Raw genomic sequence first — 57,671 nt, 5'->3', positions numbered from 1 at the left:
CTGCCTAAGTAAGTCAGTAAGATGGATTCAAACGACAAACGGGAAAGAAATAACTTCTTAGTTAAATTGTATAAAACAATGCAAGCGCCCAGGTAAATTCCCCAGATCAAATATCCGTATGTGGCTCCATGCCACAGGCCTCCCAAAAGCCAAACGAACATAATATTCAAGTTTTGTTTAAAAAAACCGAACCTATTTCCACCTAACGGAATATAAACATAATCACGAAGCCAACTGGAAAGCGAGATATGCCATCTTTGCCAAAACTGGGAAGGATTAGATGCAAAAAAAGGACGATGGAAATTATTCATCAATTTGAAGCCCATCATTTCGGCAAGACCTCTCGCACAGTTAGAATAACCGGAAAAGTCGGCATACACCTGAAAGGCGAATGCAGGTGCGACCATCCATAAAATTCCAGGAGGAAGTTCTCCTCCTGCAACAAGAGCACCGTCTACGAATTTAGCCAAAGGATCCGCAATCACTGTTTTCAGAAAGATCCCCCAAACAAACAAACTCATACCGCTGAAGAAAGAGTTTGTATCTGTCTTTCTTTCCTTTTCCAATTGGGGAAGCAAAGAATTGGGCCTTTCTATCGGGCCGGCAAGAAGGAGTGGGAAAAAGATATCGTAAACGGCGAAACTGATAAAATTGCGCGAAGCGGAAATGCGAGAAGAGTGAATTTCCACCAAATAACTGATGTTATGAAATGTATAAAAAGAAACACCTACCGGGAGTAAAATCTCAGGTTTCCAAATGCTGAATCCCGGTTCGAACAAACGAATCCCGTCTTCAAAAAGCCCTAAAACAAATACCAAATACTTAAACCAGCCCAAAAGAAGAAGATTGAATGCGATTCCTGCTACCAACACTCTCTTTTTAGAAGAGGGATTTTGCTGAGTATCAATGGCAATCCCAATCGCAAAATTAACTAGGATGGAAAATAAAAGCAAAAAGGTCATCTTCCAATTCCAGTAGGAATAGAAATAAAGACCATATAACAGAAGCAATATGTTTTGATGTTTTTTGGATAAAAAAAGATAAATCGCGAAAAAAAAGGAAAAACTAGTTAAGAATGGAAGAGAGTTAAATAACACAGCTCACGAAATCTTCTAAGCTTCTTCTATCATTTCCAAAAATTGGTTTTTATCTTTCGTATCATCCGGATACGCCAAAGTTAAGATACGATAAGAAGGTTTGAAATTAGAACCGAAACTTTCTTCCTTCTTTGCAAAAGAGGATTTGATCTTTTTAACGATAATTTCCGTTTCTTCCTTATCTTTCCCATGGAGAATCATGGCAAATTTCCCCTGCCCCACTCTGGTGAAAAAATCGTTCTCTCCGATATGATCCGTAATTGTTTTTCTCAGGCTGTCCGCATAACGAGCGAATTTTCCGGCACCGAACAGACTCACCATTCTGGAAATGTTTTGGATCTTGAATAAGGAAACAGTAAAAGAAAGTTTTAGTTGGTTCGCCTTTTCGATTTCACTTAGGATTTTATTTTCCAAAGGATTAAAAGGATTTCGGAACAACGCTTCCTTTTCGGAAAGAATCAATAAATTGGCAAGAACAGGCGCAGAGGTTTCCAATAATGCGACTGCGACGTCTCTAGTCATATCCGTCCAAGGTTTATTCGTGGAGTGAACCACGATCATTCCAACTAACCAATTCAAATTGATGATCGGAAGAATCGTAAACTCGGACATGATGCCCAATTCATCGTTCGTAAAGATCGATTTAAGTTCGGAATCTTCTCTGAAGTTTTCCAAACGATACACTCCGGGAACATTAGAGACCATCCCTACGATGTCGGAATCTTTACTGAGCTTGAAGTCTTTCGCTCTTTCCGGAAGGATAAAATTGGAGCCGAACACAACGTAGTCGGATCTGGTTTCTGAATCCAAAACCAAAAAGGAAAACTGCTTCACTCCCAATTTTTTCTTGATGTTATCGATGAGAAGATCATAAGCTTCATCCATCTTGCGCACGCCTGCGAATTCTCTCGCAGACTGCAGGACGGATTCATTGATCTCTAATACTTGTTTTGCGTTTTCCAGTTCTTCCGTAACTTTTTCAAACTGGGCGACTCTTGTAAAAACGGAACCTGCGATATCACCTATGATTTTTACGAATTCCAAATCATCCGTGATGTATTCTTCTCCGTTGATGAGTCTACCTAAAGATATAATTCCGTAACATTCGTTTTTGCCTCGAATCGGGACTAGAATTTCGGATTCCATGTCGTTTAACAAAACAAGCTCGCGGTCAGGCAATCTGGATTTTTTCAACTCTCCTGCATAAACGATAGTATCGGAATCGGTAAGTCGTTGATAGATGTCGTCCGTAGGGTAAAGGAACCAACTGTCTTTAGGAGTGATCCCTTCCGCATTGACAGCATCCCAACGTTCCGCATTGGAATTGGTAGCGGTTAGAATAACGACAGAACTACAACCTACTTGCCCGATGATGCTATATCCTAAATTCTCGAAAAAGTCCGCAAATTCGTAAGAGGAAGCTATCTCTTTTGTGATCTCGAAAACCGCTTGGTAGTTTTCAATCCGCTTTTTCGATGCTAGGTGATGAATCATAGGAGCCGTAGTAAAATCGGATTCATCATCGAATAAAAATTCTTTATCACTTGGGGCAGGATCTTCCGAAGCAGGTCGAACAGGATGTTTGGAAGATTCCGCATGAGCCTCTTTTTCCCATTCCTCAAAAAGATCCACTTCAGGAAGAGGAGCGGATGCAACTTCATCTTCCTCCGGTACAATCAAGTCCTCAGCAGCAGCAGGAAGTTCTTCAGGCTCTTTTTCCTCAGGGAATTCCTCTTCTAGCTCAGTGGGTTTTTCATCTAATTCAGGAGCAATATCCTCTAACGTAGGTTCATCGAGAGAATTTTCTTCTGCCTGCGGCTCTTCAATTTTATTTTCTTCGGGTACAGAAACATCTTCCGGTTCCGGTTCGGGAGATGTTTCATTCGATACAGGCTCTTCCGGAAAAGAAGGTTCATCTTCTCTTTCGATTAGATCCTCGTCTTCTTTAGGAAGAGAGTCGGAAGAATCGAAAGGAGACTGTGCTTTCGCATCCTCCTCTTCTCCCAACCCTAAATCGTCAAAGGATGGCTCACCCTCTTCCGGTGAAAAATCATCGTCGAAGAAGGAGTCGTCGGAACTGACAGGAGGTAAATCGGGAATATCACTGAGGTCGATCTCTTCCCAACCGTCAGGAGAAGGAAGATCTTCCGTAATTTCGCTGGCAGGCGCAGAATCTAAATCATCGATCCAGTCATCCGAATCATCGCTTAAGAATTGTTCGGCCTTCTTTAATAAAGAAGGCGCTTGAGGAGCAGCCGAAGCCGGTTTCGGATTCTCTAAGCGTGCCGACTCGGAACCCGATTTGATACTCTCCGCACGGTCGAGTAGTCCCACTTCATAACTCCAATTCTTTCATGAGTTTTTTATAAAGATCGAAATATTGAGACTTAGAGAATTCCTTAATGACATCGTCAGGAAGGTTGCCCAATAGATTGTCCAGGTATCCCAAAACTTTTTTACGATCTGCAACGGACAACTCTGCTCCGTTTGCATCGACTAAACTTTCTTCATCTAAAGCGGAAGAAGGTTTCGCTTCTTCTATTACAGGTGCGCTTGCAGCGGATCTCAATTCCTCTATCGGAGAAAGTTTTCCTTCAGGAGCATATTCGTCCAAATCGATTTCTATCGTTTCGCTATCATCGGAACCTAATGTAGGTTGTCTATTTTGGTGGGAGACAGGAGCAGAACTTGCAGCTTCTTCCTCTTCCGTTTCTACTAAATCAGGGATATCACCTAACGTAAGCTCTATTTCAGGCTCGTCTTCGAGAGAATCTTGGAATCCTTTTCCTGCAGCGGAATTTTCTTCTTCCGGCAATTCTCCTATATCTTCCAAACCATCTCCAGGGAGAGATTCTCCCAGAAGATCGTCGATATGATCCCCGGAAACGGTTTCCACTGCTTTCTCAGGTTCTTCTACTTCCGTATCAAGTTCCAAGGAATCGGTAATATCAGTGATCGGATCCGCATCTTCTTCTAACTCTACTAAGTCGAAAGAATCTTCTGTAGGCTGATCGTCTTCTTCCGCAGTTATATTTTCAAGTTCTTCCAAGGAAAGTGCGATGGATTCGTCTTCCAAATCCTCTTCTAAGAAATCATTCTCCGGAAGAGATGCACCGCCTGCGGCAGCATTTTCTTCTTCGTAAGGAAGAGGGGCACGATCCAAACTATCCACCAACTCTTCATCAGGTGCTTCTTCTGCATCTTCCGCAATGGATTCTAATTCTTCCATAGAAAGAGCGATCGGGCCGTCATCTTCGAATTCGTCGGAAAGAAGATCTTGTTTTTGAGTTTCTTCGTATTCCCCTTCTAGTCCGGAAGAGGCTTCCGCTTCTTCGAAGTCGATTGTTTCCAGAGCGCTTTCTTCTTCGGATTCATCTTCTCCGATGATGCTTCCCAACTCATCCGGGCTGAGAGTGATCGTCTCATCTTCCGGTTCGTCTTCCAATATATTCAGCTCCGTATCGTCGTCTTCGCTGATATGATCCAGCTCTTCCAGAGAAAGTGTGATCGGGCCGTCGTCTTCCTCTTCCGTATCAAAGCTAGGTGTTTCCTCTTCTTCTGAAGAAGAAGCTTCTTCGGATTCGAAGAAATCGTTCTCGGAACCTAAACTTTCTTCGAGGCTGGCTTCTCCGCCGGCTCCTAGAATATCTCCCAATTCATCGTCTGAGAGTGTTAAATTTTCGTCTTCTTTTGCGGAACCGAACAACTCTTCCTCTTCCGGATCTCTGAGAGGAGTGAAAGAAGAATCCTTTTTCTCAGGAGCGTCTTCTTCCAAATCAAGTTCCAACTCCCCTTCACTGCCGAAGGAAAGTGAGGTATCTACTTCGGAATCATCCAAATCAAGATCGACACCGAAATGTTCATCGTCTATCGAATGTTCTTCTTCCTCGGAAGAAGCCTCTTCTTCATCTGACACAGGTTCTACGAAATCGGAAAGGTCGGACTCCAATTCATATTCGTCAGAAAGACCTACAGTGTCATCGGATTCTTGATCGAAAGAAGAAGGAGCTTCTTCTTCCTCTTCGGAAAGGCCGGCGATGTTTTCCAACTCTTCCATAGAAAGAGCGATCGGGCCGTCCTCTTCTTCCACACCGAAGTCGGAGCCGGAAGATTCCAAATCCTTATCGGAAGAAATTTCCTCCGATTTTCTTTGAGAGAGTATGCCGTCTTCGCCGTTTAAAATAGCGTCGATTTCTTTGTCTAAGTCGATGACGTCGTCATCGAACTCCAATTCCAAATCGTCCTCTTCTGCAGAGGAAACTTTGCTGTGGGAATCGGCTTCATCTTCATCGAGCAGACCGAAGTCGCTATGAATATCATCATCGTGAAGGATAGGGTCTTCTTCACCTAATAAGTTTAAGTCGGAATCTAAATCGATGTCCAATAAATCGTCATCCGAATCGTCGGATGTGGAAACGACCAAATCACTGATGGAGTGATCGTCTTCATCTTCAAAATTTGTAATATCTTCTAAAGTAGGTGGTTCTAATCCCGGAGATGATTCCAAATCATCGTCACCCAAATCGAAATCATCTAGATCAAGCGAGAATGTATCCTCGTCCAAAATTGGCTCGAGATTATCTAGATCTTCATTTTTATTGTTTTCCTGATCCGCCATTCGCTTCGATTACCGTTTTCCCAAATCTATAGCTTGGCCATCGACTAAGAGTTGCTCCAAGCTATCGTCCTCCAAAGACATTTCAGCATGGGGGAGTAGCCCACCTGCTTTTTCTATCAAATCTCTTCCCGTAGAACCGGACTCCATTTTATAAATCCCAGGGGACTTGATTTGTCCCGTAATTTTAACATGGATTTGTTCCGAGGAATAGATTCTTTTTCTCAGCTCAGGGTGTTCCTTCAAGTAAAATGCAGAAACGGATAAGGTTACAAATAGAACCGAACCAAATGCAAGTTTTTGAATCAAAGGAATAGACCCCCTCTGGTTTATTTTCGGCAACTAGAGGGGAAAAAGATTAACGTTGGTGCAGTAAAATGCGAACTTTTGCTTTCTTTAATTGAATTTCTTTTTCCGGGGAGGAAGGAAGAGCTTCAATTTCTCGTAATAATTCTTCAGCGTGATCGTGGGACATATCGTCCTCGGAATGGCCGTCTTCTGTCAAAACACGAATTTCATCGTTTTTCACTTCACAAAACCCGCCGTCGATCGCGATACGGAACTCTTTGCCGCTGATTTTAAGCTTCATCAAGCCATGATCCAATTGGGCAACAATCGGGGCGTGGCCAGGTAAAACTCCAAAATATCCCACAGCACCGGGAAGGATGGCAGATTCCACCTTCCCTTGGTAGAGAATTTTATCCGGAGAAATGATAGTGAGGGATAGATTCTTTTCCATTTTGGTTCGACTTAACCTTGCAATTGTTTCGCCGCTTCCACTGCCTCATCGATGGAACCCACCATATAGAAAGCTTGTTCTGGAAGAGAATCGTATTTTCCTTCGATGATTCCTTTGAAAGAACGAATTGTATCCGCAAGTTTCACGTATTTTCCAGGGCGTCCGGTGAACTGTTCCGCTACGTGGAAAGGTTGAGAGAGGAATTTTTCCAATCTTCTTGCGCGTGCTACTAGGATTTTATCGTCTTCGGACAATTCGTCCATACCTAAGATGGCAATGATATCTTGAAGGTCTTTGTATCTTTGAAGAATTCTTTGTACTTCTCTAGCAGTATCGTAGTGTTCTTCTCCTACGATTGCAGGGTTCATGATTCTGGAAGTGGAATCCAAAGGATCCACAGCAGGATAAATCCCTTTTTCGGAAATAGCACGAGATAGAGTTGTAGTCGCGTCCAAGTGAGCGAATGCAGTTGCAGGAGCCGGGTCAGTTAAGTCGTCGGCAGGAACATAGATCGCTTGCACGGAAGTGATGGAACCTTTCGTAGTGGAAGTGATTCGTTCTTGTAGTCCCCCCATCTCAGTAGCAAGAGTCGGTTGGTATCCTACCGCAGAAGGCATACGACCAAGTAACGCAGATACTTCGGAGCCCGCTTGAGAGAAACGGAAGATATTGTCTACGAAAAGCAGAATATCGGAACCGGATTGGTCACGGAAGTGTTCCGCCATAGTAAGCGCAGAAAGAGCGATTCTAAGACGAGCACCTGGTGGTTCGTTCATCTGACCAAAACATAACACTGTTTTGTCGATAACGCCTGAATCTTTCATTTCATGCCAAAGGTCGTTTCCTTCACGGGTTCTTTCCCCTACTCCGGCGAACACGGAATAACCACCGTGTTGTTTTGCGATGTTGTTGATCAATTCCTGAATGAGAACCGTTTTACCTACTCCGGCACCGCCGAAGAGACCTGTTTTTCCCCCTTTGATGTAAGGAGCGAGCAGATCGATTACTTTGATTCCTGTTTCGAAAATCTCTGTTTTAGGTTTAATTTCTTCGTAAGAAGGAGCGCTTCTGTGGATCGGTCTTCTTTCGATGTCTTTCGGCATATCGCCCATTTCATCTACTGTTTCACCTAGAACGTTGAAGATACGTCCCAATGTTTTTTGACCTACAGGAACGGAAATAGGAGCTCCCGTATCCACTACTTCCAAACCTCTTTTGAGACCGTCCGTAGATTGAAGAGAGATGGCACGAACCGTATTATCACCGATATGTTGCTGAACTTCGGCAGTGATTTTCACATCATTCCCGTTAATCTTTGTATTGATTTCTACAGCATTGTAAATTTCAGGAATGTTTCCTGTTTCAAAACTAATGTCTAATACCGAACCGATGATTTGTTTGATTTTGCCTTTATTCATATATTAACTCCGAATGATCTGATTAAGAGATCGCTTCTGCGCCCCCGACGATTTCTGAAATTTCTTGTGTGATCTTTGCCTGTCTGACTCGGTTGTATCCTCGAGTGAGAAGTTTGATCATTTCCCCTGCCGCATCTGTTGCAGACTTCATAGCGATTCTTCGTGCAATGTGTTCGGAAGCGGAAGTTTCCAGGATGATCTTTACAAAAGTGGTACGAATCACTAATGGTAATAGATTCTCCAAGATGGTTTTTGGATCTGGCTCATACATAATTTCTGGTCCAGAGTTCGATTTTTGAGAAGTATCTTCTTCCACTTGCAAAGGAAGGATCGAAGTAACTTCCGGTTTTTGAGAAGCCGCAGAGTAATAATGAGTGGATACTACTTCCACTGCGTCGATTTCCTCTTTTGCAAATGCAGACATAAAATAATTTGCGAGTATATTCGCTTCGGGAGACCCCGCTTTGTCGTCAATGTTCGTATAACTTGACTTCAACGGAATTTTGGCGAATTTGAAGTATGCAACCGCCTTTTTACCTGCAGCATGTACCTCCACTTCTACGCCTTTCGCAGTCCATTCGTCGATGCGGTTACGAACCATTTTCAGAACATTGGAGTTGAACCCGCCACATAACCCACGATTTGCGGTAATGGCAAGGATTGCAACTTTTCTGGTCTTTAGAGGTTTACGAAGGTAAGGACTTTGAATCACCCCGGCAAGTCCGGACAACGACCCAACGAGTTCCATCGTCAACTCGGCATAAGGTTTTGCCGCGTTGACTTTGTTCGTCGCTTTTTTCGCCTTCGCAGTGGAGACCATCTCCATCGTACGAGTGATCTTTCGGGTGTTTTTGACCGAAGTGATCCTTTTTTTTATCTCACGCGGTGTCGCCAAGATCTTTCCCCTTACTTATTCTTGCTTAGGAAGTGTTCTACGATCGATTTGATCGTTTTTTGGAGAACGGCTTCTCCTTTTACTTCTTTCGCAGTTCGGATTTCTTCCAAAATTTCAGGATGTTGTTCTCTTAGAGTTTGGAGCAAGAATGCTTCAAACTGACGCACCTTAGCTGTAGGAATCGTATCCATAAATCCGCGAGTCACCGCAAAAATAGAGATTACTTGTTCTTCTACCGGAGAAGGAGAGTTGTTCGGCTGTTTTAAAATTTCAAGAATTCTATATCCACGATCCAACTGAGCTTGTGTTACAGGATCCAATTCTGTTCCCAACTGAGCGAATGCTTCCAAGTCACGGAACTGAGCTAAGTCGGACTTAACTGTTCCCGCTACTTTTTTCATCGCTTTGATCTGTGCTGCAGAACCAACACGAGATACGGAAATTCCCACGTCTACCGCAGGGCGAAGACCGGATGCGAACAAGTTGGACTGAAGGTAGATCTGACCGTCAGTAATGGAAATTACGTTGGTAGGAATGTATGCAGAAACTTCACCTTCTTGCGTTTCGATGATAGGAAGAGCAGTCATAGATCCGCCTCCGAATTTATCATCTAACTTCGCAGCTCTCTCGAGCAAACGAGAGTGAAGGTAGAATACGTCTCCAGGATAAGCTTCACGACCAGGAGGACGACGAAGAAGAAGACACATTTGGCGGTAAGCAACCGCTTGTTTAGAAAGGTCATCGTAAACAACGAGTGTTGCTTTTCCTTCTTCATACATAAAGTATTCCGCCATAGAAGCGCCGGAGTAAGGTGCGATGAAAAGCTGAGGAGCAGGCTCGGATGCGTTCGCAGAAACTACGATGGTGTAAGAAAGAGCACCTTTTTCACGAAGCATTTCGATGGTAGAAGCTACAGTAGAAGCTTTTTGCCCGATCGCTACGTAAACACAGACTACGTCTTTTCCTTTTTGATTGATGATTGTATCGATTGCAATGGAAGTTTTTCCAGTTCCTCTGTCGCCGATGATAAGCTCTCTTTGTCCTCTTCCGATCGGGATCATTGCGTCTACCGCTTTGATTCCGGTCTGCATCGGTTCCGCTACTGATTTTCTCATAGCGATTCCAGGAGCTGGAGATTCAACAGGACGAGTTTTTTTAGCGTTTAACGGACCTTTTCCGTCAATCGGCTCACCTAACGGGTTTACAACACGACCGAGTAACTCTGGTCCGACGGGAACTTCGAATACTTTACCGACTCTTTTTACGGTAAAACCTTCTTCGATTCCGATGTAGTCTCCAAAGATAATGACCCCTACGGAGTTTTCTTCCAAGTTGAACGCTTGTCCTCGAACTCCATTTTGAAATTCAAGTAACTCTCCGGACATTACGTTGTTCAGTCCGTAAACACGAGCGATACCGTCCCCTACTTCGAGAACAGTTCCAACCTCTTCCACTTGCAGGTCTTTATTGAAGTTTTTAATTTCTTGTTTGAGTACCGATGTAACTTCGTCTGTTTTAATTTTCATAAATGGCTCCGACAGGGATTTTCTTTTGGAGGAGAGCCTCTTCAATTCCGTTCAATTTATGACGGATAGAGGCATCTATGGAATAGTCGTCTATATAGAGTTTAAACCCACCGATTAAGGAAGGATCTATAAATTCTTGCACTCTCAATTGACGTCCGAATTGAGTTGAGATTGCCTTTGTGATTCTTTCCTTTTCTTGTCCGGAAAGAGTTTCCTTCGAATAAATCTTCAAAGAGCTTCGATTGTTGATGGCATCGACTCCTTCTTTGAAATCTTCGAGGATATCAGGAAGATGTAAAAATCTATTTTTGCGAATGACTAGGGTAATAAAATTTGCAACTATTTCAGATGTTTGTCCTTTTACGGCCTTCGCAGCAGTATTTTCTTTCTGGATTGGATCAACCAATGGAGAAAGAAAATAATGTCGAATCGTATCATCTGAGAAAAAAGAACCTATAATGGCTGCTAATTCTTCTTCTGTAGCCTCAAGCGAGTTAGCATCTTTTGCTAACTCGAGAAGGGCCGTGGCATAAACCTTTGAAACGTGGCTTCGACTCATTTTGCTTTTTGTTTTTCGAGTTTTGAAATCTCTTTTTCTACGAAAGAAACATAATCTTCTTTCTTCAGTTGTTTTTCCAAGATCTCACTAGCGATGAGCACAGACATTTCTACGATTTGCGTTTGCATTTCGGAAAGAGCTTTGCCTTTTGCGAGTTCGATCTCGCGCAGTGCTCCGTCTTTCAAGTTCTTCACATCGTGATTGGTCTCTTCGATCAATTTGTTTCTGAGAGCGGTAGCATCTCGCTTCGCCTCTTCCACGATCTTATGAGCCTCATCCGTTGCTTTGCTAATTTTTTCTTGGTAATCTTTAAGGGACTTTTCAGCTTCCTTTCTTAATGCTTCAGCTTTATCAATGTCCGCTTGGATGCCCAAGGAACGTTCTTCCAATGCATGAAGGATAGGTCCCCAAGCAAACTTTTTAAGAACGATGACAACAACTGTGAAAGTGACCAGGGTCCAGACAACCAGACCCGGATTGACCTTCAGCAAATTAAAGCCGGAAGTCGCAAGAATTGCCAAGGCTATTGTCCTTGTTCTACTTTATGAGCAGCGCCAGATCCAATGGTTTTGTCTACAGAACCATTGAGTTTAAGAGCGATGAGTAGAGCGATTACGATTGCGAAAAGTGCAGCACCTTCGATCATACCTGCTGCTACGTAAAGCACAAGTTGAATCTTTCCTGCCGCTTCTGGTTGACGGCTGATTCCTTCAGCGACAGAGCCACCGATTCTACCGATTCCAATTCCTGCACCGAGCATAGCTAAGCCTGCTGCGAGTCCTACTGCGATGTATCCTAGACCGAATTCCATTGTTTTCGTTTACTCCTGTATTGTTTTACAATTTAAATAAAACCAAATTAATGTCTGTGCATTACCGTTCCAATGAACACGGTAGTGAGCAGAGAAAAGATGAACGCCTGTAAGAAGGCGACCAAAAGCTCCAAGAAGTAGATCAGCACCGAGCTAACTACAGAAATAGGAGCGATAAAGTAACTTTGACTCATAAAGATAAATCCCAATAGAGCCAGAATCATAACGTGACCCGCTGTCATGTTCGCAAGCAACCTCATAGTGAGGGCGAAGGAACGAGCAATGTGAGTGACGATGAATTCAAGGATCCACATCAAAGGCCAAAGAGGTAAAGGAACCCCTTTCGGAACCGCATGAGCCACAAAGGAAATCCCTTGGTAAGAAAAAGCGGTGCCGTAGATGATGAGAAGAGTCAAAGATGCAAGAGAAAGTGTAACCCCGATATCTCCCGTAGGAGTGATTCCGGACCAAATTTCGCCGAACGTATGCAATGCGTGAGGAGTGTGTCCATAAAGACCGAAAGAAACCAAAAGGTCGGATGCGGCCACGGTCAACTCTCCTACGGAAGGAATGAGTCCGAATAAGTTACAAAAAAGAATAAAGAAAAACAAACTCAAGATGTAATGGTAGTAAGAATGACCATGATGATCTAAAGAAGCATCTACCACATTTTCTTTGATGTAGCTGACAGCTGCTTCCACGCAAGAAGTGAATTTGTTATGCACTTTCTTAGGGTCTCTAGAGATGAGTTTAGCTGCCGGGATGAAGATGATCAAAAGAAAAAAAGATGCAATCCACATCATTGTAACGCGTTTTGTGATGTGCATATCGAAACCGCCCACGTAGTGGTAACGGGTTCCATGATCTTCAAAAACGTCGTGGTTCTCAGGATCAAATCCTGGTTGGCCTTCCTTAACTTTTTCACCACCAAAATTCAAAGGGAAGATGGGTGCATCTCCCAAGTGGTGGGACATAACTTCACTGAAGTCGAATTCGTCCGAATGAGAACCCTCACCGGAAGCAAAAAGACCAGAAAAACTAAGGAAAAATACTAATAAGAAAGAGAAAAATGCCCGATATTTAGACTTATTTTCCACTGAAATAGCTCGCAAATACAAGAAAAAGAAGGTGAAGGAAATAGGCAATTAAAAATCCAATGATCGCTTCAAAAGGGAATTCCAGGAATATAAGTGCGGCCAGCACCCCTAAATTGATCCAAAAGAAAAAAACCACAGTAAACAAAGGAAATCCCATCTCTCCCAGCTTGGGATGAAAGCGGGGAAGAAACCTAAGTTCCATGGCTCCTATCTGCAAAAAGAAGGAGGTACCACATCCCACATAGAACACCAAAGGGGAAATCTCAGGAAAAGAAGGCAAAAGAAAATAAGAAAGAATTCCACAAAACAAAAGATAAGTGAAGTAGTGCAGATGGAACTTCTTTAGATTGAGTGTGTATAAATCCATAAGAGGGATGAACTGAGATTGAAAGAAACAAGGGTGCAGTCAATGATTCCCCGCCCGCTTTTTTGAAGAATTCCAATGTTTCGATTTTCCATAAGATCTATGTGCGAGGGATGGGAGAGGCGCCGAAGGCGTCTCACCTTTGGTGAGACGTAGGCGAACGCCGGAGCCTCGGACAGCCCGGCCCATTCTTCAAAAAATTTATCGCCAGAGAAACAATGGGGCGCACCCGAATCTCCCGAAACAAAACTAATACGGATTATGTGATTTTGAAACGCCAGATTCAGCCGGGAATTTCACATCCTAGTTTGTCTAAAACCTCCTTCAATGCAAAGGCATCCTTTTCGGACACTCCCGTTTGACAGAACAGTTTTTCGGGGACGGATCTTGCTTTAGTTCTCAAATTACGTCCGTTTGGTGTCAACAAGATGGTTACGATTCGTTCGTCTTTTTCGCTTCGTTTCCTCTCCAGATATCCGGCAGTTTCCATTCTTTTCAAAAGAGGAGTGAGAGTTCCTGAGTCGAGTCCTAGTTTTTCGCCGATCCCGCTGACGGTTGCGGATCCCTCCTCCCACAAAACAAGCATTACTAGGTATTGAGGATAGGTGAGGTTTAACTCCGCAAGCAAAGGCCGATAGATTTTCATCAGCCTATGTGTTGCGGAATAGAGGGAAAAACAGATTTGGTTTTTGAGTAAAAGTGCTTCTCCCGTTGCCATCTTATTTCGCAATCAACTCCTCTATGTCTTTTTGAATGTCTTGCGGCTTTGTGATCGGCGCATAACGCTTTACGACATTTCCTTGTTTGTCGACTAGGAATTTAGTGAAGTTCCACTTGATGTCCAACGAGCCGAAAATTCCCGGAGCCTTTTTTTTGAGATGAAGATAAAGAGAATCCGTCTGTGGTCCGTTCACTTCCAATTTAGAGAAGATAGGAAAAGTGGTGCTGAAAGTCCTTTCACAGAAAAGTTTGATTTCGGAATCGGAACCCGGTTCTTGTTCTCCGAACTGATTGCACGGGAATGCCAGCAGCTCGAAACCTTTCGGATTGTATTTTTCATAGGTTTCTTGCAAACCTTTGTATTGAGGAGTAAAACCGCATTGGCTTGCAGTGTTCACGATGAGCAGAACTTTCCCTTTGAAATTGGACATGGGAATCTCTTCGCTGCCTCTTTTGACTTTAATTTGATAAAAATCCTCTGCCATAAAATGAATCTCCTGTCAGTAGTTAGAATTATATTGCCAGATATTAAATTGTGCACAACCTTTTTTTTGAAAAATATTTGCGTTTTTCCAGGTCTATTGCGGTCTTTTTGCCCAAGAATTGTTTTTTACCCGATTAAGGAGTGTTTCTTATTTCGACCGAGGATACGATTTCCATTTCCGCAAGTGCAAAGAACCATTCCCCTACTCTTCTTTCATCCAATTGCAGAACGGATTCGAGCAAAGACAAAGTATCCCCTACGGAATTTCCCTTTCGAAGATGGTCCAAAAACAGAAACTCGTCCTCATCCAGCCTCCGAATAAATAGCTCTTCTCTTTTTTTATATATCAGTAGATTCTCTTTCTCCGACAAAAATTCTACGTCAAAACTTTCATCCGTGTTTCGTTTTTCCCATATTCCTAATACTGAATGTTCAAAACTGATCAAAGATAAACTCTCTCCGAAAGAAAATATTGCGGACTCCAAATCGTTCGATTCGTAGTGATCGCTCCAAACGTAAGGGATGTGTTGTTTTTTACGAAATAATAAATCCAATTCGGACTCCAACTTAGCCAGATCGGAAAGGATAGGATACTTAGGATAAACTTCCGATATGAATTGAGGGAAATTTTCTCCATATCTGCTTATGTCGTAACAGAAAGAAGGTGTTCTTGAAATATATTCCCTCGCCAATGAGAAAAAATCCTCTTCCCCTAAAACGTTTCGTACTGCCGGAAACTTTTCGCTCAAAACTTCAGCGAATCGATATAGGTATGCATCCTCATATACCTGCACCGCTTCTTCTTTCGAAAGTTTGCCAGCCGCACCGGATAACAAGCGCAATAATTCGGAATGCTCTCCTGTACGAACGGAGAGAAAGTAGGACGATTGTATTTTCGAAAGAGGAGTCATACTGCCGCTTTCGCCCTTTGTACGATCGATCGAGCTTTATTCAGTTCTTCTTCCAGTCCGAGAAAATCAGGAATCTCCTCGTCCCATTCGATGAGTATTTTCGTTTTTTCATCACAGCGGGATATATATTTCCCGAACAAATCCCATACCTTCTCATCCACAGGCCGCGAATGCGTATCAAAAAGAAAACCTTCTCTTTCCGTAAATCCGGCCAGATGGATTTGGGAAACGATCTCTCCAGGAATAAAATCCAGAAATTCCATCGGATCGAACCCGAAGTTGACCGCATTCACATATACGTTATTGATATCCAAAAGAAGTTTACAATCCGTACGGAAAGACAACTCTCTCAGAAATTCCCATTCCTTCATATCGGAGGATTCGTAAGTGATGTACGAAGATATGTTTTCGATCGAGATTTCCCTTCCCAATACATCCTGCACTCTTTTGATGTTAGATGATACAATATTAAGGCTTTCTTCATTATAAGGAATCGGAATAAGCTCATGCAGGTAACCGCCTTTGTAATAATTCCATGCCAAGTGATCCGAGACTAAAAAAGGTTCCACTCTATCGATAAGCGTCTTTAAAGATTTCGGATATTCGGGGTTCAAACCTTCTACAGAACCTACGGACATGGATACTCCATGACATGCGATAGGAAAATCCCTTCTCAACGATTCCAGAATACGGATCGGACGGCCTTCCGTGGCCATATAATTCTCGCTAACGATTTCAAACCAATCTACATTCGTTTCGGGGTTGTCCGCCAAATACGAGTAATGTTCCTTCCTTAGCCCTAAGCCGAACCTTCCCAATTCCATTCACATTTCTCCCTATATTACAGAGAATTCGGTTACGAAACAGAGCGAAGGAGATGCCCTGCCCCGTAAACGGACTTTCTATTTCAAGTTTAGCCTTTTACGAATTTTCCACCCTTGGATACGCATTCGTTTTCCGCCGTTTTCAACCATCCTTTTCCCTTACAAGCATTAGTGCCCGCGCAAGAACTGCCTTTTCCTCCGCATGCTCCTTGACCTTTGCATGCATTGATTCCATGACATTCTCCCTCGACCTTAGAACCGGTATTCGAGGTATTTGTAGTCGTACATGCGGACAAACTTAGTCCTGCAATAGCCGCGCCTACTAATAAACTTCTTTTGTAATTCATTGGAAACTCCTGTTTTCTTACGAAGTTTACTTCGTTTCTCGTTTACGGAAAGTTACAGAGGTTTCTATTTTTTTTATTTATGAGATTCACTCCAAAGGAAAAACTATACATTATCCGTTGAACTTTCTACGTTAGAATCTCATTGTGAAATCGATTTCGGACTCAAATCATTACATCCTACTTTCCCATTTGCTGTCAGAGTCCCAAAAAGGGAACAAAACAAGTTACAGGAAATTTCTTGCGGAAACGGCAAAAGAAATCAGAAAGTTAGTGGAGATAAAAATTTTCGATTCCTCCGAAAGAGAAGATGTAGTTCAAGAGATATTGATCGCAATTCATCTTTCCCAACACACCTATCTTCCTGAAAAGCCGATACGCCCTTGGCTAAATGCGATCGCCCATCATAAAATTATAGATCATATCAGAAAAAAGGGAAGAAAAGAGAAGATAGAAATCATAGAATGGGATGATACGATAGAGGATATGAGCAGCAAGGAAATCGATTCGCAAGATGAGATTCAAGTCAAGGTGGAAAAGTTATTAGAGAATTTAACCGATAAACAAAGATTAATCGTAAAGTTCTTAAAATTGGAAGGGCTTTCCCTGGCAGAGACGGCTAAAATCATGGGAATGTCTCTTTCCGCAGTCAAAGTAAATGCACATAGAGCCTACAAACAGATTAGACAAAGAGGAAAAACATGAAAACGGAACATTTGATAGAATTGCTTTCCCAAAACCTTCCTCGAAAGGAAACTCTGCCCTCCCCTATATATCGTTTTTCTCTCTGGTTCTTTCTTTCTCTCCTTTACGTTACAGGGATCATACTGCTGCACTCTGTTACGATAGGATCTATCCATTTTCCGAATTCCATCATCTCTCAAAGCTTCCTATTCTTAATCCTTCTGACATCCTCATGGTTTTTATATAAATGGAACATACCTGAATTAGAGAACCAGATCGTTTATTTTTTGTTATTCGGTAGTTTTACCGCTTGGGTTTTATTCAAACTCTCCTTACTCTTCTTAGAGCCTAGCCCTTCGTTTTCCATCGAAGGGGATCCGTTTTCTATCAAAGAAGCACTATGCACTCTAAAAATCATACTCGTTTCCTTGTTGCCTACGATCTTACTTTTAAGACAACTGAGAAAAGGTTACTTCGACGGATCGTTACACTACATCCTGCTAACAGGCATTTTATCTATGAGCCTGGGAGAATACGCCATCTCTTTCATTTGCCCGAATGAAACTTCCGGCCACGTATTCTTTTGGCATATAGTTCCAGGGTTTTTTGTATTCCCCTGGGTTCCCTATTTCTTTTCTAAGACATTTCGTAATGACTAATGTATTCCCGTTGAGGAAGTGAGCAAATATTCCTGGTTGGATTTGCCCGCAGGAACAAAGGGGAACACTCCTTCCTGTGAAGGAATTTCTATCTCCAAAAGTGAAGGGCCTGGAGTTCTCATCCATTCCTCTAGAAAGGAAAATTCTCCTGCGATGTTTCTTCTTTCGTAAGAGAGTCCGAAACTTTCCGAGAGTTTGCGGAAGTCCGGTTGGTATTCGAAAACGGAACCAGATCGCTGGTTTTGATAAAACATCTCTTGCTGCTGCCTCACCAATCCCAAATGTCCGTTATTCATCAGTATGATCTTTACGTTTAAATTCTGTTCTCTGAGAGTGGCGAGTTCCTGAAGGTTCATCATAATGGAACCGTCTCCCGTAAAACAAAGGATTGTCGCTTCCGGATGTTCCAACGCAACTCCGATCGAAGCAGGAAGTCCGAATCCCATCGTTCCCTGCCCTCCCGAAGTGATCCAAGTTCCCGGATGGGGAAAAGGATAATGCTGTGCAACCCACATCTGATGTTGACCTACATCCGTAAGAACATAACTTTTGTTATTCGCGTATTTTGCTATGGATCTCATCAAACCGGGAATCGGTCTTTGATGTTCCTCATTCGGGGTGGAGCGAGAGATCCATCTTTCTTTCGAGATCCGTTTTGTTTCATTCAATAGGGAGGATAAATAAATTTCCAAATCTCCGTTCCAAAACAGATCCGCCTTTTTATTTTTTCCGATTTCCCTGGGATCAATCTCTATATGGATCACTTTCGCATTCGGGCAAAAAGTTTTTATATTTCCGGTTGCCCTGTCATCGAACCGAACTCCCAAGGCGATGAGCAGATCACATTCACCTAATGCATCATTTGCGGACGTAGAACCGTGCATCCCCATCATTCCCAAATACAGTTCGTCGGATTCCTGAAAGATCCCCAAACCCATAAGTGTGGAAACCGAGGGGACTTGAAACTCCTCCGCAAATTTACGAATCAATGGATAAATTCTTTCCGGTTTAGCTCCCCCTCCTACATACAGAAGAGGTTTTTTACTTTCTTCTATCAGGCGCAAACTCTCCGTTAGAATTCGTTCTTCAAGAGGGAATGTTTGAGACGAAAGAACGTCTGCTCCATTCCCGTTTATTTTGATCCCTGCTTCTATTTGTTTCGAAAGAGGAAGATCGACATAGGAATTTTGGATGTCCTTGGGAAAATCGATCCATACTGGTCCCTGTTTTCCTTCCATAGAAATTCGATACGCTTCTTCCAAAATTTCAGGCACGGAATTCGCATTTAACACTAGATATGCTTTTTTGGTTATATTCTTTACGATGGACAAAGTGTCCAGTTCCTGAAAGGCATCCGTACCCAAAAGTTCTCTGGGAACCTGTCCAGAAATCGCAATCAAAGGAACAGAATCCCTCTGCGCATCCGCAACCGCAGTGATTGCGTTGGCCACCCCCGGCCCTGAAGATATGAAAAAAGGTCTCGGCTTTCGAGAGGTTCTTGCCATACCTTGGGCGATGAACCCCGCTCCTTGTTCATGCCTTGCCAAGATATGCCGGATCTTCGACTTAGCCAAAGCGTGGTACATAGGTAAGATGGTGCCTCCGGGAATGCCGGGGATTTGCGTGATACCTTTCGATTCGAAAAAACGAATGCAGTAGTCAGCTACTGTGATTTGCGTATAAGATTGCATATTGTCTCCTGGTTTTGTCCCCGCAGAAAGCTTTCTGCCTCGCGGGGAGCCCACTTAAGGACAAGTGCTCTTACGACAGAAAGCTGAGACTATGGGAAGAGACGACGACGACTTGGAGGGAGGTGAGTACATAAGAAACCGAAGCAGTTTGAGTGCTTTTCAAAGAAAACAAACTTGGATCCTTATGGTTCATTCCATTTCATTCTCGTGAGAGAGGCTGTTTTTGGTCAATTTTTTTTAGGAGGATAAAAGAAAGAAAGGAGAGGGATTTTATTCGTTTTCTTTGGCTCTTTTGATGAGAGCATAGAAGGAATACGCAAATCCCAGAAAAAAGCCAATTAACAGTAGAAAGGGGCTTGTTTGAAAGTATTCATCCGCATAATAACCGGCAACCACGAAAAAAAGGATGGAAGTTACGAATTCGAATCCGGCTCCCACCATACCTAACTGAGAAGGTTCTTTTTTTTTGTCATCCGGCATATTGGATTTATTTTAGAATTCTTCCGACTCGATCCCACCTAACATCAAGTCTCCAAAGTCTGTAACGAAAGGTTCTTTCCAACCATCCCAAACGACTTTCTTCATAACGATCTTCATCTCCCGAATGAACAGAATAACGAATTTCGTCCGGATGACATCTGCTTGCGATTTCGGTAGGACTGTATCTTTCCGCAAAGATATCGCCTTTTTCCGCCAGTTCCTTTCCGCTTTTGAATTCGCAAGTGGAGTCTTTCCAGTTGATGGAAAAATAAATGACCAATGCCTTTCCTAAAATATCTTCCCTGGGAACGAAACCCCAAGATCTGGAATCGAAGGAATCGTCTCTGTTGTCTCCCATCGCCATATAATGGTTGTCAGGGATCACACAGCCTTCCTTAAAATCACAGTAGTTGAGGAGAGGACTGTCTTCGTAACCTTCCAACATATAATGTTGAAAGCCCGGTTTTTGTTCTATAAAAAGAGCTCGGGAAGATGCTTTCGTATTGTCCAAATCGGAAAGTTCATCTCCGATGGGAACTTCCTCAGGTGAGAAGGATTGGAACTCCGCTTCTCCCTTGGGTTTGTATTCGAAATAGGCCAAAAGCACTCTGTCTCTTGTAGGAGAATCGATGAATTTACGAGTGATTCGAATGGTATCTCCCGGAAGACCCACTACTCTTTTCACAAAACGTTTGGCAAAAATTCCGCTGCGAGACTCTCCTCGAACTGCATCTGCAGGAGGAATGAATGTGATGATATCTCCTCTTTTCGGATCATCATAACGAATGAGCTCCGTATCTGTGAAAGGAATACGAAAGGAATAACGCATTTTATTTACGAAAAGAAAGTCCCCGATCTTCAAAGTGGGGATCATGGATCCGGAAGGGATATTGTTTGCATCCAAAACGGAGGATTTAAAGGCAAAAACAAGAACGACAATCATCAGAAACGAAACAATGCCTGCAAAGGTGTCTTCGTTCGGTTTGGGATTTGTTTGTTTTTTCGTTGGATTCTTTTTGGAAGTTTCTGAGTTGAATATCGAGGAAAAAATTCCCATAAGCTGACCCTAGATTTCTGGAATTTTCTGTCAACCCGAGGAAAAAAAACAGAGAAAGGCTTGTACGATTCCTCTATTTCTCCGATACCATACCTGGAGCCCAGGTCTTCTGCTATGGAAAAAAATTTAATCACTCTTCGCAAAACCCTCCAGGAAATGAAGGATCATTATGCTTTTGTCTGTTTGAAAACCGGCACGGAAACCGAAGACATGGGAGAGTCGGAAATCGCTCTTCTGCAAAACATCTGCCAAGGAATTTTACCTCTTTCCGTCAAGATAGGCGGCCCCGAAGCACGTAACGATATTAGAATATGCAATAGAATTGGTGTATCAGGAATTTCCGCTCCTATGGTGGAATCGGAATACGCTCTTAAAAATTTCATCGCCACTTTGAAGAACCTTTTGTCCGCATCCGAATACGATAAGTTGAAAAAAGCGATCAATTTGGAAACAATCACAGGATACAGAAACCTTCTGGACATTTTCGATTCCGCAGCTTTCGGAGATTTGCAGCAAGTAACTGCTGCTAGATCGGATCTTTCCGCATCCATGGACAAAAAACCGGATGATCCGGAAGTGACTCGTGTCTCTAAAAAGATCATCCAAGAAGCAAAAAGCAGAAACAAAATCACTTCCGTCGGGGGAACAATCACTAAAAACAATTTAGGTTCCATTGCGACGGACATCGCTCCCGATTTCATCAATTCCAGACATGTGATGGTGGATACGAAACAAACGATGGAAATCGGTGCCGCCGATGTGGCGGAATGTATGCTTGTATTTGAAATGGATTTGTACGAACTTTTTTCCAAAGCTTTTCCTGAAAAAGGTTTCTACTATAGAAATAGAGTGGAAATCAACAGAGAAAGAATCGGAGAAAGAAAAGTTTTATATTTCATACGTTAGGTGATTTATTTAGTTTTCGCATTCAGCTTAATTTCCTCCTTTCTATTTGTTGTTCCTTCGTACTTTCAAAAGCCCTTGCACCAAGGGCTTTTTCTTTTCTGCATTCTTCTTTCTTTCTATTTTTTTCTAAATAGAAAGAAGGTATATGAAGTTTCCCATCCGAAACTTCTGTCACTCTTTCCGATCCTATGTACTTTGATTTTTATCACCGGCTTCGGGATTCATTTTTACGATCTCTCTTTCAAATTCGCAGAATTGTTTTTCTTTCATGACGCGGATTATGTCGGAATGGATGAAGTCATCCGAGAAATCACAAGAGGAAACGGATTTCACTCCTCATACTATTCCGATTCGGGTGACGGCTCCTATTTGCTGCATCATTTCGCTCCTGGGCTTTTGGCCTATGTTCCCTTTTCCCTCTTGTTCCCGGAAAGATGGGGGTATGCTTTCGGCTCTTACTTTTATGGAATGTTAGGCGTTTTCATTTGGAGTCGGCTCTTTTATAGGGAAGGATTCAAAGAGAATCAAAATAAAGATCTAAGTTCTTATAGTGTGTCCCTTCTCATTTTTATCTGCCTTCTCAATCAACTCTATATCTACCGTTTGATCACAAGCTATCATTTCGAGGTATTAGTCCTTCCTTTCTCAGGATTATTTTTTCATTTTTATCTGCGATTGAAATCGGGAGAAAGGAGTCTTCGTAACAAAATAGGTTTTTGGATCAGTCTTGTTCTTTTTCTTTCCGTAAAAGAAGATATAGCTGTTTATCTTTCCTGTTTCCTGTTTTCTATATGGGTCTTTGAGCTATATAACTTTTATTTGGTGGATAAAAAATTTCCCTTATGGGGAAAGAAGTCAGTGCTGCTTCGATCCGTTTCTTTGGCAGCTTTGATTTTTTGTGGCTGTTATTTTATCTTATCGGTTTGGATTTTCCCTTCTCTCAGTTCGGAGGCAAATACGATCTCCTGGTCGAACGAACTTTTACGGGAATATTCTTCCTCTTATAAAAAAGTGGAAGGGTTTTCTAAGTCTTTCAAAACGTATTTGGAACTTTTGATCAGTGGAGGGAGCGGAATCGTTCTAATGATTCCGGAACTCATAGGAATCTCTCTCATCTATCTTTTTCATGCGTTTTCTTCCCGGCCTTGGCATCATGAAGTGTATTCCTATTATTCGTACAGTCTCATTCCATTTCTTTTATTTTCAGGGCTTGTTTGGATCAGAACCAGAAAACCGCTTCCTCTGTGGCTTTTATTTCTATCGATAGGACTTATTTTCGCCAAGAATTCGTTAGATGGAAACTTTCCACTCACTCTTGGGAAAGAAACGTCCAACCAAAATACAATAGAAACATCTGAAACGCTTAGAAAAGAACTGCACCTAGGAATGAAAACGATTCCTTCCGAAGAGATCGTTTACAGTCAGTACAATTTGTCCTTTTATGTTCCCAAAGAAAATCCTGTTCGGCCTTTGGAACGGATCGGTTCGGAATGCGGGGGGAAAAAAAATAACGTTTGTTACATCATCCTTTCTCCAGAATTCACGAAAGAAGAACTCTATCCGAAAGAAAGACTCAAAGCACTTTCCTTAGGATTAGTTGAAAACAAAGCGGAAAAATTATTCCAAGGGAAACTTATAGAAGTTTGGAAATTTTAGTCGAGTTCTGTCGAGCTCGCTTCCGATTAAGATTCATTATATGGACATTCTATACTTTAGTGTGGACGCCTCGAATGCAATCGATCGCAGTAATTCTATCGTCAGCACGAACCGGCTCTCCCTCGACGAGGACGCTCGGTCGATCCGTGGCGCAGAGCTTCTACTGCAAAAATTTTAATTTTTCTTTAACGGTTCAAATAAGATATCAAACCCATCATACGATATCATCTCGAAATCCTTTGAGCATTGGATTATGCTTTTCAGCATAGAGGAATTTTTAGAGAAGATGTACATCGGGTTGTAATTTATTAATTTGGAATATCCTCCGCAACTATCAAAAAACTTCTGATCCCAAACGATTCTATGAGGTTTCATAAAAAACATTTGATGACGAAACTCATAATCGCTTACGATCATTTTTCGATCATTCAGATTTGGAACGTTTTCTTGAGCAAAAAGGGATATCCTTTCGAATTTGCTGTATTCATTTACGTTCTCTTTTGTAAAAACATCAACCTTAATCAAAAGCAAAAAGAACAAGACTCCAAAAAAATTCCTATATTTACCTAAGCGATGGATGAAAACTATAGTGGAAAGAATAAACATTACGCAAAAAGGAAAAAGCAATCTACCATCCAAATCATTAAAATTTGCGACTATGGACAAAACAATCATTCCGAAAAAAAGATTCAATGTAACAAGAACTAAGTATCCGAAACTTCTCCTAGTTTTATTTCTCAGAACTCCCTGAATGAATAGATAAATTAAATATAATGATAATAAGGCAGAGAGAGCGATGTTAAAACCCCGTTTTCTGGGAAAGGGTTATTGATCCATCCAGTCACAAGCCAGTGGAAAGGAATACCGATTTTGTTTAAAAGAAAGTCTGCATCGAATTTTCCCAACACATTTCCGGAAAAATGACTCCTTGTAGTATTTCCAACCTGCAAGTAGTTGTATAAAAACCAAAGCGATCCTAATATTAAACCGAATGCACCAGATAAGAAAATTTTGAATCGTAATTTTATTTTGTTTTTGAATATCAGTTCATGAAAAAAAAGTAGAACTCCCATAGTTTTCGTTAGAAATGGTATCGCAAGAACAAACCCGAAAGTCTTCCTCTTCATAATTACATGAATTGAAAATATTGCCAGAGCCAGAAATATAACTTCGCTCCAAAAATATTCATACACGACATTTGAAGATCCATTGAAATTAATTAAACAAAAGGCAAGTAACAAGAAAAATAAATTCACATTGAATGATCTAAGTAACAAAAAAACGCTATAATTTAATAATAAAATGTTTAGAAGATAAAAACATTTTATACTAAAGCCGGTATAACCGACGACAGCACCCCAGACAGCAATAATGACAGGAAACAAAGGTGGATATTCTGTATACCTCTCTAAAGAAAGACTCATATCTAAAGAAGGCCAATTAGTATTATAATAGAAACCATTCCCAGCGGTTAAATATTCTGCCGTTGCAATATAATTGGTGGAATCGGGCGACAGCCTGAGAGGATAAAAAAATAAATATAGAATTGATATAAATATCAGAAAACAAAACAATAAGAATCTTTTATTTGTGTAACCGAACATTCTCTTAAAAAAATCAGTGAGATTCATGTTTTACCGCATGTGGAAAATTTCGTATCCGTTCTCTCTGATCTCGATGCGAATCATTCCTTCCAAAACCAATTTCTGTATGATGGAATAGATCAAACCGAGTGCAGTGGGAAGATGTCCTCCGTTATGAACTTTTTTCCCTATGGCTGCTTCCATCAAATGGAGTAGATCGGAAGAACCTTCCTTGAGTCTTCGGATGACTCCCTTCTCAAGAATAGAAAGTGTTTTTTTCACAAGCTGAATCGTACGGATCGGATCTTCTATTTCATGACCGTGTGCGGGAAGCAGTCTTCTAATCGGTTCCTCCAATAACTTGGACAATGTGAAGTAATAGTCCCCCAAACTTCCGTCTAATTCGGAATAAATGGCAGTAAGATTGGCGATGATGAGATCTCCCGAAAAATAAATCCCTGAATGAGGGAGAACAGGAGTGATATGATATAAATTATGACCGGGGGTATATAAAAAACGAAACAACCTGGAATCGATTTCCAAAGAATCGTTATGATCTATAGCATGGTCGATTCTTAAAATAGGATCCCCTTTTTTCGTTTCCTTGAACTTACTAAAGAATTGATTCCAACCGGAACGAGATTCCGTAAGAATGCGGTTCAATTCGTCCGGATCTCCGAAAGCTCTTCGAAACAAATCCTCTGTCGCCTCTTCGAAAAGTCTCATAGATTCCAAATAATTCCCCACACCTGTCTGCATCGCACGATACCCGTAAAATATCGCTTTCGGCGCGTAAGACTTTAACACTAAAGCCGAAGAAATATGATCCAGATGGTTATGAGTATAAATGACATGCCGGATGTCTTTTAAGGAAAAACCTTTCGTTCGTAAGGATGCCTGCAACATGGGGATCGATTCGATGTATCCGGAATCGATCAGAGTGAGTCCTTCATTCCCGCAAAACAAATAGATATTATTCGGTGCATAAAAAGGCTGAGGAAGGACGATTTTATAGATCTCGTCTCCGATCTCTTCCATGGGAGGGATTTTTTTGGGAGGAGTGACGATCATATTTGCTTCAAGGATGGGGAGGAGAAACGTCCGAAGGACCGCAAGCGGAGTTCGGACGAATGCCCATATTACGGTTGTTTTTTGATAAGAAGTCTTCTTTCGATTTCGAAGATCTTTTCCGGGATTTTTTCTTTGCCCAATTTTTTCTTATCGTTCTCTTTCAAGAATAGATCCGCACCGAATTTATCCAATGCATCGTTTGCCTTGATGTTTTTGAGTCCGATGAGCTGCAACTGAACTTCTCCCGCTGCGATGCCATATTCAGTCCCTTTATCTTCTGTGGAAAGAATGCGTGTGATGCATGTAACTGTGTCGCCGGAGAAAGCAGGTTGTGTATGATATCCTTCCGTGAATCCGATTTCCCAAAGAGCGTTTTCGGAAATATCTCTGGAAGCCATTCCAACTAACCAACCAAATACGAGGCCTCCGTAAACTACAGGTTCTCCACCCATAGGGCCGGAAATTCCTGCCGAGTAGAGTTTATCGTAATGAAGAGGGTGAGTGTTCCCTACTCTGTAAGTCCATTGGTAATGTTCGTCTGTGATCGTGCGTCCGTTTTGGTGCACGTAAATTTGACCAGGTTTGAAATTTTCGAAATAAGTATGTCCCCATGTAACATCTTTTAGTTGAGTAGGGAATTGTAGGTTAGGAAGTTTCAATGCAGGAGTGGCAGACTCAGGAAAAAATGCGGACTTGTCCCCCGGCTTTGAATTTCCTTTCGGTTTTCCGTTCGATTGATAGATCATGATCTTTCTTTCGTATTGGAGAACCACTTCGTTTTTTTGATTGAGGCAAAGAGTTCGCACATGAACGATTCCCGGTTTGTCCGCACCTTTGTCGTCTACTGCGAGGATTTTTGTTCGGGAAGAAAGAGTATCTCCCGGATAAACTGGCTGTAAAAACTGTGCATTGTAATAACCCAGGTTCGCTAGCGCCTTTTCACTGTTATTCTGCACTCCGATGGACAACGCAAGGTTGAACACCATAAGCGGCGGTACGAGTAAATCTTGGAAACCGTGCGCCTTCGCATATTCTGCAGAAAGGTAAAGCGGGTTCGAATCCATAAACACGGTTGCGAATTCTTGTGCGAAACTGCGGTCTACAGTGAATTGGCGAGGGTGGACATATATGTCTCCTACTGCAAACTCTTCCAAGTAACGGCCGTATATATTTTTTTTGATTTGATCTAGTGTGGCTGGGGTTTTCGGAGCGATCTCTCCGAACGGGGTCATAGCTTTTTCTACCATAGTGCAAACTTGCAACGAGGCTATGCCAGGAAAAGATTTTTTCGAGGGGGGTTTTCCCCGATTCCCTGCCGAAACCGAGGATCCGCCCGAAAAATCGGAAGGAAATAGCTGGTTTCATTTTGAGATTTGTCTCTACGAAGATAAGGATTTTATACGAATGTGATACGCCTCATCCATCTCCTAAAACTTGCCATCGTTTTGTCGCAGAAAAAGCATCTTCAAAACCCAAACGAGAGATTGTAATACGAAATCGAATCGAAGGTAAGTTGTTTTGAGAAAAGCAAGAAGCATCTAACATTAAAAAAGCGATAAACTGATTCTGTCTTTTTTCTAAAGCCGAAAAGGAAGGAGTCCCTCTCTGACAAACGTTCTTTCTTTTTATTGCATAAAACGCAAAAAAATTTATCTTTTCACGATCTTTTTTATTTCAACGACTCTCATTCTTTTATTTCGAAATAAGAATTGTGCTTAACAAAAATATAATCGCATATAATAATTTGATGAAAACCAAGTTCTCGCCGTTCTTATTGGTAAAAATTGGTAAAAGTCCAGGGTATTTTTAAAGAAAAAACTTTTTTACTTCTTTGTCGTTTATCTGAATCCGATTAGGTACAAAATGAACAGTTGCGCCAAACATAGATTCAATACGGAGTAGGCAGCGGTTTTCTAAGTTTATATTATATGTTAGTTGATTTTGTTTCGAGAAAAAATATAAGAAAAACTTTTGCGTCCTTTCCTTCCTATACAATAAGACAGAAACTAATTTCTGCCATCGTTTTCATTTATTAGGTTGTTTCTTTCATTTCCCAGTCTGGAGCTTATAACAATAGCGCACTTCATTGTTATAAGCTCCGGGCGCTTTTTTAGATGGCCTCTTTTTTCTCTCTGGCTCTTTTCCAAGCGCTATGCCAAATCTGCCATTCTTCCCTTGCGACTCTGTATTGATCCAGGTCGGTACGAACCTGTTCCATCAATTCTTCCAATTCCCTTACCCTCTCCAATAAACGCTCGGAAAGTACAGCGATTTGTGCAGGATCTGAGGAGAGAAACGGTTCCACTTTCTTAGTATCGGGCTCCCCGCCCGGAAATCCTTGCATTTTTAACCGGGGACAAAACCATCTCAAGTATGAGTTTTTCCTTTCCTAAACTTGAATCCATCCCTGAGAAATTTAGAATCCTTCCGATACATCAAAAACGATTTCTTTTGGACGGAGAATTGAAGGTCTGGGAAGGCAAAATGGAAAAAGTTCTTTCCCCGATCCATTTGGAAGAAAACGGAAAACTCACCCAAGTCCTTCTGGGAAGTTATCCTTCCTTCGATGAAAGGCAGGCGATGGCGGCTTTGGAATCTTGCCTGAATGCCTACCGACAAGGATCTGGAGATTGGCCGCAAAGCACCACAGAACAAAGAATTGGTGCTATCGAACGATTCACCGAATTGATGATGGGGAAAAAAGAAGAGATCATCAAACTTTTGATGTGGGAAATCGGCAAAACCCACGCAGACAGCATCAAGGAGTTCGAAAGAACCGTAGAATACATTCGGGACACGATCGATGCTTTGAGAGAAATGGAAGCCGCATCCTCTCAATTCGTTTACGAAAAAGGAATCGTTGCACAGATCAAACGGGCTCCTTACGGTGTGGTTCTCTGCATGGGACCGTTTAACTATCCGTTAAACGAAACATTTTGTACTTTGATCCCCGCTTTGGCTATGGGAAATACGGTTCTTTTCAAACCTGCAAAATTCGGAGTTCTTCTTCTGGAACCTTTGTTGGAATGTTTCCAACAGGCATTTCCAAAAGGAGTCATCAACACTCTGTACGGTGACGGCGCCACAGTCGTTTCTCCCATTATGGAATCGGGAAAAATCGACGTATTCGCATTTATCGGCTCCAGCACGACCGCTAACTTAATTTCCAAAAAACATCCTAAACTCAACCGATTGAGATCGGTTCTGGGTTTGAATGCCAAAAATCCTGCCATCCTTTTGGAAGACTGCGATATAGACGCATCCATAAAAGAGATTGTCTCCGGATCTCTTTCGTATAACGGGCAAAGGTGCACTGCCTTAAAGATCATTTTCGTTCCTGAGTCCAAAGCGGAAGAGTTCACTTCCAAATATCTGAAAGTTCTTTCCGAATGGAAATCGGGTATGCCTTGGGAGAAAGATGTTCTTCTCACTCCCCTTCCCGAAGAAGGTAAAACGAAATGGCTTTCGGAACTTTTGCAAGATGCCACAGACAAAGGCGCCAAAATCATCAATGCAAACGGAGGTGAGGTGACAGAATCTTTTATGTCTCCCGCCGTTTTGTTTCCGGTTTCCAAAGATTCCAGAATTTATAAAGAAGAGCAATTCGGACCGATCGTTCCCATCGTTCCCTATAAGTCCATCGAAGAAACCTTGGATTATGTCCGTATTTCGGATATGGGGCAACAAGCGAGTCTGTTCGGAAAAGATCCTGTCATTTTAGGAAAGTTAGTCGATTTACTTGTGAATCAAGTGGCAAGAGTGAACCTCAACGCCCAATGCCAAAGAGGTCCCGATCGTTTTCCTTTTACAGGAAGAAAAGATTCCGCAGATGGAACTCTTTCCGTAACGGATGCGCTCAGAGTGTTTTCTATCAGAAGCCTTGTAGCCGCCAAAGAAGAGGAAGGAAGCAAAGAGATTCTTCGCAGCATTTTGAAAACAAAATCATCTAGATTCCTTAACACGGATTCTCTTCCCTAGTTCTGCCGATTTTTTTCTTTTTCCTTCTCAGAGGAGGATTTAGATTGAAAATTACCCGATAAGATACATGATACAAGGATGAGATTTTCTCTCAGGAAAACTCCATGAAATCTTTAGGGAATGTACGATGTTTCTTTTTGAGTGCGGCGACACTGCTTCTCTCTCATTGTACACAAGTATCCACTACGGAACAACTTTCCCTACTTAGCTTTTTACTCAACTCCTCTCCCAATCGAAGCACCTCTTCCGAAACAGTCATTACAGTGACTCCCGAAAGAGGGATTCAAATCACATCTTCTTCCTTGACAGTTATTTTTGCGGATACCAAAACTCTTTCTCTTCGGCTGGCATCTCAACCTTCCCAAAATGTCACTATCCACGTGGGATTCGATACATCCAAACTCACTGTAAATAGTTCAGGAACTTCTCCATTCGATTTGATTTTTACTACTTCCAATTTCGATACATTACAAACGATCAATTTGGACGCATTGACCAATGCCAACGACAGTTCCAGTTTGACCTTATCCACTCAAAGTTCCGATTCAGTTTACAACAATTTGACTGCATCGATTCCTGTTACCATCCAGCAGGCTTCCGCATCCATCGTAACAAGTGCGTCTACGGTTTCCTTGGAAGGGGGAGGAACTGGTTCTTTCGGAGTAAGGTTGAATCTCCAGCCTACCGCCAATGTGGGCCTTCTTCTTTCCTTTACCAATTCAAAGCTTGCGTTAGATGCAAGTACAAGTTCTCCTTTGGCTCTGACATTCACTTCCGGAAATTATTCCTCACAACAAACTGTGAATCTCAGATCCTTGTCGAACGTGACAGAGAATACGAACATCAGTTTTATCGCAAGCAGTACGGACGGAAGATATTCAGGATTGACTAAATCCGTAACCGCATCCATATCCAACCAAACAAGAAGTTTGGTGTTCACTCCTAGCCCGGCGACTTTGAGTTTGAATGCGGGAGAAACGGGTAGTTTTACGGTCGCTCTTAGTTCCGTTCCCACTTCCGATGTGACAGTCAATTTCACCTATACGCAATCGGAAATTTATATCAAAAAATCTTCCGATTCCAATTTCGATACGGACGGAAGTTATTCACTTACCTTTACCAGCGGAAACAATACGGCTCAGACAGTTCAGGTCAAAGCTGTTTCCAATTTCGCAGTTTCCTCAGGAACGATTTCACTGGGAACCACGGTTCCCGCATCACCAAACGGAGATTCGTCTTTCAACGGTTTGACGGCGTCCGTATCTTACTCAGTATCTTTGAATGTTCCTATCGTTCTCTCCGGAGACATTCAAAACGGAACACAAAACTCATCCAGTCAAACCGCAAACTATTCTTTAGGAACCACTGTGGATCCGAGCACTTCCTTTGTGATTTGTAATTTTCAAACCAACAGTTCCGATACTGTCAACGCAACCACATGCCAGCTAAACGGTGCAGGCACACAAGTCATAGTCACGAAAGGGGCCGCTGCAGCAAACAACGTCACCACCAATTATTATGTAATGAATTTCAGTTCCGGGATCTCCGTACAAAGAGGTGCAACCACTCTCACTTCCGGCACGGGGTCAGCAAACCTAACACAGGCTGTCGATAGTGCGAAATCATTCATCATCTCTTATGCAAGAACCTCAACCACAGGCAATACTTCCGATAACGTAAAACAAGTACAAGTTTCCTTTACCAATTCCACTACCCTGGGATTCTCTTGCAACGGCTGCACCAATACTACCGTGGAATGGCAGGTGGTTCAATGGCATACATCCTCCGTTCAATCCGGAATCGCAAACCTAAGCCACGGAACCTCGACCGTCACAGCAAACTTAGGTTCTGCGGTAGACTTAACGAAAAGTTTTCTAATTTTTAACAATAGTTATACGCCAAACGGAGGAGTAGGTTACGAACAGAATTACTACACTGCCGGTTCCTTTTCTTCCACGAGTCAAATTTCCTTTCAAAGAGGGGGAACAGGAGGAGATTTAGCGATTCAGTATTTCGTAGTTTCCATTCCCAGTGGGCTCGTAGTCAAATCGAACTCTTTTGCAATGACTACATCGGACGTAGGAATTTGCGATACGATTCCGTCAGGAGGAGTTTCCAATTACTTGAAATCGATGATGATTGCCTCCAATCGAATCGGCGCCATCAATCAGGCAACCAATGTGGACTCCGCATCTCTTACCTATGAATTCCAATCGGCAGGATGCTCTTCGGCGGGCGGCACACACCTCCGTATCAAAAGGGACAACGTAGGAACGGATTCCGGAACTCCTCACGATGTTCATGGCACCTACTTTCTGTTAGAATTCAATTGATCTTTTTTCCCGATTTCGGGAAATATTTTCATTGGTTTCTTTTCACAATCAGTTAGAATCCTTCTGTGATTCAAATCTTCCTTCATTCCACAATCGGCAAAGCGGTCTCCCTGTCTCAAAAATCCACCGACTCTCTTCTCAAGGGAGTACGTCATCTCGTCAAAGGAAGTCTCACCGGCACGGGGAACGGCTTACATCTATTATCCAACGCGTTCTTTTATAAACCGGAATGGAGAGATGCGCTGCAAAGGGCAGGAATCACAGTCAAAGATACAAGTCTCAAGACGGACGAAGCGATGAACCAAGCCATCGAATCTACGAACACTGCGTTCGAAAAAACGATGTTTGCCGTCCAAGCGACAGGGAAAAAAGGAGAAAACTTGATCTTCGACAATCGAGTGATCTCCAGCATCATAGGAAGTTCCCACGATCAAAAAATCAAACTCACTAAAATCGAAATGAGTTTCAGAGAAGTAGGAAGAGATATCTCCGTGGAAGAAGCGGTCTCCTCCTATAAAGCTTCCGGTAAAAAACAATCCGTCCTTTTTATTCCCGGTCTCTTCACGGATGAAACCATCTGGTTGGAAAAATGGGTTCCTTATAAAAAAAGAAAAGTCCGTTCCAAAGGTATCTCTACGGAACTTATGAAGAAAGATTTCCACCCGTTTTATCTTCGTTACAATCACGGGCTTCCGATTCATGAAAACGGAAAAAAGCTGATGCATCTTTTCGATATCTTTTTCCAAAACGATCCGGACCTAAGACCGAATATGGTTTGTTACAGTTTAGGATGTTTGGTATTCAGAAGTTGTTTGTATCATGCGAAACTGGAAAACAAACCATGGGTGAAAAACTTCCAAAAGGTGATTTCCATATCGGCACCGAACCGTGGTTCCTATTTAGAAAAAGCAGGTTTTTGGCTGGGTTTCCTTCTTGAAAAAAGTCCGGTTGCCGCTTTGAAAATCATAGGAATGATAGGCAATCTTAGAAGTGATGCCATCAAAGATCTTTCTTTCGGGATCATCAAAAAGGAAGAAAAGGATTTTTGGGCGCCCATTCGCCAATATTTTGAAGAAACCTACCTGGGAGAGTTGGACGATATGGATGCTTACGAAGCCTATTCTCTCGTAGATACGATTGAAAATCCGATTCAAAATTTTTTAGGAGACGGGATCGTGGAAAAACAAAGCCTTCGTTATCTTTCGGACAAAGTGTATTCCAAAAAAACAAATCCTTATCTCAGAACCTTAGAGATAGAAAAAGCGAACCATTTTTCCATTTTAAATTCCAGAAAACTTTTCGATTGGATCGATTTGATTTTATCCCGCTGAGACGTTCAAAACAAATAATGGTAGGATAAAAAACATTCATCGTACCGTTTTTGTCTTCCGTATTCGAACCTCAGTTCATGATCTTTGGAAAGGGAATACCTCAGTTTGATCCCGGAAGTGAACTGGTCTTCATTTCCACTTGCCGCATAATACCGGTATCCATATAAAAAGTGGATCTTAAAATCTCCCCACTCATGTAAATACTGCCCCGACACTTGGGGTCCGAATCTTTGTCCTTGGTGAAAATAAGAAGAACCTTGCGCGGAAATCCCTCCTAACAAAGAAAAGATGGAATTTTCCTCTTTTCCGAAAAAAGGATTCGCAAAAGAATATCCTGCCATAACATCCAAATTGGCCGCTTGTCTACGAATAGGATCTTTCTCCTTCCAAAACAAATCGGAAAATTCGAACTTTCTTTTTTCAGAAACAAGAGCAGTATCCCATCCGAAACGAAACGAATAAGAAAGTTTTCTAGTGACTGAATCGTAAGGAGACAAGGAGCTTAATTTTAGAACATCCATAGAAGTCCATTCCTGTCTACCTCCTTCATAGTTCCTAAGTTTGGTGGAAAAAAATTCAAGTTCGGAATGAGGCGACTGACCCCGAGAGGAATTCAAAAGGTCATGGTATGCGATTCTATATTGAAGTTCCGAAAAATTCCCCAAACTAGAATTCCCATACCCCAAAGAGACTCTGCTCAAAGAATGCGCATGATGAGGAGGGAATGGTTTTCTTTCAGGAAGAACGACAGTTTCCTCTGCGAGTTTACTCCTTTCGGAAAGAAGTTCTCCGTATCCAGGATGTTCTTTTCCTGAATCCGATTGCAAAGATCCATACTGCCAAGATAGAAGCAGAGTATCTAGAACTAATGTTTTGCGGACTTTATCCTCTTTCTTTATTTCAGAAGCGATTTTTTCGCCTTCACCGAACAAACGAAAAAACATTCGTTTTTCATCATCTCTCATAACATTCAAATTCTCCCGAATTTTAGTGTTCAACGAAGGACGATACACAATTTCTTCGACCAAATCGTTCTCTTGAAAGACCAACTCCATAGTACCGGAAGGCGTTACGATCTTACCTGCCTTGGCATTTATCTCTAAAGAAGGTTTGGCGACTTCCAAAAGCTGAATCAATTGATAAGCGCAGTTTGCGGTAAGAAAATAATAATCGAAATCAGCTCTTCCCATCTCCCATAAATGGCGTAAAAAACGTTCTTTCTCTTCTTCATTTAACTTAAGTTTGTATTCCCAAAGATCTCTGCCCTCCAGATGATTGTATTCGTTGATTTTCAGATAATAAGGAAAGATTCCGAATTTACCAGGATAACCTCCCGTCAAACCGCCGATCATGTATGAAATCGGAGAGATCTCTCCCGGGTCTGCTGCAAAGTTCACTCCGTAATCCAAAAGTTCTGAACTTTGGTTGTTTCTCGAATTCATTTTGAAAAAACTGTGACCGAACATGGATGCTGGCGCTTGCATATAATAAGAAGCGAATACGAGCCGGATATGATCCAAATCCAAAACTTTTTTCCATTCTTCGAACCTGGAACATTTGCGGAATGTAAGCAGGGAAGAATCGAAATGCAGGATAGAGTTCATCCAGAAGAATCGTTCCGGGAAAAAACATTGAGGATGCATTCGGGAAGGATCTTCCGGTTCCTCTTCGAAAAAGGAGAGTAAGGTGGAAATCATCTCCTCTTTCGGATTTGTATTTCCTTTAAGAGAAAAAAAATAAGCTTTCGAATCTATTTCAGATGTTTCTTTTCCTAAAAGATTCTTTTTATAACGAAGAAGTCTTTTCCAATGTTTTGTATCATAAAGTTCGTGTTCTTCTATTTTTCCAATTAACTCTTGTATGTATTTTTTTCGGTCGAGAGAGTTTATGTGAGAAAGAGCCCCCTTAGAGTCGGTTTTTGAAACCTGCCCAGAGAAGACCTGCGAAATGAGATTCGGATGAGATTTTACGGAAGAAACGAACGCAAAAAAGAAACCTACAAAAATCAAAACATAGATCGGAAAACCCATTTCGGATCAAGAAGACAGAACACCTATATGAGCATAAACGGAATCCGACAGTGCCGCAAAATCGTAGCCTCCCTCCAAAAAGGAAATGATTCTTCCCTGACAGATATCTTCCGCTTCTTTTTTGATCTTCCTTGTGAGCATTTCGAAACTGGAAGTAGAGAGTCTCATCCCGCCTAACGGATCATCTTTGTGAGCATCGAAACCTGCGGAGATAAGAATAAAATCGGGAGAAAACCTCTCTATCTCTTTTTGCAAACTAGGCCAGAGTTTAACATAGTCGAACTCTTCGGAAGAGCGGGACAAAGGAAAATTTAAATTATAACCTTTCCCTTTTCCGGAACCGATTTCATCCGCAGAACCCGTTCCGGGATAAAAAGGATACTGATGAAAAGAAGCGAAGTATACGGAGTCATCCTCATAAAACTGATGTTGTGTTCCGTTTCCATGATGCACATCCCAATCTAAAATAAAAACCTTTCCGATCCCTTTCGATTGAAGGTATTTCGCAGTGACAGCCACATTATTGAAAAAACAAAATCCTTGGGAGTGATTCGCCTCTGCGTGATGCCCGGGAGGACGTACCAAAGCGAAGCCGTTTCGAATCTCTCCTGTAAGAATTCGATCCGCCAAATGAATCCCGGAACCTGCCGCCAAGGAAGCAGCACGAAAAGAAAAAGAAGAGAAAGGTGTATCCGCATCGAAGTATCCGAAAGGACGGGAATCACATGCGTTTTCCACCAAGTCGATGTAAGCCTTTTTATGAATGAGGGAAATTTGTTCTTTAGTAGCAGGAGAAAAATCCCTGTCCCAAACAATCTCATCGTGAGAAAACCTTTGTAGCCCGGAAAGAATCGATTCCAATCTTCCTTTATTTTCCGGATGACCGATTCCCGTATCGTGTAACAGGAATTCATCTCGAAAAGTTACGGCTGTTTTAGGTCTGCTTTTCATAAAAACAACATGAACCTTTCCACATAAACGATCATTTCTATGATTTCGATGACCAATATATCCAACTGATAACAAAGCACCGATTTTTCTTCCGGAGTCAAAACCTTGTCCGCAACGGCTTCGCCGTAAAGAGAGATGAACTTTTTGATGTCCGCAGACAACTGATTGTTGAACCAGTCCTTAAAGTTTCTGTTTTTCATTTGGTATTCCGGCTGCATGATCCCGCTCATACTCCAAATGGCTTTGTCGATGAACCTTAGTTCGAGACGGAAGCTTTGGTTTGATTTTTCGATAAGAACATTGTCCTGTCCAGGGGCGAAATCGATTCTACGAAGCATAATCACGATGAGAAGCAGATCTTCCATTTTCTGAACCAGGCTTTTTTTCTCCAAACCGGTGACTTTGCCGTCGTCCCCCAAATGGTTCAGATAATCGCTTCCGATTTCTTTAAAACAACGGGTGAGTTCGGCAGCTCTGTCCTTAAATGGTACTGGAAAAGCGAAATCTTCCGAAAAACGCCCGAACGACTTCAATTCATAATCTTTGGAAATTTCTATCATGTGTCTTTTGAGATAAATCTAAGAATCTTTCCTATTTTTCGTCAATCGATTCGATTGAATTTTCGATTCAGTTTCGCAATCTGACAGAAAAAGATACTATGAAATCCAAATCTCCCCTATTCCTTTCTATCCTCATTTCTTTCTGCATCCTATTCGGCTGTTCTTCTGCGGATGTAAACTCATCCAATGCAAGATCTTCCGTTCAGGCAGGAATTCGCCCTGCGTTCGTAGAAGGTTTGTACATCAATACCAAAACCATTCGCAGTCAAAAACTCTGGGATCTTCTTTTCTCCGCAATGCAAGAGAGCGGAATGAATGCGGCAGTGATCGACATTCAACCCCATGCCCCAAGCGCCGCACAAGTCGCAGATGCGAAAGCGAGAGGAATTTATCCGATCGCAAGGGTAGTGAACTTCGAAGGAGGACTCATCGAAAAGTCACCTTCTCCTAGTTTGATGTTATCCATACAAAAAGCCATTCGGACGGCATGTTCTGCAGGTTTCAAAGAAATTCAACTCGATTACATTCGTTATGCGGATGGCGGAACAAATTTCAGTATGAGTTACGAAAAAAGATACGAAAGCATACTTTCCATCATCAAAGATCATAAGGAAAAAACCAAAGAGGTATGCGGAAACGACGTGATCTGGACCGCTGATATTTTCGGAAGAGTTCCTTTCATAGAAAACGATGTGATCGGTCAAAAAGTGGAACCTTTCAGCGAGACATTGGACGGACTTTATCCTATGTTATACCCTTCTCATTTTTACGGACTTACGAAAAGAGTGGCCGATCCCTATGGAACGATCAAAGACGGTTTGGATCTGACAGTGCAAAGAGCCAAACCGGGCACCAAAGCGATCGCTTGGGTTCAAGGTTTCAACATGATGATCGGAGCAAGTAAACTCAGTTACAAAGACTATATCAAGGTACAAATGTTAGGTGCAAAAGATTCCCAAGGACACGGATTTATCGTTTGGAATGCAGGGAACGATTATTACGAAACTTTCAAGGCTTACGAAGACTATCGAAAAGAGAAGGATTTACAAAGAAACCCTTCTCCTTAGTTTAGAATCAGTGCAATTGTTGGGTTTCTTTTTCGAATTGGGCACGGCGGGCGTAAGCGTCCGCTTCCTCTTCGCTTCCTAAAACTCTGATTCTAAGATCTTTTAACTTTCTTTCTTTTTCGGAAGCACTCATAGAAGCATTTTGATTTAAAAATTCCTTCTCCTGCTTTTCATATTCGGAAATTCTAAGTTTCGCATCCGCCTCTTCTTTGCGGTCTTTGGCCATAGCTGCGGCTCTTTCTTTTCCGAAATATTTGACTTCGAGTGTGTTTAACTTTTTCTCTTTATCTTCAGGACCCAGATTCTGGAATTCCTTTTCTCTCAATTCGATTTCCGTCTGATAATGATCGAATTTATCTTCCCGACTCACTACGGAATCATAATAAGAGCCGTATGTTTTCTTTTTCAATTCCTGGTATTTACGAACTCTTTCTTCCGGGCTCATATTTTTGGAAGATACGATGAAATTTCTGGATCCTTCCATAAAATTAACTTGGGATTCTTCCATTCCGAAAATAAGATCGTGTTTCTCATCACCTAATATTTGTTTTCTTTGTGACTTCAAAATCTCATACTTATCTTCGAAACTGGTAGTGTAAGGAATTTCCAAACGATGCATAGCTGCTTCGTATTTGAAATAACTTTCGAATAGATCTCTGATCTTTTCTTTGTCAGGGCTATCGTAATTGGCATCCACATAGGCCAGAAGAACCGCATTACACTGATCTGCCGTATAATTCTTATCGCATTTGCGGCGAAGCGCCCAAACTTCCCAAACAAAATTGATTTTACCGGACTGAAGGTCGCTTAATATCTCCAGGTAACTTTTTTTCTCTTCCTCTCTGAAAGGAGAAAGTGCTTCGTCCCAAAATTCGGAGGAAGCGTTACCGAGTGGATTCAGATTGGGATTCGAATTTTCATTCATTTCGCCTGACTCCGTATTTGTTTTTGAGTCTTCCGAAGAACCGAAACTACGTGCGAGAAAAAAAACAGAAATGGCAAAAACCAAAGCGATGCCAGTGATGATGAAAATATTTTTTTTATCCATATATCCTTACTAAATAAAAAAGGCCATGCTTTACAGCACGACCTTTATCTTTTCCTTAAATCTTTTAGGGAAGATTAAAGAGCAGCTTTTGCGTTCTTAGCGATGTTCAAATACCAGCCGTTTACGTCGAAGTAAGTTTGACCACTCCATTCGAAGTTTGTTGCTTGTAAGTGATCGATACCTGTTGCGAACCAATAAGAAGGAGCTTCCCCTTTGTAAGTTCCCCATTTTTGAGAAGTCAATGGAACCACGCCGTCATTTGCTCCACCTAGTCCGTAGAAAATTCCACCTGCCCAAGTGATTGGGTGAGTCAATGCCATAAGTGGGTGTTGGATTAGGTCTGCCCAAGCCATTGCGTTACCGTATGAGTAGTATTTAATTCCGGAAACGTTAGGAGTAGAAGAGTTGAAAGAGTTTACATAGCTTACAGTAAGAGATTTTCCCATTGCGATTACGTCTTGAGGACGACCGTCACGATAAACCAATTTTGCGAGTAAGCTGAGTGCAGAGTTTGCGAAAGGTTGCAACCAAGAAGGAATCACTGCCAATACGATATCAGCAAGAGGAGCTCCTTTATGAAGGGAGTCAACTGTAGTAACGGTTGCGGTTTTAGTATTGAAACCTAAGTTTTTTACCATGTAACGAACTACTAGTCCACCTTGAGAGTGTCCTACCAATTGTACTTTAGAGCAACCGTTGGAGCTCATCCAAGAAGTCACTGCAGTTTTGATTTGGTCTGCGCGAACCGGAATGCTGTTTGCAGCGGAACTACCAGGAGTTGTTACTTTTGCACCTTGAGATCTAAGGTAACCATCTAATCCACCCCAGTATTTTACTAGGCCGGCAGCCAAACCTTTGGTGTCATCGAATCCTAAGATTCCGTGTACGAGTGCGATACACTGTCCATCCAATGGGCCTGCGAACAACCCAGATGGGAGTGCAAATGAAAGAGCGAAAATTCCTGCGAGTAGTTTTGTTTTCATATGTGGTTCCTTTTACCTTTCGGTTGTCAAATGTGTGTCAGAGTCATTTAATTTGTCAATAATTTTGAAATTATTTCTAATATTTTTCAATTTATGATTTTTCCCCTCTAACAAAGGCACATCGGAAATAAGAACGCCATTCAAATGCTACAGTTTGTATCGTAAGTGCACATATTTTTCAGGGAGTTACCTAAAGATGATGGATAGAACAGTGATCAGATAGCACTGCAAAAACACTTAGTTTGCAATGCACCATAATAAAGAATGCGGATCTGTTTTAAAAAAAATCAGAAAACAAAGGCAATAACGTTTTAGAACTCACCATATGATCTTCTCCCGCAAGCTCAGTAAACTTTGCATTGGGAATTGCAGCAGCTAACTTACAACCTACATCACGAATTCCTAATGGACTTTTTTCACCTACGATGATATGGATCGGTAAAGAGATATGTGCAACTCTTTCCAAAGGAGGAAGATCTTTCGTCAAACTGATGTCATATGATAAAGTGGGAGCCAATGCCTTCATTGTTTTCCAGCCGGGAAATAAAGGCAGTAGAAATACGAAAAATTTAGGCATTCCTATTCCTTTCAGAAAGGTTTTCATAGCAGACGAATCGTTTTTCACTTCTAACAAACTTTCGACTGTTTGTCTTAATTTTTCATACTCCCGTTTTTCTTCTTCATTATGAACATAGGAAGCATCGTAGATCACCACTTTGGCAACCTTATGTTTCAGACGAAGTGCCGCTTCCAAAGCAAGTACAGCACCGGAAGAATGGCCGTATAAAAATGCCTTCCCTCCCGCTGCATCGATCATCGCTTCGATATCTTCCACTTCTCTTTCTACGGAATAAGGAAGAGTGTTTCCGCTATCACCTCTGCCTCTCCGGTCGTAATTATATACTGTGAATCGAGTGGAGAAGGATTTCACATCTTCTCGGATAGGAAAAAAATTCCGAAAGCAACTAGCACCTGTAATATAAATGAGCGCAGGGCCGCTGCCGGTAACATCGTAAGCAAGAATGGTTCCGTCTTTGGATCGAGTGGTTCGCATATCCCTTGTTTCCTCGAGAGCCAAGTTTAAGGGAGAGATAAAACTCTTTCAACTATATGTTTTCATCAATTCGTATTTTATTTTTTACGAATTGATGATTTTTTTCATATAAGATGTTTTAACTCAACTTTCCAAGGGCAAGGAAGTCGGAAAAGATTTACGACTTCCTTAAAATAAGGAAGCAATAAAAGACAATTCATTGGTTGTCAGCATTGGTTGTCAGGGACTATTTGATTCATTAGCTATCGAAACGCCCCGGATCGACCGAGCGCCCTCGTCGAGGGAGAGCCGGATAAGGCGCCCAACAAACATATATAAAACTCTGATATTATCCTCATAATCGGGAGAGAGAGTTTCTAGCGGTGGCGAAGGCCAAGGATGGCCGAAGCAATTTCTTCTGTGCAAGGAGGCACAGAGAAATTGAGCTAGGAACGAATCTCGACTTAAATCTCTAAATCGCCAAGTCTGCGGATTCCTACCAATTGTATGCCGGGAAACAGTCCTTCCGACTCCTTTAAGTTGCCGTAAGGAAGAAACACTTTCGTGATTCCAATTCCCTGCAGTTCCTTCAAACGAAGAGTGATTTGACCGATGCTTCTCACTTCTCCCGAAAGACCTACTTCTCCTAAAAAACCGATTTGCCTGGAGATGGGTTTGTCCCGAAAGGAAGAGACGATGGATGCGGCAATGGCCAAATCCAAACTGGGTTCATCGATGCTGAGACCTCCCGCCAAATTGCTGAAGATATCGCTTTCGGAAAGAGGGATTCCCAAAAACTTTTCAATGACTGCCGCAAGCAAAATCACTCTTCGATTGTCTAATCCTTCCGCCATCCTTCTTGCCTGTCCAAAAGAAGACTTCGCAACAAGAGCCTGCACTTCCACGCTGATAGCGCGAGAGCCTTCCATTACGGAAGCAAGAACGCTGCCCGAACGTTCTTCCGTTTCGGGAGCAATGAACAATCTATGACGATCTAACACTTGTTTGAGCCCTTCGGGAGCCATCTCAAAAATGGCAGTATTTCCCACGGCACCGAATCTATTTTTCACTGCTCTTAAGATACGATAGTAATTGAGGCGGTCTCCTTCAAAATAAAGGACTGTATCTACCAAATGTTCCAAAGCTTTCGGACCTGCGATGGATCCGTCTTTTGTGATATGGCCGATTAAAAAAATAGGAATGCCTGTTCTTTTGGCTGTTTCCAAAAAGATCTGAGACGATTCTCTAAGCTGAGTGACACTGCCCGCTTGGTTTACCAAACTTTCTTTCATGATCGTTTGAATGGAATCAATGAAGACCACGGAAGGTTTCACTTCTGAAATCATATTTGAGATGTTTTCCGCATAGATTTCGGAAGAGAGAAGGATGTTTTCATTGTCCAGTCCCATCCTTTTGGCGCGCATTCCGATTTGAGAGGAAGATTCTTCCCCGGAAATGTACAAAACCTTGCCCGTGCCGGACAAACCTCTGGAAATTTCCAAAACCAAGGTGGACTTGCCCACCCCGGGCTCTCCTCCCACTAGAAGTAAACTTCCGGGAACAATTCCCCCACCTAACACCAGATCGAGTTCGGAAAACCCTGTGGAAAGACGATTCCACTTGGATTCTTCCACACGGTTGACAGGAACCGGTTCCGCATAACGTCTGTCCGAGGAAGTGGATTTGAATGAGGAAGAAGGTTCGAACCTTCCCCCTCCTCCAGGAACTTGTTCTTCTATGGAATTCCAATCTCCGCATTCGGAACATTTTCCCGCCCAGCGTTGGGACTGGGCACCGCAGGTTTTACAGAGAAAGACTTTGGCGGGGGGTTTTTTAGACATGGATCAATGTTCGAAGATATGAAACACTTCCAACAGATCCAACTCCACTTGCGTTTCTAAAAACTGAAAACATTTTTGGGCGATTTCGAATCTATTTTCACGAATCATCATTTCCGTGAGGATTTGTTCCAAAGAGATCAAATAACGCACGTCCGTCGACGCATAGTCTACTTGATCTTTGGTGAGGATTTTTTTACCCCAGTCGGAAGATTGGTTCTTTTTATCGATATTCTCTTCGAAAAACTCTCGGATCAGTTCTTTTAATCCGTGTTTGTCTGTGTATGTTCGGGCAAGTTTGCTTCCGATTTTGGTGCAGAATACATTTTTAACTTTGATTCCCAGTCTGGCACTGAGGAAGTTAAGATCCATACGTGCGAAATGAAAGATCTTAACGATGTCCGTAGACTCGAATAGTTTTTGAATTTTAGGTGCGTCTTTTTGTCCTGGGAGGATTTGAACGAGTGCCACTCGATTTTTAGAATCGGAAATCTGAACTACGCAGAGTCTGTCTCTGCGAGGATTGAGGCCCATCATTTCGCAATCGACAGCTAACCGGTCATCTTTCTTAAAGGCTTCAAAAAACTCATCACTGAGATCGCCTTGTAAAACAACAGGTTTTATAGTTGAACGTTTTTGGGTCATAATGGCTTACTATGGAATCACACCCAATAAAATCATCAAATAGATTTTTCAAAGATGAAAATTCAATACCGCATTTACGACTCTATCACAATTTCCCATTTCCAGCCTCTCAAACCGGGCAGTTTTATCAGCGAATGTAAAAAGTTCGAACTGCAAATCTCTACTTCCACGGAAGGCAAAGCAGGTACCACAATTTCTCCTAAATTGATTTGGAGAGAATCCACAAGACCCGATGTAGGATTCAGCATCGACTTTTTGGAAATCACTCTCGATCAAAAACCGGAAGGGAATGGTTTTCAAATCCTACAACAGGGATATCAATCCTGGTCTCTTACGAAAAAAATGAAACCGGAAGAACAAGATCTTTCTCCCAGACTTTCCTTCCTTCAATACTCTCAAGAGAACATCTATTCTGGTGAAAAAGGTAAGGCAGGATTATTCCTTTCCGAATACTTCCTACTTGCGTATAACAAAGAAAATAAGAACGGAATTTTATACGCTTCTTGGGACAGAGGAGATTTCGGAATCAAATTCGACATCCATCTAACACAAACAGGTGAAGTAGAATACGTATCAGCGATCTATGATATTTATTGTCTGCCGGACATACGTCCCAATGCGAAACTTTCCATCTCCAAAATCAAAATAGAAAGTTTCGTAGGTTCCCCGGAAGAAAAACTTTCCAAGTATTTCAAACATCTGGGAACGGAACTGAAAGCTCCCGCTTTCCCGAAAAAGGTTCCTACAGGATGGTGTTCCTGGTATTACTATTATACTAAAATCGATCAAAAGATCATTTTGGACAATCTTGCTAAGGTAAGAGAACTGAATCTCCCTGTGGAGTTTTTCCAAATCGATGACGGTTACCAAAAGGAAATCGGAGACTGGCTTGTCCCCAACGAAAAATTTCCGGGAGGGATGAGAATCCTTGCGGATGAAATCAAACGAGTGGGTCTCAAACCTGGAATTTGGCTGGCACCTTTTTTAGTCCGCAAAAAATCGGAATTCTTTCGCAAATATCCCGAAGCCATTTTAAAAGATGAAAAAGGAAAACCGGTTCCTGCCATTTATCAGCCGTTATGGGGGCTAGATGCTACCTATGCACTGGACATCACTCATCCTACCTCCCTTGCCTATTTGGAAAAAGTATTTTCCACGATCGTAAAGGAATGGGGATATCCTTATCTCAAGCTCGATTTTTTATTTGCGGGACTCCTTCCCGGAGAAACCTACAAAAAGAATCTTTCACCTCAAGCTCGTTACATGGAAGCGATGCAGATGATTCGAAAGGTAGTAGGCAAAAATACTTTTCTATTGGGATGCGGCGCTCCCATACTTCCTTCCGTAGGTTTTTTCGACGGAATGAGGATTTCCTGCGACGTAGCTCCTTTTTGGCATCCCGAAAAGTTAAGAACCTTTTTGAAGGATAGAAACGCTCTTTGTACCGAGACGGCACTCATCAACGATTTGACTCGTGCTTCTATGCACCGCAATCTTTGGCTCAACGATCCGGACTGCCTTCTTGTTCGTAAAAAAAGAAATAAAATGACAGAAGCACAAACCAAACTGATGGCTTCCGTGATGGCAGTATCAGGAGGAATGCTTCTTGTTTCCGACGATCTAACCAAACTGGAAATGGAAAGATTACAACTTCTGAAAAAAGCGTTTCAATTGAATTCGGAATGCCAAGGTTATACTCCTGTTCCTTTGGGAATCTTCGAAGAAGATTTTCCTCCTGCTCTTTACAATCCGTCCGGATATTTGGGGATTTGGAATTCCACGGAACAAACCAAAACAGTGCAAGTCCCTCTTCCTCCCGGGCTCAAACCCAAAGAACCTTTCTTGGATTTTTGGACAGGCACTCGCATCGACTGCAGTCTCTCCGAAAAAAAAGATCTTCTCTCAGTAGAACTTCCCGCTTTCGGCTCTGCAGTGATCTCAGTTTGAACTCTGGGAAATTAGGAAAAAACCTTGACCGAAGGGAAAGTTTGTCTATAGACTATTAGGCAAATTCTTTCCTTGAGGTTTGTATGTTCAAAACAAAACCGGTTCTTTTTCTGATTTCCCTTTTGGCGATCGTTTCCTTACACCAATGTTCTGTCTTTGATGCTGTTTCAGGTTCCGCTTCCAATTCCCTTTCACGTTTAGGATTCTCCCTTTCCGATTCCACATCGGCGCTAGTTACTTCGCTCAGCAAAAGTACATCCGGTATTTCCAAATCCTCTTCCGAAGATGATGAAGATAAAAAAAAGACAAGCGAATACAAGAGTGACGTAAGAACTGTTTTATCTTTGTATTATCAACATCCTTCCACTCAAGCAGACCTAGAAGCAGACTTGGCTTTGGTTGCAAAAGAATACGGACTTTCCAATTGGAAATCTCATCCTGCAACTTATATCGCCATCGGACAAGGTATGAAACAAGCGGGAGGAACCGTTTCCGATTTGGAAATCGTTGTTTCTAAAGTTTCTCGCAGCAACGAAACAGCGGCTCAATTGATTCAAGAAGGTTATTTATCTCGTTAATCTCCAAAGTATGGCGGCTTTCTGCCGCCGTTCTCTTTTTCCTTTCCACTCAAGTTTTTTCTTCGGAGAAAACAACCTCCCCTTCCCAATCCTCCGTCCACTTCATATATATCAATGCGAACTCAGGGCAGTCCAGCGGAGGCCATTTCGGAATTTTACTGGAAGACAAAGTATATCATCTGCAATATTCGGATAAAGACAAATTGTTTCATTTCGTACGCCAGCCTTGGGAAGATTTTAAACTTCATTATAATGTTTGGGAAAATCGTTCTTTGGAACTCTCCGAATTAAGGATTCTTTCCGAACAGTTCGAAACATTCAAATTAAAATGGGATGAAGTGTATCTGATCCAGAAAAAATGGATCGAAAACCAAAAAGAAATCAGAAGAGACAAAGAACTGCTCCAGTCTGTCTCGTTAGGAAATTCTCAAATTCCTATTGCCGGATTGGGATATTTCGAATCCGCCATAGATCCAAAACAAAACACTCCCTCTCCCGACTTACTAGCGTTCTACTGGACAGAAGAAGAAAAAGAATCGATCCGAAATGAAATTTTATCTTTAGAAAAAAGTACGGAAGATTTTCATCGAACCCTATTTCTCTCCCTTTCCGAAAAAGAGATGCAAACGGACGTTTCTATACCGCCGGAACTTTCTTCCATCGTCCCTCCTAAAAGGTATATTTCCGAAAAACAAAAATGGGAAAGTTGGGAACAAAAAAAGTTTTTTAGAAACTTTTTATTGAATCCGAGCAAACCGAATCTTTCCGAATTTTTCACATTGAACCAAAAAGAGGAATTTTTTCTTACGGAACAAGATAAATCCAAATTGAAGGAGTACCAAACCGAACTGGCGAAAAAGATCAAAGAATGCGTCCTAAGTTCCGATTGCGGAGGATGGGAAGAGATGACTCTCATCATACGAATGCAATCCAACTTACTTTCGTTAAATACAGGTTATTTCGTATTTCCTAAAAAAACGAAAACGATACCTATCTATTTGGATGAAGAATGGACGGAGATCCCCAAGTCCGTCTTGGATGAAAAAGGGAAAGAAGTTCTAACTTTATTCTCTTTGTCGAAACAAGTTTTTCTGGGAAAAAATTACAGTTCTCTCGCTTACAAAGAATGGGAAACTGTAGGTACCAAAATCAATTCCTTGCTGACAAAAGATTTCAATTTCGAAGAGATCGACCCTTATCCCAAATCGGAAGGTTTCATTCACAAAGAATTTTCTCAGGAACAAAGGCAAACAGCTAAGGAGATTTTGCCTGTTTTGGTAAAAAGAGAAGCTGATTTCAATTCATATCTTTCTCGGATTTACAAATACCATCTCATATATAAAAACTGCGCGAGCGAAATCTTCCGTTATATGAATCTGTTTTATCCGGACGAGGAAAAAAGAAATGAATTGTTAGGTGGCACAGTTTCAGACAGTCCTGCCTCCTTTTCTTTTATCCCTGCGGTGGCTTCGATACGGGTGCAGAAAAAACTCAGAATTCTCAAAGTCAGAAACATGCCTTCTTACAGAATTCTAAAAAAATCCCAGCTCACCGGAGGGTATTGGAAAGACATCCGGGAAGATTTCCGATTTTCCTCATCTTCCTACCGCGACAATCCTTACGACCATCCCTTTCTTTTTTTTACGGACGACACGATTGCACTCCGACCGATCTATGGTCTTACTAATCTCGTTTGGGGTTTGGGGAACGGAGCGGCAGGGGTGATCTATCTGCCCTTTGATAAGGGGAAACTTTTGAAAAAAAGCGGAGAGTCCGTTTTTTTCACAGTGCCCGAACTTTTCTTTTTCAATATCAGAAAAGGTTACTTTCCGTACGCAAATAAAGAGGATCTTCCTCCATCTTACTTCGAAAAGGTGCAAGACACAAAATGATATTTTTTCTATCCGCTCCCTATTTATTTTATATTCTTTTTGCTTTTATGGAAACTCCTCCCTGGTTCGTACTTCAAAGTAGAACGACTGTTGTAACGATTTCTTCCTTATTTTTGGCTTTGCAGATTCTGTTTCATTTTCAATCGGAAAAAATATCCTCATTTCTGAAAGATAGAATCGTTTGGGGAAAATCTCTCCCCTACCTATTGGCAGCCTACTTTCTATTCTCACTCCTCTTTCCTTTGGAGAATATGAATTGGGGAGACGGACTCATCCTTCTGGAAAACAGCTTTTTAGACGTAAAACTTTTCGGTTTCCAAGTGGCTTTGGACGAAGTGGGAAGCACCGTTTTCAACAGCCTCTTTTCCAGAACTTTACCTATGTTCGGCGAAGAAATAGATGCGAAACTTTCCTATCAACTCGTTTCCTATCTTTGCGGAATCGTTTTTTTACTGGGAATCGGTTGGTATCTTCCTTCCGAAAAAAGAGAGAACAGGGAACTTTCCGGAATTTTATTATTTCTAGTTTCAGGGGGCTCTTTGTTATTTTTCGGTTATGCGGAAAACTATGCCATACTCACTCTTCTTGTTTTATTTTTTCTGATCTGGACGAGGAAAGCCATTCTTGCCGACAAACAACCTATCTATATTTTGTTAGGTGCAACTCTCTGGGTATCCGTATGCATTTTATTTCATATCGTATCCGGCTATCTTGCCTTTGTTCTTCTGTACTTATGGCTTCGATTTTCTCCTAAGGAGGAAAAGTTACGTCATCTCCTCTATTGCAGCCTAGCGGGTTTTTCCGTTTTAGTCTTGGGATTCTCCTATTTTTTATTTTTCTCAGATCCTACCATCGATAGACAAAGCAGCCATATACTTCATCCTCCGTTTTATCCTTGGAGAAGAATGATTTCCATAGGACATACGAAAGATTTTTTTTCCGTTCTATGGTGGAACTGTTTTTTACCTGCTTATTTTTGTTTGGCGGTTTTTCTTTACCAAAAGGACAAATGGAAACAGATTCTTTCTCTTCCGGAAAACCGCATCTTTCTTTTTTCCATCCTCGGTTTCACCCTTCATGCATTGACCATGAACCCTCTTTTAGGATTCCCGGGAGATTGGGATATTATGGGAGTGTATTGGACTTCCTTTGCATTATTAGGGTGGGTTTTTTGGAAAGAAGTTCCTAGTTTGGCGTTTCGATTTCTGCCCTTACTTGCCTTTACCGGCATTTTGTTCGTTTGGAACGCACAAACCCTTTCGATCGTACCCGAAGACGACGAATCGGAGAGAGTCTTCACAAAAGAATTGGTTGTCGCTTATTCTGAGTTAAATGGCAAGAAGATAGGTTCTCTCCCAAAAGGAGATAAAAAATTCTTCTCTAAGATGGATTTCTTTTTCTTTAAAGCCTATCTTGTTACGGAAAGAATCTGTCCTTTTTCGGAGAAGGAACAAATTCTTTCCGAACTAAAATCGTTAAGAGAGGAATTTCAATCGGCTTACGATAGAAAATTGGCAAAAGATAAAACTTGGTATAAGGATTTCATCACACGAGCGACGGAAACGAATACCAAATATGTTAAATCTCTAAAAGCAAATAAGCTATGTCATCACCGGCTTTAGAAGAAGAAACCAAATAGTTCGTATAGGTTTCAATTTCCTTTTTCATGGAGTCGATTCGCAAAGCCCCTCCAGGAAGATGAGTGAGAGTCTGCACCAAAGGATGGGAAGTGGAACCGAGCAAACCGTCGGAATACAAAAACAACACATCCCCTTCTTCTACGGAAATTTCTTTCTCTCCGAATTCGATCGAATCCAAAATTCCTAAAAGCTGCCCCGAATTTTCCTGAAGCAGTTCCGTATCCAAAGAATTTCGTTTGAACACGATAGGGAAAGGATGTCCCCCTCTCGCATACACGATCGTTTTTTTGGCATGATCCACAAGTATGCTTACAGCCGTCATACTATGAGTTCCGATTTCCCTGCAAAGCTCATGGTTGAGCCGCGTGAGAAGATTGCCCGGATGGATGGATGTGTTACGTGCGATTTCCCTGTGGATGGTGGTCATTAAAATTGCGATGAGACCGGAAGTGACCCCATGCCCTTCGATGTCCCCCATAAGGATCAAAGTTTTATCTTCATCCACAGCGATTGCCTGATAAAAATCACCGGATACGAAACGTACGGGAACTACTTCCGCATAGATTTTTTTCTTCAGTTTGGGAAGTTGCATCGTTTTCGATTGGATGCGTGCGGCAAGTCTCAAATCCCTTGTGATCGCCTCGTCCTGAGATTCCTTATCTTTTAGAAAATTGTAATACTCGAAAGACCTGGCGATGGCAGCTTCCACAGATTTTAAGTGGAACGGTTTTAAGATAAAATCCGCAGCTCTATGATATAAAGAAGAAACGACCGTTTGTATGTCTCTTTCTCCCGTCATCATCAACACCTGGGTTTTGGCATCGATGGCCTTGATTTTGGGGAGCACATCCAATCCGGAAATCATCGGCATGTTCACGTCCAAAAACACGATCGGATTGAGTTCTCTTTCGAAGTATTCCAATCCTTGGGAAGGATTTGTGAAATACCTCACGTAATAACCCAATCCGTTGATGAGCAGCTCCAAGGTTTCACAAATTTCGGAGTCGTCGTCTATAATCAAAATTTCAGGTTTAAAGGAGTAATCAGCCATATTCTTTCTTTTTATTACTTAAACTTAGTTTTCGAATTCAAAGTAAATTTAAGTTTTTGTTTGATTTCTTCTACTTTTTTAAAATAAGAATCTTGGAAAACCTTCTTTTCCAAATAAATATCGGTACAGGAGATCATTTCCCCGTACTTCCATTCATAAGGTTCTCCCGATTCGAAACAAACTTTGTTTTTGTGAATGAGGGAGGAAAGCTGTCTCAGATTCGTTCCTTTAAAAGATCGGATGAGCGCACGAAATGTACCTTCTTTTTCGGGATCGATGAATCTGAATTTTCTAGAAAATAAAGCTGCGTCATGAAAATACTCTGGCACATTGAAGGCCCCGGAAGTGCCCAACCTCTGGGACAAAAGCCGTATAAAGTCGGTGATCTCGTTCAACACGTTCAAGCCGGGATATTCCTGGCCGAAATAAAGCTCTTTTTTCAACTTCGATCCGGCAAAGTTCAGATTCTGAGTTAAAAGCCAGTCGATATAGACCATGGGAAATTCCTCGTCGTCCCCTTTTAGGTGGAATTGGGAAACCTTCAAACGCATATGCACTAGAATTTTATTATTTTTCGTTTTGATGTAAACTCGATTGTCGAAGTCGTTCAAAACCTCTATGGAAAGAACCGAATCGGGAAACCCTCTGGACTGAACCGCTTTCAAAAGTCCTGACTCTAACAATAGTTCTTCTACTTCTTGCTGACGAAACCGGTTGAAAAGCCTCGGTTCCATATTTAAGGAAGTGTTCAGTTCACGAGAAACATCAACTAACGAAAGTTCGTCTAAATTCAACCATTCCGTACTTTCTTTCTTTTTATCCGTGGAAGAAAACACATTCATTATTTTTCACCGAAGGCTGCTATCGTGTTGAAATGAATTTCAACAGTATCCCTGAAATCTCTCGCATAACCGCCGGCGAGAGTGATCACGCAGGGAGCACCTATTTCCTCACAATACTTTCTCACTATCTTATCTCTTTCTTTTAAACCCTTCATGGAGATTTTCAATTCTCCCAAGGAGTCGTCCTCATAAGGATCCGCACCTGCCAGATAGTATACAATAGACGGATCAAATTCCTTCTTTATTCGACTCAATGACTCGTAAAGCGAAGATAAATAGAAATCGTCTTTTGTTCCAGGCTCCAGATGAACGTCCAGATTCGAATCCTCCTTTTTGGGATATATATTTCCCTGATGCATCGAAAACGTGTAAACATTGTCATCATATTGAAAAATATAAGAATTACCGTTTCCTTGATGCAAATCCAAGTCGACTATGACCGCTTTCCTGTTAGGGAAACTTTCTCTCGATTTTCGGATCGCAATCGCTATATCGTTCAGATAACAAAAACCCTCCGCTCTGTCGGGAAAACTATGATGATACCCTCCCCCCATATTGAATGCAAACGAGTGTTTATTGGTTAATTCCGTTGCAAGAATGGTGCCGCCCACTCCGTAACTAAAACTTTCCACAATGCTCCTGTTCAAAGGAAGTTCGGAATACATGGTTCTGGCTGTATGATCGTAGCTGAATAAATCGTCCAAGTATTCTTTCGTATGAACCAGTTCCAAATCATGTTCTTCCGCCATCTTTGGAGGAAGAATATCAAAACTCGCATAAACCGGGTCACGTTTGACTCGATTGTACAGGTGAGAATACTTATGTGCAGGAAAAATATGACCGGGTAATTCGAGGTTGTACTGAGAATGATAAATGAGAGCTAAACCGTTAGAAACCATTGGCTATATTTTGAGTTGAAACTTGCCCTAAGTCAAATCAATCCGTGCAATTTGCTTGCAGGTTTACTAAAAAAGAGTAAGATTCGCCTATGCCTGAAGATAGAAAGCTTCCTACGAAAAGAACCAAAATCATCTGCACCATCGGTCCCGCTTCCGCAAACAAAGAAACGATTCTAAATCTAATTTATTCCGGAATGGATATGGCGCGAATGAACTTTTCTCATTCGACTCACGAATACCACAAGGAGATTTACGAACTCCTCAGAGAATGCGAACAGGAGGCAGGTACTCCCATCGGGATCTTAGCCGATTTGCAAGGCCCCAAAATCAGGACGGGGAAACTTGCCAACGGCCCGATCGAACTGAAAACAGGAGACAGTTTTTATATTAATAACAAGGCCGATTTTTTAGGCACGAAGGAAGAGATCGGCTGTACTTATCAATATATTTTAAACGATATTGAGGCGGGGCATAAGCTTCTAGTAGACGACGGTAAACTTTCTTTCTTAGTGAAATCAAAAACGAAAGAAAGAGCTCTTTTAGAAACCGTTATCGGAGGAACTTTAAAAGATAACAAGGGAATCAATCTGCCAGGTACTCCCATCTCAGCACCTGCATTGTCCGAAAAAGATATAGAAGATCTACAATTCGCTTTAGGATTGGGAGTGGATTACATTGCCCTTTCCTTTGTTAGACGAGCCTCCGATTTGGAATACGCACGCCAATTTATGAAGGAAAGTTTCGCAGGTCTCATCGCAAAAATAGAGAGACCGGAAGCGATTCAAAACATAGAAGAAATCATCGACGCTTGCGACGGAGTGATGATTGCCAGAGGAGACCTGGGAGTGGAATTGGACAGCCAATACGTTCCCATCATCCAAAAGGAAATGATCACTAAACTCAATCAAAAAGGAAAACCTGTCATCACCGCCACACAAATGTTAGAGACCATGATCGATAACCCCAGACCGACTAGAGCGGAAGCAAGCGATGTGGCAAATGCAGTGATGGACGGGACCGATGCGGTAATGTTATCCGGGGAAACCGCGTCAGGGAAGTATCCTGTGGAAACTGTTGCCACAATGACACGAATCATCCAAGCTGCGGAAGATTCCCATATCCATCTCATTCACTTGAGGCAAATGGATCGAACCGTATTGGAAGTGGAAAGAACCGCTCTAGGAAACGCTGCAGAAACGATCGCACGATCCATCAATGCAAAAGCCATCATTAACTTCACAAGATCGGGATACTCTTCTCTTTTGTCCTCGGAGTTTCGTCCCATCAAACCGATCTATTCCTTCACTCCTTTTTTAGGAACCTCAAGAAAGATGAAACTCTATTGGGGGGTGGAACCTTATGTGATGCCTATGATGGATAAATTCCCCGATATGATCGCATTTATGAGCAAAACCTTAAAAGCGGAAGGCAAACTTTCTTCGGGAGATACTGTGGTGATCCTTTCCGGAGCGCCCGGTTCCGTGGCACAGACTGTGGACTTCATTCAAATCCATAGAATCAAATAAGACATATAGAGTTGCGTCGTTAACGGACGGATTTATCAGCAACATGTTTGGCGGCGATCGTAGAAGTGGTCCATGCGTTTTGAAAATTGAAACCGCCGGTGATTCCGTCGATGTCGATCGTTTCTCCCACAAAATAAAGATCCGAAACCTGTTTGCTTTGCATGGTACGAAAATCGATTTCCTTTCTGGAAATCCCGCCTGCAGTGACGAACTCTTCTTTAAAAACCCCCTTAGATGCCATTCTAAATTTGGATCTGCAAATGATTTCCGAAAGAGATCGTACCTCTTGTTTGGAAACATCCGCCCAACGTTTGTCAGATGAGATGTTGAGAGTTTCCAGAAACCATTCCCAGAGCCGAGAGGGAATTTCTTCCCATTTTTTATTGGCAATTTTGGAGTTTTTAAATTCGGATTTGAATCCTAAAAAAGAATTTTCTAACTCCTGCAATGTGACCGGATAAATCCAATTCACTTCCAGATCGGTTTGATAGTTCAATTCGAATAAAGTTCTCGCTTCCCAAGCGGAAAGCCTAAGTGCACAAGGACCGCTGAATCCCCAATGAGTGATGAGAAGAGGGCCCGTTTGTATTTTACCTTTCGGTAGAATGCGAAGAGATGCGTTCGGAACGGAAAGCCCAGAAAGTCCGATGAGGCCGGTATTCTCCAAAGCCAAAGTGAACAAAGAAGGAACAGGAGAAACGATTTTGTGTCCTAATGCCTCCATCCAATTCCAAACTTTTTTATTGGAACCTGTTGCAACGACAACTGAGTCGAAATAGAGTTCATGACCCGTATCCAAAAGAATGCGAAATTTTCCTTTCTCGGAATTCTCATCAACAAACACGGAAGAGACGCCAGTCTCTAATCGAAGGTCTATGCTCTTTTTTTTGATCTCAGTCAGAAAACAATCGATGATCGTTTGAGAGTCGTCCGTAACGGGGAACATTCTACCATCCGATTCCGCTTTCAAAACAACTCCTCTTTTCGCAAACCAATCCGCAGTATCTTTGGGTTGGAAGGATTCGAAAGCCCAACGCAGTTCTTTTTCCCCTCTAGGATATTTTAAGGATAGAAGTTCGGGATCGTATAAATGATGAGTGACATTACAGCGGCCTCCTCCGGAAATTTTAACTTTGGAAAGTGGCTCTTTCGATTTTTCGAATATTGTGACGGATATATTTTGTTTTCCGAATTCTTTGGCTTGGATTGCGGAAAAACAACCGGAAGCGCCGCCGCCTAATATTGCCAAACGATGCATTAATTTACAAATTAAGACAAGACTCGATTCCGAATAGAATTTATTTCCCTTTTTTCGTTCTAAAAAGCTGGATGAAATCGAATGAAAAAGTAAAATAGTAAACCATGCAGAAAATCGACAGTTCTTCCAGCGCTTTCAAAGAGATTATCCTCAGCTTTCTCAAACTCGGACTCACATCTTTCGGAGGGCCCATTGCCCACATAGGATACTTTCATCATGAATTCGTAATAAAGAAAAAATGGATCGATGAAAAAACTTTCGTAGAACTTACCGCTCTCTGTCAGTTTCTTCCCGGACCGGCAAGCAGCCAATTAGGAATGGCAATCGGATATATTCGCGGAAAATTTTGGGGAAGTTTAATCGCTTGGCTTTTATTCACTCTTCCTTCCGCTATTTTAATGTTAGCTGTCTATATAGGAATCTCCGGTTTTGCCAACGATAAAACCGAATTTATCATCCAAGGTCTGCAAATCGCAGCAGTCACGATCGTTCTGCATGCAGTCGCAAATATGGCTATCCGTTTTTCAAATACCGCCGCAAAGGCGAGTATCTCCGTATTTACGATGGTCGCTTGTATTTTGATCCCTTTTACCTTTCTTCAAGTGATTTTAATCCTGCTTTCTGGAATTCTTGGAAAGTTTATTTTCACAGAAGCCGAATCAGCAGATGCAAACACTGCGAATGCGAGTGTAAAAATCCCCAAGTCCAGCATAGTGATGTTCGTTTTGTTTTTTATGCTGCTGCTTCTTTTGCCGATCTTTTCCCGAATTTACGAAAATACTTCCCTCTCTATCTTTGAAAGTTTTTATACTGCAGGTTCCTTAGTATTCGGCGGCGGCCATGTAGTGCTTCCTTTTTTGGAGAGTGAAGTGGTTTCCCGTTTCGGAGTTTCTCAAGATGTTTTTATGGCGGGTTACGGAGCGGCGCAAGCGGTGCCCGGACCTCTCTTCGCATTTTCCTCTTATTTAGGAGCGGCAGTAACGAAAGAATATATGTATCTTCATAGTTCTTTGGCTTTGACAGCGATCTTTCTTCCTTCCTTTTTACTGATCTTAGCTGCCTTGCCGGTTTGGGAAAAATGGAAATCGTATGCGTTTATGAAATCGGCCATGATAGCAATTAACGCCTGTGTGGTGGGAATTTTAGCGGCCGCATTGTATCAACCGATTTGGAGCCATTCCATTCGAAACAAGGAAGATTTTAGTTTGATGGTTCTTTTGTTTCTGGCACTCCAGTTCTGGAAACTACCGTCTTGGTCCGTCATCATCCTAGCGGTCGGTGTCAAAACAGCATTCCATTTTATTTCATAATTAGAATATAAGCGATCACCATTGACCGGTATTCGCCATCGACGCCCAAGGTTCTTTGGGAGGAAGAGCGGCACCTTTTTGCAAAAGTTCGATAGAGATAGAATCAGGAGAACGAAGAAACGCCATACGTCCGTCCCTAGGTGGCCGGTTGATGACCACTCCGCTTGCAGCGATTCTTTCGCAAGTCTCATAGATATGATCGACTTCAAATGCAAGGTGTCCGAAATTTCTGCCAGTAGTATAAGCTTCCTTCTGATCCCAGTTATACGTCAGTTCGATCTCCGGAGCATTCGGCTCTCCTGTAGATAAAAACACGAGTGTGTATTTGCCGTCGGAATGATCCGTTCTGCGAGTCACTTGCAGCCCCAAAATCCCTACAAAAAAATCCAATGCGGCATCCAAATCCAAAACTCGAATCATAGCATGTAAGTATTTCATATTTTACAGATCAGAGGAGAGAAAAGAAGAGTCAACCAAAGAACCTCCGATTATTTGAAGTTAAATGGCAAAAAGGTGAAAGAAATTTGAAAAAATTTTGCAAAATCGTGCAATAAAGCGACAAACCTTGCAAGTTGTGATAGAGGCAAGGGGAGGGAAAGCCCACAAGGCCCGCCTCCACCACCCTATTCAGGGCGGGGGCGAACTGGAGTTCCTACAATAATTCGGACAGAAAAATCAAGCAATCCTTTGATCATATATCTTACGAAATTCCATAGGACTTGTAAAGTCCAAAGTAGAAT

The 57,671-nt window shown here is 41.9% G+C and carries 53 protein-coding genes (1 of these 53 running past the window's edge); 14 read left to right on the top strand and 39 right to left on the bottom strand.

The window, feature by feature from the left end:
- The 18 genes from EHS15_RS02215 to EHS15_RS02130 all read right to left on the bottom strand — a co-directional run.
- On the bottom strand, positions 1-1,097 hold the 5' portion of the coding sequence (locus tag EHS15_RS02215; RefSeq protein WP_135758909.1) for an MBOAT family O-acyltransferase. It extends 310 nt beyond the left edge of the window; 1,097 of the gene's 1,407 nt are visible here — the first part of the coding sequence; its start codon is at positions 1,095-1,097; its stop codon lies off the left edge, out of view.
- A 15-nt stretch (positions 1,098-1,112) separates the two neighbouring features.
- Positions 1,113-3,431 (bottom strand): GAF domain-containing protein, encoded by a 2,319-nt coding sequence (locus tag EHS15_RS02210; protein ID WP_135758908.1) that lies wholly within the window; start codon positions 3,429-3,431, stop codon positions 1,113-1,115.
- 1 nt (position 3,432) lies between these two features.
- On the bottom strand, positions 3,433-5,715 hold the full coding sequence (locus tag EHS15_RS02205) for a hypothetical protein (protein WP_135758907.1): 2,283 nt from the start codon (positions 5,713-5,715) through the stop codon (positions 3,433-3,435).
- Positions 5,716-5,724: 9 nt separating this feature from the next.
- On the bottom strand, positions 5,725-6,021 hold the full coding sequence (locus EHS15_RS02200; RefSeq protein WP_246051857.1) for an SLBB domain-containing protein: 297 nt from the start codon (positions 6,019-6,021) through the stop codon (positions 5,725-5,727).
- 49 nt (positions 6,022-6,070) lie between these two features.
- A complete protein-coding gene (atpC, locus tag EHS15_RS02195; protein WP_135758906.1) occupies positions 6,071-6,451 on the bottom strand; it encodes an ATP synthase F1 subunit epsilon in 381 nt (126 codons plus the stop codon).
- Between the two features lie 11 nt (positions 6,452-6,462).
- Complete coding sequence (gene atpD / locus EHS15_RS02190) at positions 6,463-7,869, bottom strand: F0F1 ATP synthase subunit beta (protein WP_135758905.1); 1,407 nt, start codon at positions 7,867-7,869, stop codon at positions 6,463-6,465.
- 22 nt (positions 7,870-7,891) lie between these two features.
- Positions 7,892-8,764 carry an ATP synthase F1 subunit gamma gene (gene atpG, locus EHS15_RS02185; protein ID WP_135758904.1) on the bottom strand — a complete coding sequence of 291 codons (873 nt, stop codon included), beginning with the start codon at positions 8,762-8,764 and terminating at the stop codon, positions 7,892-7,894.
- 11 nt (positions 8,765-8,775) lie between these two features.
- A complete protein-coding gene (atpA, locus tag EHS15_RS02180) occupies positions 8,776-10,290 on the bottom strand; it encodes a F0F1 ATP synthase subunit alpha (RefSeq protein ID WP_135758903.1) in 1,515 nt (504 codons plus the stop codon).
- Positions 10,280-10,849, bottom strand: a complete 570-nt coding sequence (gene atpH / locus EHS15_RS02175; protein ID WP_135758902.1) for an ATP synthase F1 subunit delta — start codon at positions 10,847-10,849, stop codon at positions 10,280-10,282. Before atpH ends, atpA begins: the two co-directional genes overlap by 11 nt.
- The gene (locus EHS15_RS02170; protein WP_135758901.1) at positions 10,846-11,370 is read right to left on the bottom strand and encodes a F0F1 ATP synthase subunit B; all 525 of its coding nucleotides are present in this window, start codon (positions 11,368-11,370) and stop codon (positions 10,846-10,848) included. Before EHS15_RS02170 ends, atpH begins: the two co-directional genes overlap by 4 nt.
- Positions 11,371-11,372: 2 nt before the next feature.
- Positions 11,373-11,660: an ATP synthase F0 subunit C gene (atpE, locus tag EHS15_RS02165; protein ID WP_135758900.1), complete on the bottom strand. Its 288-nt coding sequence runs from the start codon at positions 11,658-11,660 to the stop codon at positions 11,373-11,375.
- Positions 11,661-11,707: 47 nt separating this feature from the next.
- Entirely contained in the window at positions 11,708-12,778 is a 1,071-nt protein-coding gene (gene atpB / locus EHS15_RS02160; RefSeq protein WP_425460614.1) for a F0F1 ATP synthase subunit A, read from the bottom strand.
- Positions 12,747-13,124, bottom strand: coding sequence for a hypothetical protein (locus tag EHS15_RS02155; protein WP_135758898.1), 378 nt, complete (start codon positions 13,122-13,124; stop codon positions 12,747-12,749). The genes atpB and EHS15_RS02155 overlap by 32 nt, the downstream gene beginning before the upstream one ends.
- Before the next feature lie 280 nt (positions 13,125-13,404).
- Positions 13,405-13,839, bottom strand: coding sequence for a MarR family winged helix-turn-helix transcriptional regulator (locus EHS15_RS02150; RefSeq protein ID WP_425460613.1), 435 nt, complete (start codon positions 13,837-13,839; stop codon positions 13,405-13,407).
- Position 13,840: 1 nt separating this feature from the next.
- Positions 13,841-14,326 (bottom strand): glutathione peroxidase, encoded by a 486-nt coding sequence (locus EHS15_RS02145; protein ID WP_135758897.1) that lies wholly within the window; start codon positions 14,324-14,326, stop codon positions 13,841-13,843.
- Positions 14,327-14,459: 133 nt separating this feature from the next.
- Positions 14,460-15,236 (bottom strand): HvfC/BufC N-terminal domain-containing protein, encoded by a 777-nt coding sequence (locus EHS15_RS02140; protein WP_135758896.1) that lies wholly within the window; start codon positions 15,234-15,236, stop codon positions 14,460-14,462.
- Complete coding sequence (gene bufB / locus EHS15_RS02135) at positions 15,233-16,060, bottom strand: MNIO family bufferin maturase (protein WP_135758895.1); 828 nt, start codon at positions 16,058-16,060, stop codon at positions 15,233-15,235. Before bufB ends, EHS15_RS02140 begins: the two co-directional genes overlap by 4 nt.
- An 89-nt stretch (positions 16,061-16,149) precedes the next feature.
- Positions 16,150-16,407: a hypothetical protein gene (locus EHS15_RS02130; RefSeq protein ID WP_135758894.1), complete on the bottom strand. Its 258-nt coding sequence runs from the start codon at positions 16,405-16,407 to the stop codon at positions 16,150-16,152.
- Positions 16,408-16,551: 144 nt separating this feature from the next.
- Here EHS15_RS02130 and EHS15_RS02125 point away from each other — a divergent pair, with 144 nt between their 5' ends.
- Both EHS15_RS02125 and EHS15_RS02120 read left to right on the top strand, forming a co-directional pair.
- A complete protein-coding gene (locus EHS15_RS02125) occupies positions 16,552-17,109 on the top strand; it encodes a sigma-70 family RNA polymerase sigma factor (protein ID WP_246051856.1) in 558 nt (185 codons plus the stop codon).
- Positions 17,106-17,747, top strand: a complete 642-nt coding sequence (locus EHS15_RS02120; protein WP_135758893.1) for an NrsF family protein — start codon at positions 17,106-17,108, stop codon at positions 17,745-17,747. Before EHS15_RS02125 ends, EHS15_RS02120 begins: the two co-directional genes overlap by 4 nt.
- Here the strand turns inward: EHS15_RS02120 and ilvB are convergent.
- From ilvB to lepB, 3 genes are all read right to left on the bottom strand, one after another.
- Positions 17,744-19,438 (bottom strand): biosynthetic-type acetolactate synthase large subunit, encoded by a 1,695-nt coding sequence (gene ilvB / locus EHS15_RS02115; protein ID WP_135758892.1) that lies wholly within the window; start codon positions 19,436-19,438, stop codon positions 17,744-17,746. The two genes, EHS15_RS02120 and ilvB, sit on opposite strands and share 4 nt — an antisense overlap.
- Positions 19,439-19,708: 270 nt before the next feature.
- Entirely contained in the window at positions 19,709-19,918 is a 210-nt protein-coding gene (locus EHS15_RS02110; protein WP_135758891.1) for an AtpZ/AtpI family protein, read from the bottom strand.
- Between the two features lie 7 nt (positions 19,919-19,925).
- The gene (gene lepB / locus EHS15_RS02105) at positions 19,926-20,975 is read right to left on the bottom strand and encodes a signal peptidase I (protein ID WP_135758890.1); all 1,050 of its coding nucleotides are present in this window, start codon (positions 20,973-20,975) and stop codon (positions 19,926-19,928) included.
- Positions 20,976-21,089: 114 nt separating this feature from the next.
- On the opposite strand from lepB, the gene EHS15_RS02100 reads away from it, so the two are divergent.
- Positions 21,090-21,881 (top strand): aldolase, encoded by a 792-nt coding sequence (locus EHS15_RS02100; RefSeq protein WP_135758889.1) that lies wholly within the window; start codon positions 21,090-21,092, stop codon positions 21,879-21,881.
- Positions 21,882-21,903: 22 nt separating this feature from the next.
- On the opposite strand, the gene EHS15_RS19030 is transcribed toward EHS15_RS02100, so the two are convergent.
- Complete coding sequence (locus EHS15_RS19030) at positions 21,904-22,056, bottom strand: hypothetical protein (protein ID WP_167884133.1); 153 nt, start codon at positions 22,054-22,056, stop codon at positions 21,904-21,906.
- Positions 22,057-22,169: 113 nt separating this feature from the next.
- Here EHS15_RS19030 and EHS15_RS02095 point away from each other — a divergent pair, with 113 nt between their 5' ends.
- Positions 22,170-23,537 carry a DUF2079 domain-containing protein gene (locus tag EHS15_RS02095; protein WP_135758888.1) on the top strand — a complete coding sequence of 456 codons (1,368 nt, stop codon included), beginning with the start codon at positions 22,170-22,172 and terminating at the stop codon, positions 23,535-23,537.
- Between the two features lie 764 nt (positions 23,538-24,301).
- Here EHS15_RS02095 and EHS15_RS02090 read toward each other — a convergent pair.
- The 4 genes from EHS15_RS02090 to EHS15_RS02075 all read right to left on the bottom strand — a co-directional run bounded on the left by EHS15_RS02090 (position 24,302) and on the right by EHS15_RS02075 (position 28,535).
- On the bottom strand, positions 24,302-25,168 hold the full coding sequence (locus EHS15_RS02090; RefSeq protein ID WP_135758887.1) for a hypothetical protein: 867 nt from the start codon (positions 25,166-25,168) through the stop codon (positions 24,302-24,304).
- Between the two features lie 3 nt (positions 25,169-25,171).
- Positions 25,172-26,191 carry an MBL fold metallo-hydrolase gene (locus EHS15_RS02085; RefSeq protein ID WP_135758886.1) on the bottom strand — a complete coding sequence of 340 codons (1,020 nt, stop codon included), beginning with the start codon at positions 26,189-26,191 and terminating at the stop codon, positions 25,172-25,174.
- A gap of 68 nt (positions 26,192-26,259) precedes the next feature.
- The gene (locus EHS15_RS02080) at positions 26,260-27,438 is read right to left on the bottom strand and encodes a MaoC family dehydratase (RefSeq protein ID WP_135758885.1); all 1,179 of its coding nucleotides are present in this window, start codon (positions 27,436-27,438) and stop codon (positions 26,260-26,262) included.
- 863 nt (positions 27,439-28,301) lie between these two features.
- On the bottom strand, positions 28,302-28,535 hold the full coding sequence (locus EHS15_RS02075) for a hypothetical protein (protein ID WP_246051855.1): 234 nt from the start codon (positions 28,533-28,535) through the stop codon (positions 28,302-28,304).
- Positions 28,536-28,564: 29 nt separating this feature from the next.
- Between EHS15_RS02075 and EHS15_RS02070 the strand changes: the two genes are divergently transcribed.
- The 3 genes from EHS15_RS02070 to EHS15_RS02060 all read left to right on the top strand — a co-directional run bounded on the left by EHS15_RS02070 (position 28,565) and on the right by EHS15_RS02060 (position 33,833).
- A complete protein-coding gene (locus EHS15_RS02070) occupies positions 28,565-30,169 on the top strand; it encodes an NADP-dependent glyceraldehyde-3-phosphate dehydrogenase (RefSeq protein ID WP_135758884.1) in 1,605 nt (534 codons plus the stop codon).
- A 104-nt stretch (positions 30,170-30,273) separates the two neighbouring features.
- Positions 30,274-32,502 carry a hypothetical protein gene (locus tag EHS15_RS02065; protein ID WP_135758883.1) on the top strand — a complete coding sequence of 743 codons (2,229 nt, stop codon included), beginning with the start codon at positions 30,274-30,276 and terminating at the stop codon, positions 32,500-32,502.
- A gap of 65 nt (positions 32,503-32,567) precedes the next feature.
- The gene (locus EHS15_RS02060; protein WP_135758882.1) at positions 32,568-33,833 is read left to right on the top strand and encodes an esterase/lipase family protein; all 1,266 of its coding nucleotides are present in this window, start codon (positions 32,568-32,570) and stop codon (positions 33,831-33,833) included.
- 5 nt (positions 33,834-33,838) lie between these two features.
- On the opposite strand, the gene EHS15_RS02055 is transcribed toward EHS15_RS02060, so the two are convergent.
- From EHS15_RS02055 to EHS15_RS02045, 3 genes are read right to left on the bottom strand one after another with little or no spacing between them, the layout of a single operon-like run.
- The gene (locus EHS15_RS02055) at positions 33,839-35,863 is read right to left on the bottom strand and encodes an Lnb N-terminal periplasmic domain-containing protein (protein ID WP_135758881.1); all 2,025 of its coding nucleotides are present in this window, start codon (positions 35,861-35,863) and stop codon (positions 33,839-33,841) included.
- 6 nt (positions 35,864-35,869) lie between these two features.
- Positions 35,870-36,814, bottom strand: a complete 945-nt coding sequence (locus tag EHS15_RS02050; protein ID WP_135758880.1) for a histone deacetylase family protein — start codon at positions 36,812-36,814, stop codon at positions 35,870-35,872.
- A complete protein-coding gene (locus EHS15_RS02045) occupies positions 36,811-37,374 on the bottom strand; it encodes a hypothetical protein (RefSeq protein ID WP_135758879.1) in 564 nt (187 codons plus the stop codon). The genes EHS15_RS02050 and EHS15_RS02045 overlap by 4 nt, the downstream gene beginning before the upstream one ends.
- 98 nt (positions 37,375-37,472) lie before the next feature.
- Here EHS15_RS02045 and EHS15_RS02040 point away from each other — a divergent pair, with 98 nt between their 5' ends.
- Positions 37,473-38,441 carry a putative glycoside hydrolase gene (locus tag EHS15_RS02040; protein WP_135758878.1) on the top strand — a complete coding sequence of 323 codons (969 nt, stop codon included), beginning with the start codon at positions 37,473-37,475 and terminating at the stop codon, positions 38,439-38,441.
- A 7-nt stretch (positions 38,442-38,448) separates the two neighbouring features.
- On the opposite strand, the gene EHS15_RS02035 is transcribed toward EHS15_RS02040, so the two are convergent.
- From EHS15_RS02035 to EHS15_RS02015, 5 genes are all read right to left on the bottom strand, one after another.
- The gene (locus tag EHS15_RS02035; protein WP_135758877.1) at positions 38,449-39,489 is read right to left on the bottom strand and encodes a lipase secretion chaperone; all 1,041 of its coding nucleotides are present in this window, start codon (positions 39,487-39,489) and stop codon (positions 38,449-38,451) included.
- 74 nt (positions 39,490-39,563) lie between these two features.
- Complete coding sequence (locus EHS15_RS02030; RefSeq protein WP_135758876.1) at positions 39,564-40,472, bottom strand: esterase/lipase family protein; 909 nt, start codon at positions 40,470-40,472, stop codon at positions 39,564-39,566.
- Positions 40,473-40,749: 277 nt separating this feature from the next.
- The gene (locus EHS15_RS02025) at positions 40,750-41,526 is read right to left on the bottom strand and encodes an alpha/beta fold hydrolase (RefSeq protein WP_135758875.1); all 777 of its coding nucleotides are present in this window, start codon (positions 41,524-41,526) and stop codon (positions 40,750-40,752) included.
- Positions 41,527-41,969: 443 nt separating this feature from the next.
- Positions 41,970-43,346, bottom strand: a complete 1,377-nt coding sequence (radA, locus tag EHS15_RS02020) for a DNA repair protein RadA (protein WP_135758874.1) — start codon at positions 43,344-43,346, stop codon at positions 41,970-41,972.
- Positions 43,347-43,349: 3 nt separating this feature from the next.
- Complete coding sequence (locus tag EHS15_RS02015) at positions 43,350-43,988, bottom strand: ribonuclease D (RefSeq protein ID WP_135758873.1); 639 nt, start codon at positions 43,986-43,988, stop codon at positions 43,350-43,352.
- Positions 43,989-44,042: 54 nt separating this feature from the next.
- Here EHS15_RS02015 and EHS15_RS02010 point away from each other — a divergent pair, with 54 nt between their 5' ends.
- The 4 genes from EHS15_RS02010 to EHS15_RS01995 all read left to right on the top strand — a co-directional run bounded on the left by EHS15_RS02010 (position 44,043) and on the right by EHS15_RS01995 (position 50,027).
- Positions 44,043-45,935 carry a glycoside hydrolase family 36 protein gene (locus EHS15_RS02010; protein ID WP_135758872.1) on the top strand — a complete coding sequence of 631 codons (1,893 nt, stop codon included), beginning with the start codon at positions 44,043-44,045 and terminating at the stop codon, positions 45,933-45,935.
- An 83-nt stretch (positions 45,936-46,018) separates the two neighbouring features.
- Positions 46,019-46,513, top strand: a complete 495-nt coding sequence (locus tag EHS15_RS02005) for a putative lipoprotein (RefSeq protein WP_135758871.1) — start codon at positions 46,019-46,021, stop codon at positions 46,511-46,513.
- A 203-nt stretch (positions 46,514-46,716) separates the two neighbouring features.
- Positions 46,717-48,405 (top strand): hypothetical protein, encoded by a 1,689-nt coding sequence (locus tag EHS15_RS02000; RefSeq protein ID WP_135758870.1) that lies wholly within the window; start codon positions 46,717-46,719, stop codon positions 48,403-48,405.
- Positions 48,402-50,027, top strand: coding sequence for a dolichyl-phosphate-mannose--protein mannosyltransferase (locus EHS15_RS01995; RefSeq protein WP_135758869.1), 1,626 nt, complete (start codon positions 48,402-48,404; stop codon positions 50,025-50,027). Before EHS15_RS02000 ends, EHS15_RS01995 begins: the two co-directional genes overlap by 4 nt.
- On the opposite strand, the gene EHS15_RS01990 is transcribed toward EHS15_RS01995, so the two are convergent.
- The 3 genes from EHS15_RS01990 to EHS15_RS01980 are packed head-to-tail and all read right to left on the bottom strand — an operon-like array spanning position 49,984 to position 52,837.
- Positions 49,984-51,096, bottom strand: a complete 1,113-nt coding sequence (locus EHS15_RS01990) for a SpoIIE family protein phosphatase (RefSeq protein WP_135758868.1) — start codon at positions 51,094-51,096, stop codon at positions 49,984-49,986. The two genes, EHS15_RS01995 and EHS15_RS01990, sit on opposite strands and share 44 nt — an antisense overlap.
- A gap of 14 nt (positions 51,097-51,110) precedes the next feature.
- Positions 51,111-51,938 carry a hypothetical protein gene (locus EHS15_RS01985; RefSeq protein ID WP_135758867.1) on the bottom strand — a complete coding sequence of 276 codons (828 nt, stop codon included), beginning with the start codon at positions 51,936-51,938 and terminating at the stop codon, positions 51,111-51,113.
- Positions 51,938-52,837 carry a histone deacetylase family protein gene (locus EHS15_RS01980; protein ID WP_135758866.1) on the bottom strand — a complete coding sequence of 300 codons (900 nt, stop codon included), beginning with the start codon at positions 52,835-52,837 and terminating at the stop codon, positions 51,938-51,940. Before EHS15_RS01980 ends, EHS15_RS01985 begins: the two co-directional genes overlap by 1 nt.
- A gap of 89 nt (positions 52,838-52,926) precedes the next feature.
- Between EHS15_RS01980 and pyk the strand changes: the two genes are divergently transcribed.
- On the top strand, positions 52,927-54,363 hold the full coding sequence (gene pyk / locus EHS15_RS01975) for a pyruvate kinase (RefSeq protein WP_135758865.1): 1,437 nt from the start codon (positions 52,927-52,929) through the stop codon (positions 54,361-54,363).
- A gap of 19 nt (positions 54,364-54,382) precedes the next feature.
- Here pyk and EHS15_RS01970 read toward each other — a convergent pair whose 3' ends face one another.
- Positions 54,383-55,621 (bottom strand): BaiN/RdsA family NAD(P)/FAD-dependent oxidoreductase, encoded by a 1,239-nt coding sequence (locus EHS15_RS01970; protein ID WP_135758864.1) that lies wholly within the window; start codon positions 55,619-55,621, stop codon positions 54,383-54,385.
- Positions 55,622-55,725: 104 nt separating this feature from the next.
- Here EHS15_RS01970 and chrA point away from each other — a divergent pair, with 104 nt between their 5' ends.
- Positions 55,726-56,931 (top strand): chromate efflux transporter, encoded by a 1,206-nt coding sequence (gene chrA, locus EHS15_RS01965; RefSeq protein WP_135758863.1) that lies wholly within the window; start codon positions 55,726-55,728, stop codon positions 56,929-56,931.
- Positions 56,932-56,946: 15 nt separating this feature from the next.
- Here chrA and EHS15_RS01960 read toward each other — a convergent pair whose 3' ends face one another.
- On the bottom strand, positions 56,947-57,369 hold the full coding sequence (locus EHS15_RS01960) for a VOC family protein (RefSeq protein ID WP_135758862.1): 423 nt from the start codon (positions 57,367-57,369) through the stop codon (positions 56,947-56,949).
- Positions 57,370-57,671 lie beyond the last annotated feature (302 nt).

The sequence above is a fragment of the Leptospira idonii genome, assembly GCF_004770995.1.
GTDB lineage: Bacteria > Spirochaetota > Leptospiria > Leptospirales > Leptospiraceae > Leptospira_A > Leptospira_A idonii.
Note: the sequence above shows the minus strand (reverse complement) of the source record. Positions and strands in the feature narration are given on the sequence as shown.

Coding starts and splice junctions, on each gene's coding strand:
- EHS15_RS02070 (WP_135758884.1), top strand. CDS start 28,565: ATGAGTTTTTCCTTTCCTAAACTTGAATCCATCCCTGAGAAATTTAGA.
- EHS15_RS02045 (WP_135758879.1), bottom strand. CDS start 37,374: ATGATAGAAATTTCCAAAGATTATGAATTGAAGTCGTTCGGGCGTTTT.
- bufB (WP_135758895.1), bottom strand. CDS start 16,060: ATGGAATTGGGAAGGTTCGGCTTAGGGCTAAGGAAGGAACATTACTCG.
- atpH (WP_135758902.1), bottom strand. CDS start 10,849: ATGAGTCGAAGCCACGTTTCAAAGGTTTATGCCACGGCCCTTCTCGAG.
- atpA (WP_135758903.1), bottom strand. CDS start 10,290: ATGAAAATTAAAACAGACGAAGTTACATCGGTACTCAAACAAGAAATT.
- EHS15_RS01960 (WP_135758862.1), bottom strand. CDS start 57,369: ATGAAATACTTACATGCTATGATTCGAGTTTTGGATTTGGATGCCGCA.
- EHS15_RS02080 (WP_135758885.1), bottom strand. CDS start 27,438: ATGGTAGAAAAAGCTATGACCCCGTTCGGAGAGATCGCTCCGAAAACC.
- EHS15_RS01985 (WP_135758867.1), bottom strand. CDS start 51,938: ATGAATGTGTTTTCTTCCACGGATAAAAAGAAAGAAAGTACGGAATGG.
- atpC (WP_135758906.1), bottom strand. CDS start 6,451: ATGGAAAAGAATCTATCCCTCACTATCATTTCTCCGGATAAAATTCTC.
- EHS15_RS02155 (WP_135758898.1), bottom strand. CDS start 13,124: ATGGATTTATACACACTCAATCTAAAGAAGTTCCATCTGCACTACTTC.
- EHS15_RS01980 (WP_135758866.1), bottom strand. CDS start 52,837: ATGGTTTCTAACGGTTTAGCTCTCATTTATCATTCTCAGTACAACCTC.
- radA (WP_135758874.1), bottom strand. CDS start 43,346: ATGTCTAAAAAACCCCCCGCCAAAGTCTTTCTCTGTAAAACCTGCGGT.
- EHS15_RS02050 (WP_135758880.1), bottom strand. CDS start 36,814: ATGAAAAGCAGACCTAAAACAGCCGTAACTTTTCGAGATGAATTCCTG.
- EHS15_RS02205 (WP_135758907.1), bottom strand. CDS start 5,715: ATGGCGGATCAGGAAAACAATAAAAATGAAGATCTAGATAATCTCGAG.
- EHS15_RS02085 (WP_135758886.1), bottom strand. CDS start 26,191: ATGATCGTCACTCCTCCCAAAAAAATCCCTCCCATGGAAGAGATCGGA.
- EHS15_RS02090 (WP_135758887.1), bottom strand. CDS start 25,168: ATGAATCTCACTGATTTTTTTAAGAGAATGTTCGGTTACACAAATAAA.
- EHS15_RS02140 (WP_135758896.1), bottom strand. CDS start 15,236: ATGACTCCTCTTTCGAAAATACAATCGTCCTACTTTCTCTCCGTTCGT.
- EHS15_RS02145 (WP_135758897.1), bottom strand. CDS start 14,326: ATGGCAGAGGATTTTTATCAAATTAAAGTCAAAAGAGGCAGCGAAGAG.
- EHS15_RS02015 (WP_135758873.1), bottom strand. CDS start 43,988: ATGACCCAAAAACGTTCAACTATAAAACCTGTTGTTTTACAAGGCGAT.
- ilvB (WP_135758892.1), bottom strand. CDS start 19,438: ATGCAATCTTATACGCAAATCACAGTAGCTGACTACTGCATTCGTTTT.
- pyk (WP_135758865.1), top strand. CDS start 52,927: ATGCCTGAAGATAGAAAGCTTCCTACGAAAAGAACCAAAATCATCTGC.
- EHS15_RS02040 (WP_135758878.1), top strand. CDS start 37,473: ATGAAATCCAAATCTCCCCTATTCCTTTCTATCCTCATTTCTTTCTGC.
- EHS15_RS02110 (WP_135758891.1), bottom strand. CDS start 19,918: ATGCCGGATGACAAAAAAAAAGAACCTTCTCAGTTAGGTATGGTGGGA.
- EHS15_RS01990 (WP_135758868.1), bottom strand. CDS start 51,096: ATGGCTGATTACTCCTTTAAACCTGAAATTTTGATTATAGACGACGAC.
- EHS15_RS02150 (WP_425460613.1), bottom strand. CDS start 13,839: ATGGCAACGGGAGAAGCACTTTTACTCAAAAACCAAATCTGTTTTTCC.
- EHS15_RS02010 (WP_135758872.1), top strand. CDS start 44,043: ATGAAAATTCAATACCGCATTTACGACTCTATCACAATTTCCCATTTC.
- EHS15_RS01995 (WP_135758869.1), top strand. CDS start 48,402: ATGATATTTTTTCTATCCGCTCCCTATTTATTTTATATTCTTTTTGCT.
- EHS15_RS02005 (WP_135758871.1), top strand. CDS start 46,019: ATGTTCAAAACAAAACCGGTTCTTTTTCTGATTTCCCTTTTGGCGATC.
- EHS15_RS02075 (WP_246051855.1), bottom strand. CDS start 28,535: ATGCAAGGATTTCCGGGCGGGGAGCCCGATACTAAGAAAGTGGAACCG.
- EHS15_RS02030 (WP_135758876.1), bottom strand. CDS start 40,472: ATGAAAACAAAACTACTCGCAGGAATTTTCGCTCTTTCATTTGCACTC.
- EHS15_RS02025 (WP_135758875.1), bottom strand. CDS start 41,526: ATGCGAACCACTCGATCCAAAGACGGAACCATTCTTGCTTACGATGTT.
- EHS15_RS02130 (WP_135758894.1), bottom strand. CDS start 16,407: ATGAATTACAAAAGAAGTTTATTAGTAGGCGCGGCTATTGCAGGACTA.
- chrA (WP_135758863.1), top strand. CDS start 55,726: ATGCAGAAAATCGACAGTTCTTCCAGCGCTTTCAAAGAGATTATCCTC.
- lepB (WP_135758890.1), bottom strand. CDS start 20,975: ATGGGAATTTTTTCCTCGATATTCAACTCAGAAACTTCCAAAAAGAAT.
- EHS15_RS02120 (WP_135758893.1), top strand. CDS start 17,106: ATGAAAACGGAACATTTGATAGAATTGCTTTCCCAAAACCTTCCTCGA.
- EHS15_RS02035 (WP_135758877.1), bottom strand. CDS start 39,489: ATGGATAAAAAAAATATTTTCATCATCACTGGCATCGCTTTGGTTTTT.
- EHS15_RS02055 (WP_135758881.1), bottom strand. CDS start 35,863: ATGGGTTTTCCGATCTATGTTTTGATTTTTGTAGGTTTCTTTTTTGCG.
- EHS15_RS02095 (WP_135758888.1), top strand. CDS start 22,170: ATGGATGAAGTCATCCGAGAAATCACAAGAGGAAACGGATTTCACTCC.
- EHS15_RS02065 (WP_135758883.1), top strand. CDS start 30,274: ATGAAATCTTTAGGGAATGTACGATGTTTCTTTTTGAGTGCGGCGACA.
- atpD (WP_135758905.1), bottom strand. CDS start 7,869: ATGAATAAAGGCAAAATCAAACAAATCATCGGTTCGGTATTAGACATT.
- atpE (WP_135758900.1), bottom strand. CDS start 11,660: ATGGAATTCGGTCTAGGATACATCGCAGTAGGACTCGCAGCAGGCTTA.
- EHS15_RS01970 (WP_135758864.1), bottom strand. CDS start 55,621: ATGCATCGTTTGGCAATATTAGGCGGCGGCGCTTCCGGTTGTTTTTCC.
- EHS15_RS02100 (WP_135758889.1), top strand. CDS start 21,090: ATGGAAAAAAATTTAATCACTCTTCGCAAAACCCTCCAGGAAATGAAG.